This is a genomic window from Schnuerera sp. xch1, assembly GCF_019931165.1.
In the GTDB taxonomy this organism is placed as follows: domain Bacteria; phylum Bacillota; class Clostridia; order Tissierellales; family Tepidimicrobiaceae; genus JAIOUP01.
On record NZ_JAIOUP010000002.1, the window covers coordinates 115,344 to 173,014 of the forward strand.

At 29.8% G+C, this 57,671-nt stretch carries 61 protein-coding genes, 1 tRNA gene, 1 pseudogene and 1 riboswitch (2 of these 64 cut by a window edge); of the genes and pseudogenes, 16 read left to right on the plus strand and 47 right to left on the minus strand.

Annotated elements, in window-relative coordinates:
- The 24 genes and pseudogenes from K8M07_RS02865 to K8M07_RS02980 form a co-directional block, all read right to left on the minus strand.
- On the minus strand, window positions 1-754 hold the 5' portion of the coding sequence (locus tag K8M07_RS02865; protein ID WP_223376381.1) for an SLC13 family permease. It extends 542 nt beyond the left edge of the window; the window shows 754 of its 1,296 coding nt (coding positions 1-754); it begins with the start codon at window positions 752-754; its stop codon lies beyond the left edge, outside the window.
- 352 nt (window positions 755-1,106) lie between these two features.
- On the minus strand, window positions 1,107-2,489 hold the full coding sequence (gene rpoN / locus K8M07_RS02870) for an RNA polymerase factor sigma-54 (protein WP_223376382.1): 1,383 nt from the start codon (window positions 2,487-2,489) through the stop codon (window positions 1,107-1,109).
- Between the two features lie 144 nt (window positions 2,490-2,633).
- A complete protein-coding gene (locus K8M07_RS02875; RefSeq protein ID WP_223376591.1) occupies window positions 2,634-3,560 on the minus strand; it encodes an ABC transporter permease in 927 nt (308 codons plus the stop codon).
- 28 nt (window positions 3,561-3,588) lie between these two features.
- Window positions 3,589-4,704, minus strand: a complete 1,116-nt coding sequence (locus tag K8M07_RS02880; RefSeq protein WP_223376383.1) for an ABC transporter permease — start codon at window positions 4,702-4,704, stop codon at window positions 3,589-3,591.
- Window positions 4,691-5,293, minus strand: a pseudogene (locus tag K8M07_RS02885) (ATP-binding cassette domain-containing protein); the annotation flags it as partial. The gene K8M07_RS02880 and the pseudogene K8M07_RS02885, both read right to left, overlap by 14 nt.
- The gene (locus K8M07_RS02890) at window positions 5,275-5,730 is read right to left on the minus strand and encodes a BMP family ABC transporter substrate-binding protein (RefSeq protein WP_223376592.1); all 456 of its coding nucleotides are present in this window, start codon (window positions 5,728-5,730) and stop codon (window positions 5,275-5,277) included. The gene K8M07_RS02890 and the pseudogene K8M07_RS02885, both read right to left, overlap by 19 nt.
- Window positions 5,731-6,118: 388 nt before the next feature.
- Window positions 6,119-7,300, minus strand: coding sequence for a glycine/sarcosine/betaine reductase complex component C subunit alpha (gene grdD, locus K8M07_RS02895; RefSeq protein ID WP_223376384.1), 1,182 nt, complete (start codon window positions 7,298-7,300; stop codon window positions 6,119-6,121).
- 10 nt (window positions 7,301-7,310) lie between these two features.
- Window positions 7,311-8,849, minus strand: a complete 1,539-nt coding sequence (gene grdC / locus K8M07_RS02900) for a glycine/sarcosine/betaine reductase complex component C subunit beta (RefSeq protein WP_223376385.1) — start codon at window positions 8,847-8,849, stop codon at window positions 7,311-7,313.
- An 86-nt stretch (window positions 8,850-8,935) separates the two neighbouring features.
- Window positions 8,936-10,246, minus strand: coding sequence for a glycine reductase complex selenoprotein B (gene grdB / locus K8M07_RS02905; protein WP_223376386.1), 1,311 nt, complete (start codon window positions 10,244-10,246; stop codon window positions 8,936-8,938).
- Between the two features lie 39 nt (window positions 10,247-10,285).
- Window positions 10,286-10,765 (minus strand): glycine/sarcosine/betaine reductase complex selenoprotein A, encoded by a 480-nt coding sequence (grdA, locus tag K8M07_RS02910; RefSeq protein ID WP_223376387.1) that lies wholly within the window; start codon window positions 10,763-10,765, stop codon window positions 10,286-10,288.
- A 46-nt stretch (window positions 10,766-10,811) separates the two neighbouring features.
- On the minus strand, window positions 10,812-12,098 hold the full coding sequence (locus tag K8M07_RS02915) for a glycine/sarcosine/betaine reductase component B subunit (RefSeq protein WP_223376388.1): 1,287 nt from the start codon (window positions 12,096-12,098) through the stop codon (window positions 10,812-10,814).
- Between the two features lie 69 nt (window positions 12,099-12,167).
- Window positions 12,168-12,485 carry a thioredoxin TrxA gene (gene trxA, locus K8M07_RS02920; RefSeq protein ID WP_223376389.1) on the minus strand — a complete coding sequence of 106 codons (318 nt, stop codon included), beginning with the start codon at window positions 12,483-12,485 and terminating at the stop codon, window positions 12,168-12,170.
- A gap of 23 nt (window positions 12,486-12,508) precedes the next feature.
- The gene (gene trxB, locus K8M07_RS02925) at window positions 12,509-13,453 is read right to left on the minus strand and encodes a thioredoxin-disulfide reductase (RefSeq protein ID WP_263282425.1); all 945 of its coding nucleotides are present in this window, start codon (window positions 13,451-13,453) and stop codon (window positions 12,509-12,511) included.
- Window positions 13,454-13,776: 323 nt separating this feature from the next.
- A riboswitch (glycine riboswitch) is annotated at window positions 13,777-13,882 on the minus strand.
- Between the two features lie 103 nt (window positions 13,883-13,985).
- Window positions 13,986-15,599, minus strand: a complete 1,614-nt coding sequence (locus tag K8M07_RS02930; protein WP_223376390.1) for a Na/Pi cotransporter family protein — start codon at window positions 15,597-15,599, stop codon at window positions 13,986-13,988.
- Between the two features lie 53 nt (window positions 15,600-15,652).
- Complete coding sequence (gene trmL, locus K8M07_RS02935) at window positions 15,653-16,120, minus strand: tRNA (uridine(34)/cytosine(34)/5-carboxymethylaminomethyluridine(34)-2'-O)-methyltransferase TrmL (RefSeq protein WP_223376391.1); 468 nt, start codon at window positions 16,118-16,120, stop codon at window positions 15,653-15,655.
- Between the two features lie 15 nt (window positions 16,121-16,135).
- Window positions 16,136-16,963 (minus strand): Cof-type HAD-IIB family hydrolase, encoded by an 828-nt coding sequence (locus tag K8M07_RS02940; protein WP_223376392.1) that lies wholly within the window; start codon window positions 16,961-16,963, stop codon window positions 16,136-16,138.
- A 124-nt stretch (window positions 16,964-17,087) separates the two neighbouring features.
- Window positions 17,088-17,759: a DUF2225 domain-containing protein gene (locus K8M07_RS02945; protein ID WP_223376393.1), complete on the minus strand. Its 672-nt coding sequence runs from the start codon at window positions 17,757-17,759 to the stop codon at window positions 17,088-17,090.
- A 17-nt stretch (window positions 17,760-17,776) separates the two neighbouring features.
- Window positions 17,777-19,174, minus strand: a complete 1,398-nt coding sequence (locus tag K8M07_RS02950; protein ID WP_223376394.1) for a VanW family protein — start codon at window positions 19,172-19,174, stop codon at window positions 17,777-17,779.
- A 67-nt stretch (window positions 19,175-19,241) separates the two neighbouring features.
- Entirely contained in the window at window positions 19,242-21,200 is a 1,959-nt protein-coding gene (locus K8M07_RS02955) for a cell division FtsA domain-containing protein (protein ID WP_223376395.1), read from the minus strand.
- A gap of 17 nt (window positions 21,201-21,217) precedes the next feature.
- The gene (nth, locus tag K8M07_RS02960; RefSeq protein ID WP_223376396.1) at window positions 21,218-21,865 is read right to left on the minus strand and encodes an endonuclease III; all 648 of its coding nucleotides are present in this window, start codon (window positions 21,863-21,865) and stop codon (window positions 21,218-21,220) included.
- A gap of 8 nt (window positions 21,866-21,873) precedes the next feature.
- Entirely contained in the window at window positions 21,874-22,155 is a 282-nt protein-coding gene (locus K8M07_RS02965; protein WP_223376397.1) for a DUF503 domain-containing protein, read from the minus strand.
- Between the two features lie 74 nt (window positions 22,156-22,229).
- Window positions 22,230-23,417 (minus strand): glycine C-acetyltransferase, encoded by a 1,188-nt coding sequence (locus K8M07_RS02970; RefSeq protein ID WP_223376398.1) that lies wholly within the window; start codon window positions 23,415-23,417, stop codon window positions 22,230-22,232.
- 87 nt (window positions 23,418-23,504) lie between these two features.
- Window positions 23,505-24,521, minus strand: coding sequence for a tRNA epoxyqueuosine(34) reductase QueG (gene queG / locus K8M07_RS02975; protein ID WP_223376399.1), 1,017 nt, complete (start codon window positions 24,519-24,521; stop codon window positions 23,505-23,507).
- A gap of 111 nt (window positions 24,522-24,632) precedes the next feature.
- Window positions 24,633-25,469, minus strand: a complete 837-nt coding sequence (locus K8M07_RS02980) for a deoxyribonuclease IV (RefSeq protein WP_223376400.1) — start codon at window positions 25,467-25,469, stop codon at window positions 24,633-24,635.
- Window positions 25,470-25,588: 119 nt separating this feature from the next.
- Between K8M07_RS02980 and rodA the strand changes: the two genes are divergently transcribed.
- The 3 genes from rodA (at window position 25,589) to K8M07_RS02995 (ending at window position 28,613) form a co-directional block, all read left to right on the plus strand.
- Window positions 25,589-26,695: a rod shape-determining protein RodA gene (rodA, locus tag K8M07_RS02985; RefSeq protein ID WP_223376401.1), complete on the plus strand. Its 1,107-nt coding sequence runs from the start codon at window positions 25,589-25,591 to the stop codon at window positions 26,693-26,695.
- 213 nt (window positions 26,696-26,908) lie between these two features.
- A complete protein-coding gene (locus tag K8M07_RS02990; RefSeq protein ID WP_223376402.1) occupies window positions 26,909-27,478 on the plus strand; it encodes an HAAS signaling domain-containing protein in 570 nt (189 codons plus the stop codon).
- Window positions 27,479-27,494: 16 nt separating this feature from the next.
- Window positions 27,495-28,613, plus strand: coding sequence for a DUF4097 family beta strand repeat-containing protein (locus K8M07_RS02995; RefSeq protein ID WP_223376403.1), 1,119 nt, complete (start codon window positions 27,495-27,497; stop codon window positions 28,611-28,613).
- Between the two features lie 77 nt (window positions 28,614-28,690).
- Here the strand turns inward: K8M07_RS02995 and abc-f are convergent, their stop codons facing one another.
- From abc-f to K8M07_RS03010, 3 genes are all read right to left on the minus strand, one after another.
- Window positions 28,691-30,328: a ribosomal protection-like ABC-F family protein gene (gene abc-f, locus K8M07_RS03000; RefSeq protein WP_223376404.1), complete on the minus strand. Its 1,638-nt coding sequence runs from the start codon at window positions 30,326-30,328 to the stop codon at window positions 28,691-28,693.
- 368 nt (window positions 30,329-30,696) lie between these two features.
- Window positions 30,697-31,527, minus strand: a complete 831-nt coding sequence (gene nudC, locus K8M07_RS03005; RefSeq protein ID WP_223376405.1) for an NAD(+) diphosphatase — start codon at window positions 31,525-31,527, stop codon at window positions 30,697-30,699.
- Window positions 31,528-31,539: 12 nt separating this feature from the next.
- Window positions 31,540-32,124, minus strand: a complete 585-nt coding sequence (locus K8M07_RS03010; RefSeq protein ID WP_223376406.1) for a thymidine kinase — start codon at window positions 32,122-32,124, stop codon at window positions 31,540-31,542.
- 144 nt (window positions 32,125-32,268) lie between these two features.
- Between K8M07_RS03010 and K8M07_RS03015 the strand changes: the two genes are divergently transcribed.
- Window positions 32,269-33,051 (plus strand): ABC transporter ATP-binding protein, encoded by a 783-nt coding sequence (locus tag K8M07_RS03015; protein ID WP_223376407.1) that lies wholly within the window; start codon window positions 32,269-32,271, stop codon window positions 33,049-33,051.
- Window positions 33,041-33,847, plus strand: coding sequence for an ABC transporter permease (locus K8M07_RS03020; protein WP_223376408.1), 807 nt, complete (start codon window positions 33,041-33,043; stop codon window positions 33,845-33,847). Before K8M07_RS03015 ends, K8M07_RS03020 begins: the two co-directional genes overlap by 11 nt.
- A 41-nt stretch (window positions 33,848-33,888) precedes the next feature.
- On the opposite strand, the gene K8M07_RS03025 is transcribed toward K8M07_RS03020, so the two are convergent.
- The 4 genes from K8M07_RS03025 to K8M07_RS03040 form a co-directional block, all read right to left on the minus strand.
- The gene (locus K8M07_RS03025; protein WP_223376409.1) at window positions 33,889-34,056 is read right to left on the minus strand and encodes a hypothetical protein; all 168 of its coding nucleotides are present in this window, start codon (window positions 34,054-34,056) and stop codon (window positions 33,889-33,891) included.
- A 120-nt stretch (window positions 34,057-34,176) separates the two neighbouring features.
- A complete protein-coding gene (locus K8M07_RS03030; protein WP_223376410.1) occupies window positions 34,177-34,881 on the minus strand; it encodes an MgtC/SapB family protein in 705 nt (234 codons plus the stop codon).
- A 247-nt stretch (window positions 34,882-35,128) separates the two neighbouring features.
- Complete coding sequence (locus tag K8M07_RS03035) at window positions 35,129-35,638, minus strand: nitroreductase family protein (RefSeq protein ID WP_223376411.1); 510 nt, start codon at window positions 35,636-35,638, stop codon at window positions 35,129-35,131.
- An 18-nt stretch (window positions 35,639-35,656) separates the two neighbouring features.
- The gene (locus K8M07_RS03040; protein WP_223376412.1) at window positions 35,657-35,845 is read right to left on the minus strand and encodes a cysteine-rich CWC family protein; all 189 of its coding nucleotides are present in this window, start codon (window positions 35,843-35,845) and stop codon (window positions 35,657-35,659) included.
- 165 nt (window positions 35,846-36,010) lie between these two features.
- Here K8M07_RS03040 and K8M07_RS03045 point away from each other — a divergent pair, with 165 nt between their 5' ends.
- Window positions 36,011-36,376: a DUF1667 domain-containing protein gene (locus tag K8M07_RS03045; protein ID WP_223376413.1), complete on the plus strand. Its 366-nt coding sequence runs from the start codon at window positions 36,011-36,013 to the stop codon at window positions 36,374-36,376.
- Window positions 36,377-36,466: 90 nt separating this feature from the next.
- On the opposite strand, the gene K8M07_RS12600 is transcribed toward K8M07_RS03045, so the two are convergent.
- On the minus strand, window positions 36,467-36,592 hold the full coding sequence (locus tag K8M07_RS12600; RefSeq protein ID WP_263282427.1) for a hypothetical protein: 126 nt from the start codon (window positions 36,590-36,592) through the stop codon (window positions 36,467-36,469).
- Between the two features lie 546 nt (window positions 36,593-37,138).
- Between K8M07_RS12600 and K8M07_RS03050 the strand changes: the two genes are divergently transcribed.
- Together K8M07_RS03050 and K8M07_RS03055 are read left to right on the plus strand one after the other, a co-directional pair.
- Window positions 37,139-37,852, plus strand: coding sequence for a response regulator (locus K8M07_RS03050; RefSeq protein WP_223376414.1), 714 nt, complete (start codon window positions 37,139-37,141; stop codon window positions 37,850-37,852).
- A complete protein-coding gene (locus K8M07_RS03055; RefSeq protein ID WP_223376415.1) occupies window positions 37,845-39,407 on the plus strand; it encodes a sensor histidine kinase in 1,563 nt (520 codons plus the stop codon). The genes K8M07_RS03050 and K8M07_RS03055 overlap by 8 nt, the downstream gene beginning before the upstream one ends.
- 100 nt (window positions 39,408-39,507) lie before the next feature.
- Here the strand turns inward: K8M07_RS03055 and trhA are convergent, their stop codons facing one another.
- From trhA to K8M07_RS03075, 4 genes are all read right to left on the minus strand, one after another.
- Window positions 39,508-40,152: a PAQR family membrane homeostasis protein TrhA gene (gene trhA / locus K8M07_RS03060; RefSeq protein WP_223376416.1), complete on the minus strand. Its 645-nt coding sequence runs from the start codon at window positions 40,150-40,152 to the stop codon at window positions 39,508-39,510.
- 77 nt (window positions 40,153-40,229) lie between these two features.
- Window positions 40,230-40,979 (minus strand): type I methionyl aminopeptidase, encoded by a 750-nt coding sequence (map, locus tag K8M07_RS03065; protein ID WP_223376417.1) that lies wholly within the window; start codon window positions 40,977-40,979, stop codon window positions 40,230-40,232.
- Between the two features lie 58 nt (window positions 40,980-41,037).
- On the minus strand, window positions 41,038-41,985 hold the full coding sequence (locus K8M07_RS03070; protein WP_223376418.1) for a tetratricopeptide repeat protein: 948 nt from the start codon (window positions 41,983-41,985) through the stop codon (window positions 41,038-41,040).
- A 127-nt stretch (window positions 41,986-42,112) separates the two neighbouring features.
- Window positions 42,113-42,661 carry a phosphatase PAP2 family protein gene (locus K8M07_RS03075; protein ID WP_223376419.1) on the minus strand — a complete coding sequence of 183 codons (549 nt, stop codon included), beginning with the start codon at window positions 42,659-42,661 and terminating at the stop codon, window positions 42,113-42,115.
- Window positions 42,662-42,816: 155 nt separating this feature from the next.
- Here K8M07_RS03075 and K8M07_RS03080 point away from each other — a divergent pair, with 155 nt between their 5' ends.
- The gene (locus K8M07_RS03080; protein ID WP_223376420.1) at window positions 42,817-44,682 is read left to right on the plus strand and encodes an ATP-dependent helicase; all 1,866 of its coding nucleotides are present in this window, start codon (window positions 42,817-42,819) and stop codon (window positions 44,680-44,682) included.
- A gap of 242 nt (window positions 44,683-44,924) precedes the next feature.
- The gene (locus K8M07_RS03085; RefSeq protein ID WP_223376421.1) at window positions 44,925-45,074 is read left to right on the plus strand and encodes a hypothetical protein; all 150 of its coding nucleotides are present in this window, start codon (window positions 44,925-44,927) and stop codon (window positions 45,072-45,074) included.
- A gap of 72 nt (window positions 45,075-45,146) precedes the next feature.
- Here the strand turns inward: K8M07_RS03085 and K8M07_RS03090 are convergent, their stop codons facing one another.
- On the minus strand, window positions 45,147-45,872 hold the full coding sequence (locus tag K8M07_RS03090) for an HAD family hydrolase (RefSeq protein ID WP_223376422.1): 726 nt from the start codon (window positions 45,870-45,872) through the stop codon (window positions 45,147-45,149).
- A gap of 99 nt (window positions 45,873-45,971) precedes the next feature.
- Between K8M07_RS03090 and K8M07_RS03095 the strand changes: the two genes are divergently transcribed.
- Window positions 45,972-46,139, plus strand: coding sequence for a hypothetical protein (locus K8M07_RS03095; RefSeq protein ID WP_223376423.1), 168 nt, complete (start codon window positions 45,972-45,974; stop codon window positions 46,137-46,139).
- Window positions 46,140-46,247: 108 nt separating this feature from the next.
- Here the strand turns inward: K8M07_RS03095 and K8M07_RS03100 are convergent, their stop codons facing one another.
- The 4 genes from K8M07_RS03100 to K8M07_RS03115 form a co-directional block, all read right to left on the minus strand.
- Window positions 46,248-46,640, minus strand: a complete 393-nt coding sequence (locus tag K8M07_RS03100) for a hypothetical protein (RefSeq protein ID WP_223376424.1) — start codon at window positions 46,638-46,640, stop codon at window positions 46,248-46,250.
- A 77-nt stretch (window positions 46,641-46,717) separates the two neighbouring features.
- Window positions 46,718-46,794 (minus strand) — tRNA-Lys (locus K8M07_RS03105).
- 85 nt (window positions 46,795-46,879) lie between these two features.
- The gene (locus K8M07_RS03110; RefSeq protein WP_223376425.1) at window positions 46,880-47,752 is read right to left on the minus strand and encodes a DegV family protein; all 873 of its coding nucleotides are present in this window, start codon (window positions 47,750-47,752) and stop codon (window positions 46,880-46,882) included.
- A gap of 305 nt (window positions 47,753-48,057) precedes the next feature.
- Window positions 48,058-48,246 (minus strand): aspartyl-phosphate phosphatase Spo0E family protein, encoded by a 189-nt coding sequence (locus K8M07_RS03115; RefSeq protein ID WP_223376426.1) that lies wholly within the window; start codon window positions 48,244-48,246, stop codon window positions 48,058-48,060.
- Window positions 48,247-48,520: 274 nt separating this feature from the next.
- Here K8M07_RS03115 and pepT point away from each other — a divergent pair, with 274 nt between their 5' ends.
- A complete protein-coding gene (gene pepT, locus K8M07_RS03120) occupies window positions 48,521-49,750 on the plus strand; it encodes a peptidase T (RefSeq protein WP_223376427.1) in 1,230 nt (409 codons plus the stop codon).
- Here the strand turns inward: pepT and K8M07_RS03125 are convergent.
- Complete coding sequence (locus tag K8M07_RS03125) at window positions 49,742-50,557, minus strand: L,D-transpeptidase family protein (protein ID WP_223376428.1); 816 nt, start codon at window positions 50,555-50,557, stop codon at window positions 49,742-49,744. The genes pepT and K8M07_RS03125 overlap by 9 nt on opposite strands.
- Window positions 50,558-50,895: 338 nt before the next feature.
- Here K8M07_RS03125 and K8M07_RS03130 point away from each other — a divergent pair, with 338 nt between their 5' ends.
- The gene (locus K8M07_RS03130; RefSeq protein WP_223376429.1) at window positions 50,896-51,612 is read left to right on the plus strand and encodes a zinc dependent phospholipase C family protein; all 717 of its coding nucleotides are present in this window, start codon (window positions 50,896-50,898) and stop codon (window positions 51,610-51,612) included.
- 43 nt (window positions 51,613-51,655) lie between these two features.
- On the opposite strand, the gene K8M07_RS03135 is transcribed toward K8M07_RS03130, so the two are convergent.
- On the minus strand, window positions 51,656-52,159 hold the full coding sequence (locus tag K8M07_RS03135; protein WP_223376430.1) for an iron dependent repressor, metal binding and dimerization domain protein: 504 nt from the start codon (window positions 52,157-52,159) through the stop codon (window positions 51,656-51,658).
- Between the two features lie 143 nt (window positions 52,160-52,302).
- Between K8M07_RS03135 and K8M07_RS03140 the strand changes: the two genes are divergently transcribed.
- Window positions 52,303-52,551 carry a ferrous iron transport protein A gene (locus K8M07_RS03140; RefSeq protein WP_223376431.1) on the plus strand — a complete coding sequence of 83 codons (249 nt, stop codon included), beginning with the start codon at window positions 52,303-52,305 and terminating at the stop codon, window positions 52,549-52,551.
- 15 nt (window positions 52,552-52,566) lie between these two features.
- Window positions 52,567-54,714 carry a ferrous iron transport protein B gene (gene feoB / locus K8M07_RS03145; protein ID WP_223376432.1) on the plus strand — a complete coding sequence of 716 codons (2,148 nt, stop codon included), beginning with the start codon at window positions 52,567-52,569 and terminating at the stop codon, window positions 54,712-54,714.
- 74 nt (window positions 54,715-54,788) lie between these two features.
- On the opposite strand, the gene K8M07_RS03150 is transcribed toward feoB, so the two are convergent.
- Window positions 54,789-56,000 carry a 1-acyl-sn-glycerol-3-phosphate acyltransferase gene (locus K8M07_RS03150; protein WP_223376433.1) on the minus strand — a complete coding sequence of 404 codons (1,212 nt, stop codon included), beginning with the start codon at window positions 55,998-56,000 and terminating at the stop codon, window positions 54,789-54,791.
- 272 nt (window positions 56,001-56,272) lie between these two features.
- Between K8M07_RS03150 and K8M07_RS03155 the strand changes: the two genes are divergently transcribed.
- Window positions 56,273-57,064 carry a DnaJ domain-containing protein gene (locus K8M07_RS03155; RefSeq protein WP_223376434.1) on the plus strand — a complete coding sequence of 264 codons (792 nt, stop codon included), beginning with the start codon at window positions 56,273-56,275 and terminating at the stop codon, window positions 57,062-57,064.
- A gap of 66 nt (window positions 57,065-57,130) precedes the next feature.
- Here the strand turns inward: K8M07_RS03155 and K8M07_RS03160 are convergent, their stop codons facing one another.
- The 3 genes in view from K8M07_RS03160 to K8M07_RS03170 are tightly spaced (at most 40 nt apart) and all read right to left on the minus strand, a layout consistent with a single transcriptional unit that may run on beyond the window.
- Window positions 57,131-57,376, minus strand: coding sequence for a hypothetical protein (locus K8M07_RS03160; RefSeq protein ID WP_223376435.1), 246 nt, complete (start codon window positions 57,374-57,376; stop codon window positions 57,131-57,133).
- Between the two features lie 40 nt (window positions 57,377-57,416).
- Complete coding sequence (locus K8M07_RS03165) at window positions 57,417-57,614, minus strand: hypothetical protein (RefSeq protein ID WP_223376436.1); 198 nt, start codon at window positions 57,612-57,614, stop codon at window positions 57,417-57,419.
- 2 nt (window positions 57,615-57,616) lie between these two features.
- Window positions 57,617-57,671 carry the final stretch of a hypothetical protein gene (locus tag K8M07_RS03170; RefSeq protein ID WP_223376437.1) on the minus strand. 266 nt of this gene lie beyond the right edge of the window, so 55 of the gene's 321 nt are visible here — the last part of the coding sequence; the start codon falls outside the window, past its right edge; it ends in the stop codon at window positions 57,617-57,619.

A 57,671-nucleotide genomic window follows, 5' to 3' on the forward strand; every position in this document is an offset into this window, starting at 1 on the left:
GAGTAATAATTCCATAAGCAACTAATACAATAAGTGATAAAAAGAATACTATTGTAGCTCTTTTAGTTTCAGAAGTTGAATTATAGTCTGTATTCGGTTTTTCAACATCATCATATGCATATACATTTCTAGTTTTATTTTGAATTCTTTGTGACATTAATAATGTTACTATCCAACAGACTAAAGCTAATGGTATCCCTACACCAGATAAGTATACTCCATAGCTAAGTCCAGTAACTTCCATTATAGTCACAACTTGAGGGGAATATGGGCCTATGAATAGTCCAGTTGCTCCTGCTCCCTGAAATATAACAGCTAAAGTAGATGGTGTTAATCCAATTGTTGCCACTAAAGGAATAACAATAGGTGCAATAATAGCATTTGCCCCCGCAAGGGTTCCAAGCAAAGTTACTAAAATACAAGAACAAATCATAACTGCTAAAATTGCTTTTCTTTCACTATTAATACCTATTCTGTTCATAAACGTTAATACTATATATTCTGCTACACCTGTTCTCTTTAAAATTTCTCCTAAAGCTGCTCCTAACATTATAATAAATCCTATCATTGCTAAAAAAGATCCTAATGCTTCATTAATTACATTTCCCATCTCCATTAAAGGTTGTTTCGTAATAATAGCACTTAATAATACACAAATAGTAACATTCAAGATTGCATTAATGTCCTTAAAAGCTAGAATTATGTAGATAACTAATGGCACCAAAGCGAAGATTGGCGATAAGTCAAATAACATAAACATACCCCCTTTGTTTTTTATAAATACTAGAACTTAATGAACACAGTTCTATTTATTAATCACCCTAATCACCCCAATAAGTACTAATAATATAACAAAAAACAAGGCCATAGAAATACTATACGAATATAGCAAATGCAAAAATTCCTAATGACCTTGCTTATGACAATGTGCATATATCACATCTGAATAAACAAGTGACATGCAACAATTTTCTAAATATTCATTTTCTTACATTTTTTATTATATACTATATATATTTAATTTTCAAGAAAATTTGGCAAATTTTATATAAGTTGAAAAGTAAAATAACAAATTATTATCATAATTCAAACTAAAAGAACATAAATCAATATCTTTTTCTTACTGATGATGAAGAAATTTTTAATTCATCTCTATATTTTGCAACAGTTCTTCTAGATATATTTATTCCTCTTTTCTTCAAAATATTAGATATTTTTTGATCACTATAGGGTTTGCTTGGATCTTCTCCTTCTATAATTTCTTTAATAATTGCTTTGATACTAGTAGAAGATATGTCCTCTCCTTGATTAGTTGAAATGCCACTGCAGAAGAAATATTTTAGCTCATATAGTCCTCTAGGTGTTTGTACATACTTACCATTAGTAGCCCTACTTACAGTTGATTCATGCATATTAATGTCTTCTGCTACTTCTTTTAATGTCAAAGGTTTTAACCCTTTTTCTCCTATTTCAAAAAAGTTCATTTGAAACTTCAATATGGATTTTACAACGTTGTAGATTGTCATCCTTCTTTGTTCAATACTCCTAATAATCCACAAAGCAGAGTTCAACTTTTCGTTTAAAAATTCAGTTGCTTCAGATTCATTTTCTTTTCTTAACATTTCCCTATAAAATTTATTGATATTCAATCTAGGAGCAGTTACATCATTTAATAATATAATATACTCTCCATCAACAAATTCAATAGTTGCATCTGGAATGATATATTTTACATTATCTGAATTATCACTAAAGCACCTACCAGGTTTCGGCTCTAAAGTCTTTATATAATCGTAAATTTCTTGTACCTCTTTTAATTCTATATTAAGCTCTTTTGCTATCTTTGATAATCTATTATTAGCCAAATCCTTTAAGTACTTTTTAATTATTTTATCTGCATTTGGATTTCTAGATTTATCATTATTTATTTGGATTAATAAACATTCTTCTAAATTTCTACTCCCTATTCCTACAGGGTCAAATGTTTGAATAATAGATAAAACGTTTTCAACTTTTTGAACCTCAACATTTAAATCCATAGCTATTTGATTAATATCAGAAATTAAATATCCATTTTTATCAATATTTTCTATTATAATTTCTCCAATTCTTAAATCTTCTTCATTAACTACTGAAACATTCAGTTGAAATAATAAATTTTCTCTTAAAGAAAGTGAATAGCCGATAAAATTTTCATAATTATATTCTTTAGCATTCTTATCCTTTTGCGGCATGTAACCAACATCATCATATTTATCAATATACTCTTTCCAATCAATTTCATCTTTTTCACTACTATAATTATCTATATTTTCATATTCCAACTCGTCATTTACTGGATCTAACATAGGATTTTCTTCAATTCGTTCTTTTAAATACTCATTGAGTTCTTGGCTGTTAAATTGAAGCAATTGTATAGCTTGTCTTAATTCTGGAGTCATTATTAACTTCTGAACTTGCTCAAGTGCCAAATTGTATCCTAATTTCATTGAGCTCACTCCCAAGATTATTATTATAGATAATATTAATACATATTTATTAAGTTATTAACATTATTATACCAAAATAAATGATTAAGTACAAAATCATTTGTTCATATAAAAACTTTTAGCCTCACATGAGGCTAAAAGTTTTTAAGCTTGATTCTTCTCATAGGGTTGTCCATTTGCAGCTGGTCCGTTCGATTCCCCTACAAATAGCATCAACACTATTAATGTTATTATATATGGCAACATAGCTAACAACTGAGAAGATATTCCAAGAGTAGTACCTCCTAAATAAATTGAAAGACCCTGAGCTGCACCAAATAATAAGCATCCCCACATAGCTCCCTGTGGTCTCCATTTTCCAAAAATCATAGCTGCTAAAGCTATAAAACCTTGACCTGATATTAGAGCTGCTCTAAAATTAGACACCACTGCAATACTCATTGCAGCACCGCCAAGTCCTGCCAATACTCCTGATAAAATAACTGCCAAGTATTTCACTGCATATACATTTATACCCAGGGTATCTGCGGCTCTTGGGTGCTCACCTACAGAACGAATTCTTAATCCAATCTTGGTTTTGTAAAGTACAAACCAAATAACAAATACCAATATAAACGCAATATAGACAGTAGCATATTGATTGAATATCGAATCTAAGGTACCAACAATTTCTTTTAATATATCATTTGAAACTGAAATTGATGAAAAAAATCCATTTAATGGTCTTGGAATCTTATGATCTAAATCTAAAGGTATAGTCATAGCTGCACCGTCAAAAAAAATTTTAGTTAAAAATAAGGCTAAGCCTGGACCAATAAAATTAATAGCAATCCCTGAAACCACATGATCAGCTGTAAATGTTACACATGCAACTGCATGTAACAATGCCAATAGTCCTCCTGCTATAGCAGCTGCTACAAATCCAATCCATGGATTTTGAGTAAAATAAGCTACAGCTGCTCCAGCAAAAGCGCCTATTGTCATCATGCCTTCAAGCCCTATATTTACAACTCCAGAATTTTCTGATAAAACTCCACCTAATGAAGTATATAATAAAGGTGCTGAGTACATTAAACTTATACCAATTATTCCTCCTAAATCACTTAGTATCGTCAACTTCTACACCTCTCTTTCTTCTGCTAACAAATGAAGTTATTATTTGAATAAGCTTTGGCATAGCAATAAAGAACACTATTACCCCTATAGTTATATTGATTACTTCCATCGGTGCTCCTATATTAGGTTGTAATTTACTGCCTGCATATTTTAATCCACCAAATAATAATCCCGCAGGTATAGATGCAATAGGATGATTACTCGCTATCAATGCAACAGCTATTCCATCAAAACCATAGCCTTCTGTAGTTGCTAATATAGCTGTCTCTTTGGATACTCCTAATACCTGAGTGGCGCCTGCTACTCCTGCTATTGCTCCTGCTATCGCCATAGATATTATCATCTTTTTCTTAACATCTATTCCACCATATTCTGCTGCATCTTTATTAAAACCTACTGCTTTTAATTGATATCCCAATGTAGTATGTTTTAATATGTACCATACTAGAATTGCTATTAATACTGCAATTATAAATCCAAAATTAATAGGTGGATTTAAAAAGTCTTTCAAAAACTCGTTACTATTTAAAACCTCTTTTCCTGCATCAGAAATTTTCCACTTTTCTAGTATCTCTATACTTGCAGTATCTAATATTTTTTGAGAGGCATCTCTGTTAGGCCTTTTAAATGGTTCCCAAAATACTACAAAATTGCTAAAATATAAGGCTGTCCAATTTAACATTATAGTTGTGATGACCTCATTGATTCCAAATTTTGCCTTAAGAAGCCCTGCAATTCCTCCCCATATAGCTGCAGCTAAACAACCTGCTAATATGGCAACAATTGCATGTATTATTATTGGCGCTTCCAAAAAATAACCCACTAAAGTGGCTGCTAAACTTCCTATTATATATTGACCTTCTGCTCCTATATTAAAAAGTCCTGTTTTAAAAGCAAATGCTACAGATATTCCTGTTAATATAAGAGGAGTTGACCTTACTATAGTCCATGCAATATATTTAGGACTACCGAATATACCATTAAACATTATTCCGTAAGCTTCTATAGGATTAAATCCAGCTATTAATAATGCAATGCCACCTACTAATAATCCTAATATAATGGATATTAAAGTTATTAAAATCTTACTCTGTTTCATTACTAGAACCTCCTCCAGCCATTAAAAGACCAATAGTTTTCTCATCTGCATCATCTGCATCATTTGCATCTATTATATCTACTATTTTGCCATCATAAATAATAGCAATTCTGTCTGAAACATCCATTATCTCATCCAATTCAAAAGAAACTAGTATAACAGCTTTTTCCTTATTTCTTTGCTCGATTAAATATCTATGAACATATTCTATAGCTCCTACATCCAAACCTCTAGTTGGTTGAGCTGCTATTAAAACTTCTGGATCATTAGTGATCTCTCTAGCAAGAATTACCTTTTGTTGATTTCCACCAGATAGCTCTCCAGCTAACTGCTTATCATTTCGTGGCCTGATGTCAAATTTCTCCATCAATTCAATTGCATGACCACTAATTTTTTTATGATTTAACCTACCTTTTTGAGAAAAAGGTTTCTCATGGTAATTTTCTAATATTAAATTCTCAGCTACAGTAAAATCTAAAACTAATCCTCTTTTTTGTCTATCTTCTGGTATATTATTGATACCACTATCTATAATCTCTCTAGGAGATAAATTGGCAATATTCCTTCCATTCATTGTAACTTGTCCACTTGAACTCCCGCATGGAATCCATAATCAAACCCCCAGATAATGTCTCCTGCAACTCCACCAACAAAACCAACGTTGTTAGATTCAGTCATATGACCTGCAATATAACCTACTAAGAAAGATGGTTGTTCAGCTTTAAACATAACATTTACTACGTTGTCTGGAGTTTCATCTCCAAATGAGTGGTCAACAATTGCATATTTCTGATCTGGATTATTTGTTGCAGCATCCTTTATAGCATCTGCTAGCTTAAATCCAACCCCCCAGATAAGATCATTGTCTGCTTCAAGCAAAGTTTCTAAATTCGGTGCAAAATCTCCATCTTGTTGAGATTCTACATATGAAGGGTCTATGCCTAGTTCCTCTTCAGCAAGCTCTAACCCTTCCCACGCTGACTGATTAAAGGATTGGTCATGTACTCCGCCTTCATCTGTAACCATCCCAATTTTTAATGCTTCTCCTGATGATGTTTCATTATCTGCAGTTTCTTCATCTGCAGGCTCTCCATCTGTGGGTTCTTGATCCGTTCCTGTACATCCTGCAAGTGTGAAGACCAAAGTTCCAATTAACAGTAATGCTAATAATCTTTTTTTCAATTTTAACTCCCCCTTCTTTTTGAAGTGCTTTTTAATAAGTACTTATATATAAATTACTATTCATAATTTATATATATATATATTATTTTATGTCGTTAATGCTTTAATTTTAAATACATTAACAAGAATATTATATAATATTCTATTCCATTTTTCAATGTATAATGTGTACAATGAGTTAAAGATATAAAAAACACTCCAGACTTTTTAAGCCTTTGGAGTGTTTTCCTCATTAACAAGGATCGCCTTTATCAGCTACATATCCTTCTTTGCTTAATACCTCCATTGATTTAGATAATTTTTCTCCACTTACCATTACTACTGGACCGGTACAGCCCATTCCGCTTTCTGCATATATTCCTTCCTTCCATAGCGCTCTAACTGCATCCTCTAAGTCCATTATATCTATCCCTGTAATACCTTCTGTTACTGTTTCACTTGGTGGTACTTCTACTTCTTCATTGTCTTCTGCTTTCTTAGTGTCTTTAGTTATGTCTGCTAATATATCTTTAAGTCCTGCTTTGTTAGCTTTATTATATTCGGTCTTTGCTATTTCCTTTATATTACCCTTAATAACACTTGCTGCATAGCTTATAGCATTTGCAACAACTGGTACACCAGATGCTCTTGAAAGTATTAATATTATTCTATCATAATCTTCCCCTATCCCAGGTCCATAACCATAACCTTGAGATTCATAGCTTCCACCTGTTGTAAAAGATGAAAATACTTTCATTAAGATATTTCCTGTTAATGTATCTGTAACCATCACATCTGGAACTCCTGCTAGTAGATCATTACCTCTCATAACACTTCCACCGTCAGCTCTAATGGATTCAGTAAGGTTTATTTCATAACCTTTATTATTCAATTCATTAAATACTCTTTCTACTTGCCTTGCACCATCAATATTTAAAATACCAACTGTTGGATTTTGTATTCCTAAAGCTTTAGCTGTAATGATTCCACTAATTCCATTTTTTATCATAGCTTCAACTCTATGAGGAGAAGAAGTTCCTGTAGTAGTTGCTAAAATCATCTCTTTACCTTTTCCTGGGGTTACAGTTCTACCTACTGTTGAAACTCCTATAGGAAAGCTATAATGCATTGTAACACATGAATCTATCTCTCCATTATCAAGCAATTCTTCCATCTTCTTATAACCTTCATCTTCTGTTTCAGCAATTACTTGAGTCAATTTCGAATCAGATTTTGGTCCAATTAGTACTACTTCTATAGAAGGGTCCTTTTCTTGAGCTAACTCTGCTCCCTTTATTACATTATCTACACCATGTTCACTTCCTAAAGTCGTAATTCCTACTCTTACTTTTTCTCCAAATTGACCAGTTTCTATTGCATCCGCTATATCATTAAAAACTTTGCCAATCATATTTTTAATATTATTATCTGACATTTTATCACCTCTAATCCTTAAGTAGATGAGAAGAAAAATCTCTCATAGCTTCAGCTACAAGTTTTCTAACCTCTTCTTCAGATACACCTTTTTCCTCATCTGCTTTCCCCGGATTCTTTTCTACAATTATTGATACACCATCAAATAAATTGGTCATTCTACCTAAGAATAAACTACCTTTTCCTACTATCATAGCTCTATTAATGTTGCCCTCTAATATATCCTCTTTGGCAAAACCTAAATATGGTACTCCTGATGGAATATGTCCTTGAGTCGGAGCCCATCCTACCATACCATGTTTTTCAATAAAATCATTTATCTGAGATCTTTCAAGTTGTTTTTTCATTACTGCTAATGCACCAATCATCTTAAAATTAGCTAGAGGGACATCCCCAGCTCCTGCTGGTTTTGTAATCTCAGGATTTTGCATTTCTACTGAATACTTATCTATATCTGTAATTTTTAAGCCTGCTTCTTCAAGTGGGTTAGCTATTAAAGCACCTATTACTGCTTGTGGTGAAGAACCTGTTCCTACTGTATGTCTTCCTATGATATCAGTTCTTAGTATTGGATTAACACCGTCATTTTCACCTACTAAAACTGCAAATCCTCCTATGGTATCCTCTAGAACTGGCATATCTTTTTCGACATGATTCTTACCATTCATTCCAAGCTTTGCTGTAGAACCACCTGCTAGAACAACAACATTTTTAGCCGCACCAGATTGTACTAGTGAAGAAGCTACTATTAATGCATGAGTTGGAGCAGCACAGAATCCTCTGGTGTCTGAGCCTGTAGCATTCTTGAATCCAACCATTTCAGCAATGGCCTTGGCAAAATTTCCTCCACCTCTTTGATTCATATCTCCACAAGCCTCTTCTGAACATTCTATTACGTAATCTACATCATCTGGATTAATATCATTTTTTGCTACTAGATTTAATCCTGCTAAAACTCCTGAAGCTTTAACTACAAGATTTTCAAATAATACGTGTGCATTCAAGTTTTGATCAACATCATGAGCTCTTTTTACACAGCCAACAACTTCTCCTTCAGTAATTATTGCTTCTGCACCTTGCTCATCAATTAACTTTTTAATATCTTTTACATCGTCACCAGTTTTTAATCTAGCAATTAAATCTTCTCTTATTAAAGGATGAGCTTCTAATTTAGCTTTTACTTCTTCAGTAAATTCTTCAGTTAATTTTACCAAATCAAATGTATCTACAATTTTCATTAGCCCTATAAACTCATCTTCTGGCATTATCTCTCCATATTTACCATTTCTATCTGCATCCTTTATAGGATTTTTGTACCAAGGTTGTTCATGATTTTTTAAATCCTCTGGTTTGTAGTTTCCTATATAAACCTGATTCGGAAAATAACCTACAGCTTCATCGAACTCACGTAAATGTTTTGGTAACTTTTTTAGGTATTCTGAATCAGGGTTAATTACTCTTTCTGTTGATTGAGTTGTTCCATTGTTTATTACCATATCTTTAGCATGTACTAAAATATAACCTGCTCCTTTTATTACAGAATAATTCATATTTCCACCTCCGACGTTTATCTAAACATATTTTTATTTAGTTTGAAAATGGGTGATATATATATCACCCATTTTCAGATTGTATATTAATCTTCAAATACAGTTTGATCTTCAACTTCAGTTTCTAGAGCCTTTAATGCTTTTTCAACTAATTTTCTTCTTAGAGATTTTTCTTCTTCAGGCTCTAAATTTGGATTTCCTAGTGGATGAGGTATAGCAATTGCTGGTACTATTCTATTAGCTCCTACTGTTAATGAAATTGGTACTACAGTACATACATGAACTACAGGTAATCCTGCACGTTCAATTTCTTTTACCATTGTTGCACCGCAACGTGTACAAGTACCTCAAGTAGAAGTTAATATAACTGCATCTACTCCGTCAGCTACCAATTCTTTACCAATCTCTTCTGCAAACTTTTTAGCACTTGCTACAGCAGTACCATTACCTACAGTAGTATAGAAATATCTATGAAGTTTGCCGATCTTACCTTCTTTTTCCATATCCCTTAATACATCTACTGGTAAAACTCTATCTGGATCTTCATTAGCATATACTGGATCATATCCACCGTGTGCTGTCTCATGATCAGCACTTGTTAAATTTGTAAATCCTTCTATATCATACTTCCCATATTTTGAAGCAGATGAAGATTCAATATGATCTGGGTTTCCCTTTGGTACTATACCACCAGATGTTACAACAGCTATTGTTGCTTTTGACAAATCCTTTACTGCTGCATTCGGTTCAACTCTATCAAAATCTGGCATTGGATACTCAGTTAAGAATTCCTCACCTTTAAGTTTTTTAACAAGCATGTCTATTGCTCTTTCTGAACCTCTCTTATTTGCAAAGTAATTCTTTCTAATACCTCTTGAAATATATCCTTCTTGTTCAGGAGATCCTATTTCCTCACCTTTTGCAACTTTTAAAGCTAATGGTGCCATCTTCTTAACTGCATCTCTCATACCGGCAGCACTATTTTTTGTAGACACGATGTATACACTCTTCTTATACATATCTGCTCCAGGATTTTCTTCATACATTCCAGTTAAAGCTGGAATTCCTAATTCATTTTGAACTGCATCCGTTATTGTACCACAGGCAACTCCATATCTACCTGCATTGAATGCTGGTCCTGCAATGAATAAATCTGGATTGTATTTCTTAACCATCTTTAGCACTTCTGACTTTGCTTCTTCCATATTTTCGCCAAAATAACTGTCTCCACATATAACTGTGGCAACTATCTCAGCTTCACCTTTAAACTGTGCATTTAAAGCCATCCCTGGTCCTATAGCTTCTTCTCTAACTTCTGGTTGGAAATCAGCCTTTTCTTCTCCACCTATGCCAGCAAAGAATTGATTTATATAATGGACAATTTTTATTTTACCCATTAGATTCCCCCCTCTCCGTTTTTTTAAATTTTATGGGAATTAATCATTGAATTTAGTATATTCATCTCTTATGCTTTTAACTTCTTCTATTATTTCATCAACATCTAGAACCATTTCCATCATACCTATTTGTTCGTCATAAACACTTGAATCTACAGCTTCTTTGAATTCTGGTTCTACTGCATGATAAACTCTAAGTCCTAACTGGACTCCTGCTAATGGACCTGCAAAAGTTGGGTCTCCTGCTGTAACTGTTTCAGCTGCTAATCCAGCTGCTTCAGCTTCAGCTCCACCTATTAATACGATCATGTTCTCAGCACCATATTTTTCAGTAAGTTCTTTAACCCTCTTTTGATTTTCTAAGTCCATTGCTCCTGCAGCAGTTCAGACAAAACATTCAGTTGATGAAAATACTACTTCAGCGTCTGTAGTTTTTATACATTCTTCCATAGCTGGTCCTGGAATACCATCCCTATCGCCAATTATGATTACTTTTTTATCTGCATCAAATAATGACATTTGAACACTTCCTTTCTTTAATTTTTTCATTTATTTTAAACCAATTTTAGAATCCTTGTGCGGACATCTTATTATATCCTAATTCATTTGTTGCGCCAGTTATAGCTTGGATTTCTACTATTATACTGCCATCTTCTTTTAAACTACCATCAAATCCTCCAGCTATAGTATCAGCAACATCAATATGTCCTATTACTTTATCCATTGGGGGTAATTCTATAACTTCATTAGCATTTCCTCCAGTTACAACTGCATCTGCTAGTGGATCTGCATCCGCTAGTGATTGGCTCGCACCATCTCTACCAGCATACTCGTCAGTTATTATAACTGTTTTAACGCCTTTTTGTTCTATTTTCTTACAATTCATTATTAGGTCAGTATCTGGATTTCCAAATCCTTCTTGAGATATTACAGCTCCATCTAATCCAAGATATTCTGTATATTTAGCAGTCCAATTTGATGATCTTTCTTTATCTGCTAGATATACATTTTCATTGGTTATTATAACACCAAGGAAGTTAATTTCTTTTCCATGTTTAGCATAAAGATCTTTAACTACCGGGTTATTTAAGTGATGATAAGTTGTATTCTTGTCGCAAGCTGATACACAATTACCACTTATTATAGCCCCATCCATTATTTCAGTTGGATATAGAATTGTAGGAACTATTTGTTTTGCATCTACTCCATATACGTATGTATCATGAAGTAAGCCTTGTGATTGAAGCATTTGAACATACGCAACCTTAGGTAATTCTGGATATTTTTGTACGCTCTCAAGTAGCGGCAATGTCTCATACACTTCTACATTATCAGGATTTAATTCTTTAGCAACTTCAGCTAAATATGCTGCAGCTTTTAATCCTGCAAATCTAACTGCCTTTTCATGATTGTGTTGTTTTAAATCATCCACAGGTTCACATCTTAGAACTAAATTATTTAGTTTTGAGAATGGAGTATATTCTGCTCCTGGACCTGTCATATCGATGATACCTTCTTGGAATCCTACAATCTTTCCTGTAGTAACTACTGCACATCCTTTTAGTACATTAGTCTTTCCACTTCCAACAACATCAACCTTTGATAATACGCCTGGAAATACTCCTCCTTGTCCGTCAACTTTAACTCTTGGCTCTATAACGTCTTTTACAGGAGTAATTCTTACACTTTCACCAGGTTTTGCAATATCTACGTCTACTTCTTTTAGGTGCTCATCTTCCTTAATCAAATCAATCAATTCTTTTTTATTTACATAAAGCACACCATTGTCAATTTTAGTTTCATCACCAAATTGAACATCCTTTATAAGCACTTGGCCTAATTCAAGACGCATATAGTTCACCTCCCCTTATTTTTAAGCATGTATCTCAACCCTAAGTTAACCTTAGAATTAAAATCAATATTAAGCGTATTTTTTAACCATTTCTTCTACTGATGTTGCAGTAGCTTCAGATTCTGCTACTCTTTCTACTTCTGCTCCATCTTTATAAATAATAATAGCTGGTAATCCCATGACCTTTTGTTTTATTGCTAATCTTCTAGCTTTTGTTATGTCTAATGAAGCAAATTTAACTTTATCTCCATATTTTTCTTCTAATGCATGAACATGTGGCATTAATGCTTTACATGGTTCGCATGTTGGTCCCCAAAAATCTACTAATACAGGACCTTCTACATTTAAAACCTCTTCCTCAAAGTTCTTCTTAGTTAATTCTAACATCATTATCCCTCCTAGAATATTTTTTAATCATTTAATGTTTCATTTATATATTTTTCAGCTTGAACAGCTGCAATAGCCCCATCAGCTGTTGCTGTAACTACCTGTCTTAAGGATTTAGCTCTACAATCTCCTGCAGCAAATACTCCTGGAATATTTGTTTTCATATTCTCATCAGTTACGATATATCCTCGTTCTAAATCAAGTTTTCCTTCAAAAAGTTCAGTAGTTGGAACATATCCTATAAATACAAATATTCCAAAAGTACCATCTTCTTCATCAGCAAATATTTCAGTTTCTTCACCAGTCTTTTTATTCTTCACTATCATGGATTCAACTATTCCATCACCTTTTATTTCTTTAACCACTGAATCCCACATAAATTCAATTTTATCATTTGCAAATGCCTTTTCCTGAATTGATTTAGCTGCTCTTAGTTCATCTCTTCTATGGATTATAGTTACTTTTCTAGCAAATTTAGTCAAATATATTCCTTCTTCTACTGCTGTATCCCCACCTCCTACTACGTATACTTCCATGTCTTCAAAGAAAGCAGCATCACATGTTCCACAATAGGAAACTCCTCTTCCTCTTAATTCTTTTTCTCCTGGGCATCCTATTGGTCTTGGATTTGCCCCAGTTGCAACGATCACAGTTTTAGCTTGATATTCACCTTTTTCTCCCTTTAATACTTTAGTTTTCCCTTCAAGTTCTACTTCTTTAATTGTATCAAGCTTTACCTCTGCACCAAATTCATTTGCCTGTTTAACCATTCTATCTATTAATGATGGTCCACTTGCATTTTCAACAGAGCCAGGATAATTCGCTACTTCATCTGTTGTAACTATTTGTCCTCCAGCTTTTTCTTTTTCAATTATTAAAGTATTTAATCTTGCTCTTGCAGCATATATTCCTGCCGCTAATCCTGCTGGTCCTTCTCCTATAATAACAACATCATAAATTTCTGACATTTTTTCTCCTCCTTTGAATCCATTATTTAGTTAACTACTTTTATGGTTACGCTTATTCATACTAAATATACATTATGTAATGCCAACGTTTATGTCAGACAATTTCAGTATGAATATAATACGCACAAATATATTTTACCCAAATTTAGTGATTCTAAATACTAAATAAGAATTTTGTTGAATAATAAATTTTAAAATTTAATTTTGTCATAAAAAAACAGACTAGAAGAAACAATCAATAATGCCTTCTACTCTGTCGTCAAACCTGAGAGTTTCCCCATAAAAATGGATTGCTCCTTCGGCGCTTTCGCTTTTCAGAGTTTCGTCAAAGTACGGTCCTTTTGCCTGAGATCATCATCATAAAACGGCAGATCTTATGACTTATTCCTTCGGCGCCAATGCTATATTGGTCTCTTCCGCACTTCTCATCCGCCATATTTAATTGTATTGATATTTTCTTAACACTTTATTGACATTATAATATATAAAATTTATTAATACAACCCTTTTTTTGTTAATTTTTATATATTCATTATTCTTCATCAAGTCTGTCTAGTACATAAAGAGCAATATTTGAAGAATGATCAGATATTCTTTCAAAATTACTCAATAAATCTAAGAAAATTACACCTGAATGTGGAGAACATAACATATTATTTAACCTATATATATGACTATTTCTATAACTTTTCTCTAATTCATCAATCATTTCTTCTAATCTCAATACTTCTTTTGCCTTTGTAAAATCTACATCATTTAATGATTCTATTGCATTATGAAATACTTCATGACTTTTACTTGATATGTTGTTGAATTCTTCCATTGCCTGATCACTAAATTGTAAGTCATCCTCAATTGCTGCTTGAGTTAATTCAGCTATATTATCTGCATGATCACCAACTCTTTCAATATCATTTATTACATTCATCAATACATTCACTTGAGTATACTGTTCTTCGGTTAAAGATTCGTTAGACAATTGCACTAAAAACTCAACAATATCTGTTTCCAATCTATTAATTATTTTCTCCTGAGAAAAAACTTGACGAGTCAATCTTTCATCTTTATTTTTAAATGCTTGAGAAGACATAATTAAATTTTTCTGAACTATCTGTCCCATTCTATATACTTCTTTTTCAGCTTGCCCTAAAGCTATTGATGGAGTCTCTATAATTCTTGCATCTAAAAACTTCAATCCTGCTTCTTCCATTTTTATATCGTCACCAGGAACCAATTTCATAGCTGCCTTAACTAATAAATTAGCAAATGGAAATTGTATAATTACATTTACTAAATTAAATAATGTATGAGCATTGGCAATTTGTCTTTGTATATCTCCAGATGAAACCTTTAAAACAATAGCTTGTATAGGAATTCTCAATATTGTAATAAAAATAATTGTACCTATTAAATTAAAAATAAAGTGTACTACTGCTGCCCTTTTTGCCGTTTTGTTTGCTCCTATACTAGATATTAATGCTGTAGTAGTTGTCCCAATGTTATCTCCAAATAATATAGGGAAAGCAAGATTTAAAGAAATAAGTCCTTGTGAAGCTAAAGCTTGTAATAAGCCGACGGAAGCACTACTACTCTGTAATATAGTTGTTAATCCAAGTCCAACTAATACACCTAGAAATGGATCATTTAAACTCTGCATAATATTTGCAAAAGCAGGATTGTCTGCTAATGGTTTTAAACCACTCCCCATCATGTCCATTCCAATAAATAAAATACCAAATCCTATCAACACCTCAGCTAAACTTTTTAAATTTTTCTTAGAAGTAACAAGCCAAATTGCCACACCAATTGCAACTGCTAATGGAGCTATATCTGTAAGATTAAATGCAATTAATTGTGCAGTTATTGTTGTACCAATATTTGCTCCCATTATGACTCCTACAGCTTGAGTTAAAGTCATAAAGCCAGCATTTACAAATCCAACAACCATAACAGTAGTAGCACTGCTACTTTGTATAACCATAGTGACTAACGCTCCAATTATTACTCCCATTAATCTATTACTAGTTAAAACTTCAATCAACTTTTTTAACCTTTCTCCCGCAGCTTTTTCTAGTCCTGATCCCATTATATTCATGCCATATAGAAAAAGCCCTAGACCACCTAATACTGGTAATGCAATTTCCATTTACATCCTCCTAACCTCAGGTTATTTAGTATAGTTTACTTATACTTATTAGATTATTCTAAATATGGAAAATCTAGTTGTCTTAATGCCTCAAATAATATTACGTTTACAGAATTTGCTAAATTTAATGATCTTTTTATTCCCTGTTTCATTGGAATCTTTATTGTCTTGTCCCAATTTTTATTTAATATCTCATCAGGTAATCCTTTGGTTTCCTTCCCAAATACTATAAAACTATCACTAAAATATTTAACATCAGTATAATACTTTTTCCCTTTAGTAGTAGCATAAAAAAACTGTTTACTATTGTACTTTTTCATTAATTCGTTAAAGTTCTCGTAATAGTGAATATTTACTAAATCCCAATAGTCTAATCCTGCTCTTTTCAAATACTTATCACTAACAGAAAAACCTAAAGGTTTAACAAGATGAAGAACTGTATTAGTTAAGGCACAAGTTCTTGCTATATTCCCTGTGTTTTGTGGTATTTCAGGTTCTACAAGTACGATGTTTAAGGTCATATACGCTCTCCTTTACTAATCATTTAATACATACCTTTCAATTGCATTTGCTACTCCATCTTCATCGTTGTTAGTAGTTATTACATCAGCATATTCTCTAATAGTTTTATCACCATTTGCCATAGCAACTGCTAACCCTGCGACTTTAAACATAGACATATCATTTTCATTATCTCCTATAGCGACAACTTGGGAACTATCGATATTTAAAGCTTCAGTTAGATATTCTAATCCACTGCCTTTAGACACACCTTCATTCATCACTTCTATATTGTTATTCCATGAACTAGAAACACTTATTCCTGTAACATTCTCTAATTTCTTCCTAAAAGCCGATAGTTTATTTGTATCATCCTCTATTAATACAAATTTATAAATCTTAGGATTGATACGATTTAAAATATTTAAAGGATTATCGAAACTTTTTAAATTTACGTTTTGTCTTCTAAAATTGTCTTCATAATATTTATAATACTGCATATAAACATCATAATTTTTTTTATAATAAAATGTATCCCTATCATAAAAATGATAATATATATTGTTTTCTTCTGCTAATCTAATTATTTCTTTGGATAATTCAGTCTTAATAGCATTTTCATATATAATTTTATCGCCGTCATTTGAGACAATCATAGCCCCGTTACAAGCTATTATAGGATTACGTATTCCAATATATTCACTATAATGTAAAGCTGATCTGAATATTCTTCCCGTTGCTAAGATTATAAATATATCTTGTCCTATAGCTTTAGATAATATCATCTTATTTCTTTCAGATATTTCATCGTTACTATTTAATAATGTTCCATCCATGTCTATAGCTATTAACTTGTACTTCATCTATTTTCCTCCTAATCTGTTTGCCAAGTTTAATATATCATAAAAACATAAATAGTCAACAAAAAACTCCAATTTTTATCAGATAAAAGTTGGAGTTTTTCGAATAATTAATAATCCCTTTCATCTATCCTTCCCTAATTAACCTCCACTGGTCCATAAGCATACTTTTTAATATAGAATTAGAATTAATATTTTTATTAGATTTAACTGTACTAAACCATTTTAAAGCTTTATCTTTGTGTCCCAATCTTCTATTAATTTCCCCTATTAAATACCCCAATTTCATTTCATCCATATTTATATCTACTAATGATTCATTATGAAAACCTTCTTCATACAGGTTCTTAGTTAACCTTAAAAATCGCATTTCTTCATCCTTATTCCCATTAATTCTGTATAACCATGCTAAATTTAAGGATAAAGACCCTAATTCTATTTTTTTATAGTCTAATAATTGGCCAATATAAATTGCCAGCTTAAAGGTTTCAATTGCAGTTTCTATAGTCCTTTTATCTCCATAGCTTCTTTTATTCCATTTTGAAGTAATTTCATTTAAAATTATTCTTTTCTTATTTGAAGTAATTAAACTATATTTACTCTCTGTTGCAGCAAAACCACAATTAGGGCATACAAATATGTTATACTTTATTGGATTTTCTCCTTTATAATAAGACAAAAAATCTTCATCTCTTTTTATCAATTTCAACCTTGAAATCCTTACCTTCTTTGTTATAAACTCATAATTACATACAGAACATTTTACTTTCTTGTCATACAACTCATCTATGTCTTGCAATACTATTCTCCTTTCAATCAATCATTTATATTGCCATTTTCATTATATACCTCATCTGATTCAGTATCCGCTGGTACATCTTTTCCTACTTTATAAATTGCATTTCTTGGCTTATAAAAATCCTTATTGATCAATTCTCTATTTACAATTTTCCCATCTTTAAGTATAGATTTATAAGCGTTTACTCTATATCCAGTTCTTCCTTTTTGAACTAAAACTTTATTACCTGGCTTTAAAGCACTATCTCTTATAATTTCATCTTCTGGGTGAATAATTTCTACAATTTCTGATTCGATTTTTACTGTATAGTCCCTATTATTCGCATCCCCATACACATAAAAATATACTCTGTCTCCAATTATTTTTGAATCAAAATATATAGGATAGTCAAAATCATTTCTAAATTTTAAGTCCAAAACTCCATAGGCTACAGCCGCATCTTGGCCCAAATCGACATAGTTTGCCGGTATTGAATGAGGTGATCTTTCTAGTATGGTTACATCAGCCAACAGTAAGGCATTGTAAAGAGTAGTAGATGTCTGACATACTCCACCACCTACGCCAGGAGTATATTCACCAGACAAAATTACACTAGCTTCCCTATAACCAAATTCCTTTTCACGTGGTCCAGTAGTTTCATTAAACGACATAGATTCTCCAGGCATTAATATCTTACCCTTTATTGCGTCAGCAGAAAGTCTAATATTTTCAATCCTATTTTGAGAGCTTCCTTTAAATGAAGTAGAAAATTCACCAATTGCTCCATTTATTCTACTTAACAAATCTTTAGATAATCTAGGTATAATACTATTTACAGGTATCTTAATAATATTTAATTTGCTAATATTTTCTTTAATCATATTAAACAATTTCTCTTTGTCTACTTTCTTACCTATCACTTCACTAACTACCTTGATATTTCCATTATCTAAATGAATTTCTGCATCTTTTGATTCTACATCTATGTCCTCAGCTACTGTATCTACAATTTGTTTTATCTTTTGTCCATCAGCATTTGAATCTAGTGGTATTTTTACTCCATTAATTCGAATATCCATAATATCTTTAAGTCTTTTAAATATATTTCCTTCCCTTCCAGCTAAATAAGCTTTATCAATAGCCTCACTATAGTTATAATCAAACCCTAAATCCATCATTGAAATAGAGTATTCTTTATCTTGATATGTAAGTTTAATGTTCTTTTCTATTATACCTCTTTTTTTATCTCTAACAAAATTTAATGCATCTTCTTTAGTCATTTGAGATACTTCAAATTCATCGACCTTAACCCCCGTATGTATTAGGTCCGTATTCAATACATTAAAATGAATATATAATCCTAATCCAGTTAAACTAGCAAATAATATAATTGCTAAAATTAAAATCACATGCTTGTTTTTATTGACTTCTTTCATACTTAGCCTCCATGAAATAGATTATAGTGATATATTATAAATATATGTATTTTCTTATATTACAATACTATTCAGTCCAATATAATTCTATTACATCATCATTCTTCAATGGGGCTAAATACTCTACATCCTTTCCATTTAACTTTAATTTTAAATTTCCTTTAGCTTTTGTTAAGTCAAAATTGATATGATCAAATATATCCACAAATACGAAATCTTCTTTATTATACTCAATTATTTTTTCTTTCCCGTTAATCATTAACCTAATGTTTCTCTTGTAATTTACTGTAACCTTGTCATTCTCTTTCAATAATAATGATTCTTCAATTACTTCATTTCCATTAACAAAAATATCAGAAACTGAAACATCTTCCCCCATATATTCTAATAGATCAGCTACTGTTCTAATTTCTAAAACTTCAATGTTATCTCTTTCTACTAAAATAGGATTGTCTTCAACTTTTACTCCATTTAATCTAATCTCTTTGATCAAATTAACTTTATTATTATTGAAACTTATTATTCTCCGTATAGGTACACAGTCATTTAAATGTGGTATCCTCTTTCCTCCTTTTGTGGCTTTTATAATTGTTATTTTATCATTATCTTTTACAGGTGTATTAAGATCTCCTTTTTGGCTATTTACATATATTTCAGCATGCTTCCCTTCTTTTCCTACTATTTCCCTCTTTTCCCCATTCAAATAATATATAAAACTTTCGCCAGATTTAGATATTAAATCTCTTGGGTTAAATCCAGTTAACACTAATATATCTGAAATCTTGATATCTCTGGTATTGAAAATTCTGATTTCTCTGCCATTAAACTCAACTTGTAAAAAGTCATTATTTCTTTTAGTAACACCTTCTATTGCTATACCAATAGGAGTAACAATATCTGGTCCATTAATATCTTTATTTATACCTTCTATATTTTCTATAAAGCTAGTATCTCTAATGGATACCCTTTCTTTAGGTAAGCCTAATTTTTCTGCAATACATTCCTTTAATCCTGGCATCTGACTACTTCCACCAATAATAAATACTGCACTTGGTGGCTTCTCGTTATATTCTATTATCTTCTTTGCTATATCATCTGAAATTTCTATTATCGTTTCATATATACTCTTTACTATTTCCTTCGTAGATAACCTATGTTCCACTCCTACTACATCCATAAATTTATGCTCATTTTGAGAACTGAGTCCAATCTTTAATCTTTCCCCAGAATTGAAATCCAGTAGATATTCTTTAGATATAGCTTCTGTAATTTCATCTCCTGCTTTTGAAATCATTGCATATGCTACAATCTTTCCTTCTTTTGTAATAGCAATATCTGAAGTCCCAGCTCCTATATCTATTAATGCTAAATTCAACAACCTTAATTCTTCTTTTATAGCCACATTGATTGCTGCTATTGGTTCAAGAGCAATATTATCAACCTCAAGCCCTGCCTTTGCTATTACTGAATAAAGACTTTCTATAACCATATGAGGTAAAAATGTGGCAAGTAAATTTACTCCTATTTTATCTCCTCTATGGCCTTCTAATTTGTTCATCAGATTATCATCAAGATAATAATTAATGACACTATATCCGATATTATAATACTTTAACCCACTTTGTTTTTCGCTAGTAGTTATCATTTGTTGAGCTTTTTGAATAGCCTCTAATTCTAATATTTCTATCATATTTTTGTTAATCTCGGATGTACTATCTATTTCTTTATCAACCTTTGCCTTACAAGTTTTTAATGACCTACCAGCAGCCGCTATTGAGACTCTTTTTAGCCTTGTCCCCAATCGTTCCTCCAATTCTTCTTTTATGCTTACAACAATTTTAGTTACACCATCTATATCATGTATTTGACCATCATACATGTTTCTTTTATCATGCTCTTTTATACAATAATCTAAAATTATAAACTTTTCATTCCTTGTATATTGCCCCACAATTCCAATGATGGTTCTTGTTCCTATATCAAGAGAAAAAATCAAATTATCTTTCGAATCTTTTAACTGTTTCATAGTAACAGCCCTTTCCTTTATTCATTAACTTCTTCCTTAAAATAAAGACAGTAATCGGTTAATGGACATTTCTCACATAAAGGTCTTCTTGCCTTACAAATTCTACGTCCATGAAATATCAATAAATGATGTGTTTTTGACCAAAGTTCCTTATCAATATTATTCATTAAATCCTTTTCAGTATCTAATACCTTGTCACTATTAGCTAATCCAATCCTATTTGATACTCTAAAAACATGAGTATCTACTCCTATAGCTGGCTTTCCAAAAGCATTACTTATAACAACATTAGCAGTCTTTCTTCCAACTCCTGGAAGGTCAATCAGCTCTTCTAAAGTGTCAGGAACTTTTCCATCATATTTTTCAATTAACAATCTACAGGTAGCTAAAATATTCTTACTTTTGTTCTTATAAAACCCACAACTTTTAATCTTTTTCCCTAATTCCTGTTGTGTTAATTTTAAATAGTCCTCAGGAGTTTTATAATCTTTAAAAAGTCTTTCTGTAACCTTATTGACCTGTACATCAGTACATTGAGCAGATAAAATAGTGGCTATCAGCAGCTCAAATGGATTAGAATATTCTAATTCAGGTCTTGCATCTGGATACAATTTAAGTAAAATATCTATTACTTTCTTTACTTCTTCTTTACTCAACTTTTTCATTTAATCACCTACATAATTTCAATGTTATAGTCTAATACTTCAATTCTACTGTCTCCATCTATAAATTTTAACACCCTTGAGATAACTTTATTAGCATGGTTTGTGTCATTAGTTACACAGGCAAATCCAATAATTGAGGTTCTCCAACTATCATTTAATCCTACTTCAGCTATAGAAACATTGAATCTCGATTGAATTTTCCCAATTAATCCTTTTATAATATGTCTTTTGTCTTTTAACGAATTCGATTCATAAATCATTAATTTTATATCACAAATACCTACTATCATAGAATCACCTCAATATATTTACTATTCTATTTTAACCCATCCATTATAGAAAAAAAGAGGACTAAGTCCTCTTTTTATAGTATCCTCATTTCTTCTCCAACTTTTTTGAAGGTATCTACGGCTCTATCTAATTGTTCTTTAGTATGACCCGCAGTTACCATACATCTAACCCTACCTGTGCCTCTAGGTACAGTTGGGAATACTATAGCTGATACAAATACCCCATTTTCTAATAATTTTTGACTAAACTCCATGGTTTTAGCTTCTTCTCCAATTATAACTGGTGTAATTGGAGTTTCGCTATGTCCTGTGTCGAATCCTAATGTTCCAAGTTTCTCTTTAAAATATTTAGCATTATCCCATAATCTATCAGTGTATTCTGTAGATTCCATCAACATCTTAAGAGCTTCTATTATAGCACCTGCTGCTGCTGGTGGCATAGTTGTACTAAATAGTACCGGTCTTGCTCTATGATTTAGCCACTCATACATAGTCTTTGACCCTGCTACATATCCGCCTACAACACCTATAGCTTTCGAAAGAGTTCCTATACTAAAGTCAACTCTTCCATGTAATCCAAAATGGTCTACTGTACCTCTACCACTTTCTCCTAATACTCCTGAACCATGAGCATCATCAACATAAGTCATAGCTTCATATTTTTCTGCCAAGTCAACAATTTCAGGTAACTTAGCTATATCACCGTCCATGCTAAATACACCGTCAGTAATAATTAGCGCATTTCTATATTTATCTCTATTTTCTTTAAGTACTCTTTCTAAATCATCTATATCTGAATGCTTAAATATCTTCTTATCTGCTTTACTAAGTCTAACACCATCTATTATAGAGGCATGATTTAATTCATCCGAAATAATTAAATCTCCCTTTTCAGTTATAGCTTGAATTGTACCAGCATTACAATTAAATCCTGATTGATATATAAACGCTGCTTCTTCTCTTTTAAATCTAGTTAATATTTCTTCTAATTCCTCATGAATTGACATATTCCCAACAATAGTTCTTACTGCACCAGCGCCAGCTCCATATTTTTCAACAGCTTCTATAGCTGCCTTCTTAAGTCTTGGATGATTTGCAAATCCAAGATAATTATTGGAGGATAAATTGATTACTTTTTCCCCATTTAAAATTATTTCAGCTTCATTTCCCCCTTCTAATATCGGTAACTTTCTATACACGCCTTCCTTCTTTAAATCTTCAATTTTTTCTTTTAAATAGTTTAGCTCATGTACATTAGTCACAGCATTCCCCTCCTTATTGGATTTTAATTTTGCACAGTTATAGTATATCATAAGTTTATCTATTATTAAGTGCATTGTAAAAAATATTTATTGTGTGATTTTTTTAATAGCCCAAGCAACATATTCCCTTATCATTGGACTTGAATCTTTTAACAATGGTTTTAATATTTTTAAATTATTCTTATCTTTCATATTCCCTAACGTAACAATCCCATTTCTCTTTAAAATATTTTTGCCTCTCCAACTTCCAGCCATTAACCCATATTTCTCTTTGAACTGTCTATTGGAAATAGATAAAAGTTCCTCTATATTCATATATCCTTTTGTATTTTGAGGCAAAAATTCTTCATGACTTATTTTACTTGTATCTTTATTTTTAGGACATACAAGCTGACAAGTATCGCACCCATACACTTTATATCCCATTTTATCTCTTAGTTCACTAGGAATTATCTCTTTTGTCTGGGTTAAATAGGATATACATTTTTTTGGATTAACCTTATAAGGATCTTCTAAAGCTCCTGTGGGACAAGATTTAATACAAATATTACAATTCCCACATTTGTTTTCCACTAAAGATGAATAGTCATTAATATCTAAATCCGTCAAAATATAGCCCAAAAATATAAATGAACCATACTTATCATTGATTATAGAACAATTCTTACCATAATATCCTATGCCAGATTTTTTAGCTATTTCTCTGTCTACAAGCGGTCCTGTATCAACAAAATATTTGTAGTTGAAATCCGTCACTTTTTTAATTTCCTCAATTAAATTTTTCATCCTATTTTTTAATACTATGTGATAGTCTATTCCCCAAGAAGATCTAGAAAGTATACCAGCCAATCTATAGTCTACCCTTTTATTAAAGTTATTATTATAAGATAATCCAATTGAAATTATTGCCTTGCACTGAGGTAATGTCAACTTTGGATTAATTCTCTTTTCAATATCTTTCTCTTCAAATTCTGTTTGCCTATTTTCTTTTTTTCTATTTATTAGATAATCCTTTACATCATATAAAGGCTCACAGTCTGTAAAACCTATTAAATCTATATTTAGTTCTTTTGATTTATCTATTATATATTGTTTTATATCCACGGTTAGTCTCCTTTGTAATCCATTTTCATTAGTATAATTGATAATTTAATACAACTACATTATATCATTATCTACTAAATAAAAAACCAATCAAATAGGTATTGAATTATCTCAAATGTATTCTTCATACATATTTTTTAACAATTCTATCTCTTCCTTATGTCCATCCAATTCATTAGGTGTTTCCAAATAGAAAGGTAAACTCTTTAATGCCGGTTGGTTTATTATATTTTTAAAAGTCTCTAACCCGAGAGTACCTTCTCCTATTTTCGCATGTCTATCCTTGTTGCTACCATATTCAACCATACTATCATTTAAGTGGATAGCTTTTAACTTCTCTAGGCCAATTACATTATCGAATTCGTCTAATACTCCGTCTAAATCATTTACTATATCATAGCCAGCAGAGTAAATATGACAAGTATCGAGACAAACTCCTACCAGCTCACTATACTTTACTCCATCAATAATATTCTTTATTTCTTCAAAGTTACGCCCTAACTCTGTCCCCTTTCCAGACATGGTCTCTAATAAAAGCATAGTACTCTCTTCGCCAGTTATAATTTCATTCAGTGCATCTGTAATTCTTTGGATTCCATATTCTATTTCTTTGCCAACATGATTTCCTGGATGAAATGTAAAATAAGGTATAGAAATATCATTTAATCTTTTATAATCTTCTTTTAATATCATTTTAGCCATCCCATAAATATTCTTTTTATGAGAACCTAAATTTAAAATATATGGGGCATGAGCTAATAATGGTCCAAAATTATTTTGACGTAATACTTTTTTCATCTCTTGCACATCCGCCATATCGAAATTTTTATAAGAAGATCCTCTTGGATTCCTGCTAAAAAACTGAAACACATTTGCACCTATATCTAAAGCTGCCTGGGCAGCTTTTTTATATCCTTTTGCAACAGATAAATGACAACCAATATACATTTAATCACCCTTTCATATGTATATATTATACATTACTCTATAATAGAATATCAATTTGTCTATGTTATCTATTTGAAATATGTTATAATTTATTTAGCATTATGTAAAGGAGCATAAAAATGTTTAATTTAAAAAGAAAATCATTTAAAAAACTTGATTTTATATTACTCACAAGTGTTTTATTACTTTGTATATATGGGATTATAATGGTTAAGTCGGCAACTCTATCCTATGAAAATAACCGTTATGTAACAGTTCAAATCTTATCTACTATTTTAGGCTTTGTCGGTATCCTAATTTTAGTAGCGATGGACTATCAAATAATAGGAAAATTATATATTCCTACATACATTTTTTCTGTAATACTATTATTAGCAGTGGTATTATTTGGAACTGGCAAGAATCAATGGGGAGCTAATAGTTGGCTATCTATTGGAGGTTTTACCTTTCAGCCCGCAGAAATATCAAAAGTTGGTATAATCATTTTTCTAGCAAAATTTATAGATAATAACAAAAATGAAATTAACCTCCCCAGAACATTGTTAAAGATATTAGTCCTCGCTGGACTCCCAATTTTACTTATAGCTTTACAACCAGACTTGGGGACTGCAGTAGTTTTTATATTTTTCGTAGTAATCATGTTATTTGTATCAGGACTGAATTGGAAATACTTTGGATATGCATTTCTTGCTGGTATTGTTAGTTTACCAATATTATGGTTTAAACTTGAAGACTATCAACGAAATAGAATATTTAATTTTTTACATCCTGAAAGGGATCTTTCAGGTTCTGGATATCAAGCTATGCAATCTAAAATAGCTATTGGCTCAGGAAAAGTATTTGGTAGAGGATTATTTGGAGGAGTTCAAACCCAATATGGATATATACCTGAAAAGCACACAGACTTTATATTTTCTGTTATAGGAGAAGAATTAGGATTAATAGGTGGATTACTACTCATAATATTATATTCTATTTTGCTTTATAGACTTATTAAAATAGCTAAAAATAGTTCTGATACATTTGGATCTTTAATGGTTATAGGATTTTCTGCAATGTTTGTAGTACACATATGGGAAAATATCGGCATGACAATAGGCCTTATGCCTATAACAGGTATTCCACTTCCATTCATGAGCTATGGTGGAACCTTTAATCTAATCAATTTAATATGTATAGGCATTGCACTAAGCGTAAGTGTTCACAAGGAAGGTCTTAATTTCTAGCTGCAAATATTGCAGCTATTTTTTTATTAACATCTTGTATTGTAAGATAACGTAATATATAATATAGTAAATTAATTTAACAAAAGTCTCAAGAAGATTCCTCAGGAAAATACTATAGCATTACATAAAAATGCGAGAATACAATTGAAAAATTAATAGATGAATGGGATAATTTTATAATTAATGTTAATGAGATAATAAGGGGTGATTTTAATGAATAGAGTTGAATTTATTAAAGACCTACAAAATGAATTAAAAAGTGTACCCGAAAATGAAATAGCGGATATTTTATATGATTGCGAAGAACATTTCGAAGTAGAACTCTCTAAAGGGAAAAGCGAAGAAGAAATTATAAAAGAATTAGGCAATTCTAAAAGTATTGCTAAATCCTATAAAGTTTCATCTAAAATAAACAAAGCTGAAAAAAATCCATCTACTAAGAATTTATTTAGGGCTATTTGGTCTGCAATGACTCTAGGGCTCTTCAATTTAATATTTATTCTAGGCTCATTTATTTTAGTAATAGGTTTTCTATTTGGTCTTTATGCTATTGCTATAAGCTTCATTGTTGGAGGTATTAGTTCATTCTTCAGCATAATTCTTTCTCCTTTCCTTCCAGAAAATATACATATAGCTGTTCATCCCATAACATCTATTTCATTTGGCACATGTTTTATGTCCTTAGGAATATTACTGTTTATGAGTAGTGCTTACTTGACAAAACTTATTTATCAGATAATCATCAAATATTTAAGGTGGAACATAGATATGATTATTACATAGGAGGTGAAAAATTAATATGAAGAGGTCAGTTTCCATATTAACAGGTATAGTATTAATAAGCTCTGGCATTGGATTATTATCATTAAAACATTATGGTTTTAGTATTAAAAATTATAAGGGTGTAAATACTGATTTGAATAATATAGGTATAAATTCCAATAAATCCTCAGTAGAAATTGGCTCTGATGGAGTTTATATCAAAGATAAAAATAATCGTATAAGTGTAAACACCTATGGGATTGATATTCGAGATGGTAAAAATGACACTAATATTAAAGTAGAACCAGGATTCAATTTTAAAATCGGTAATTTCTTTAATAACTTTAATATAACTAATTCGGATCTAGTTGAAAAAAATGTGAATCAGAAAAAATTCGAAAGCATGGATGGAATAAACTTTATAGATATAGCAACTCCATTTATAAATGTAAATATAATACCTGAAGAAAGAGAAGACATAAAAATTCATTATAATGGATATCTCAAATCCAATTATATTCCTGAATTAGAAACTAAGAGATTAGGTAATATACTTTATATAACCTTTAAAAGAAATAATTCAAATTCGTATAGTGTTAGCAATTCTGATATAAAACTTAATATATATATCCCAAATAATTATGAAGATAGAATAAAGGTTATTACATCTTCTGGAGATATAAATGTTTCTAAATTAGAACTTTCTCAACTGAATTTAACCACCAATTCTGGAGATATAATAGTTAAAGATGTAACATTAGATACAATATCAACAGAAACTTCTTCAGGAAATCAAATAATTAAAAGTATTACTTCCACTAAAAGCAATTTGATAGCTAGTTCTGGAGATATAAATGTATATAATTTTATTGGAGATATGGTTGTTGAGACTAGCTCAGGTGAAATCAAATTAAATTACAACGAATTTAATAAGGATATAAATGCAACTACTAGTTCGGGAAATGTGAAAATAGTGTTGCCGGAAAGTTCTCAGTTTAATATCGATGCATATGCCTCTTCAGGAAATATAACAACTGAATTTCCAGTAACTATTATGGATAAGCAAAAATGTAATCTAACTGGAAAGGTAGGCAACAGCTCAAATAACATAGAAATTATAACAAGTTTAGGGGATATAGAAATCAAAAATAAATAACACAATTCACGATGCATAATTTCTGCAATTGAACTTTAAGATATTGATTTAAAAGATAAAGCCACCAAAAGTGGGCTTTATCTTTTAAATTCTTTCAATTTTTTTAGTATCTGTTTATATTCTCTATCTAAAGCCTCCACGTCATCATCTTTTGACGGCATAGATAGCTTGCCTACTACTTGTGACATTCTATATTCAAGTACAGCCTTTTTTTCCATTGTCTGCTCTACATCTTCATCTTTAGATTTTCTTTTTCTACTCTCAAATTCCTTTAATGTGCCACTAAAAGTTTTAATTTTTTTATCTTCAATAGATATAATATTATCCGCTACCTTTTCTATAAACCTTCTATCATGGGATACAAATAATATGGTTCCATTATAATCTATTAAGGCTTCCTCTATTGCTTCAATTGAGTAAATATCTAAATAATTAGTTGGTTCATCAAGTATAAGTATATTGAAATCGGACATTAATATTTTGGCTAAAGACACTTTAACTCTTTCTCCTCCACTCAATACATTAACTTTTTTGTATACATCATTTCTTTTAAATAAGAATCTTGCAAGTATTGTTCTTATAGTTGTTTCGTCATATATACTAGAATCCATTATATTGTCAATTATTGATTTTTCTTCATCCAATATACTTAAATCTTGATTGAAGTAACCTATTTTTGCTTTCTTGGAAATATTGATTTTCTCATCTTCGTTAATAATCATATTCAAAAGAGTTGTTTTACCGCTTCCATTTGCTCCTATTAAAGCAGTTTTTCTACCATTATATATTTGAAAATCGCCATTATGAAATAATAATCTATCTCCAAAAGACTTGGCTACTTTTTCCCCTTCAATGATTATTTTAGAATGAATTTCAGCTCCTGAGATATCTACCTTTATCTTGTCAATATCCTTTGCTTTCTCCTTCACTTCTAGCTTTTCTAATCTTGTTTTTATAGCTTTCGCTTTCTTATCCAAAGCTCTCTTTGCACTCTGGCTGCCCATCTTGTGAATTCTAGCTTCAGAATTTCCCATACGCTTAGGTGTTGTTTTAATACTTTTTGACTTACTTTTAGTTTCTATTGCAGCTCTTCTTAATCTTTTCTTCTCTTTAATATATTTTTCATATTCAGCTTCTTTGGTTTTTATTTCTAATTCTTTCTGTTTCTTATAATCAGAATAATTGCCTTCATATATCTTTATATGCCCATCTTGAATCTCTAATATCTTGTTACAAACCTTATCCAGTAAATCCCTATCATGAGAAACCATCAATAAAGCCCCATCAAATTTAAATAAACTTTTCGTAAATTTATCAATACCTTCAAAATCAAGATTAGAAGTTGGCTCATCAGCAAGGAGTAAGACAGGATTTTCGCTTAAAGATTTAGCTATCTTAAGGCGTGTTATCTCTCCTCCACTCATGAATTCTTCATTTTTATCTTTTACTCCAAATTCAGATATATACTTTCCATATGTTAATTTTTTATCCACAATTTCTAATTGCCTGATATATGACATATTACCAATTACTTTTATATATCCTTTCTCTGGCTCTATATCCTTTGATATCAAGTTTAATAAAGTTGTTTTACCACTGCCGTTTAGACCTACTATTCCTATTCTATCTTTTTTATATACTTTAAAATTTTTAATATCCAATATCTTTCTAATTCCATAGTATTTCTTTAAATTATCAATTTCTAAAACTAACATAAAAAATCCCTCCTTGAAACTGGAAGGGATTATCTATCATACAAAAGAATAGCATATTGAAAACATTGTTTAACAACTAGCTTTAAACAAAATTCTAAGAATATATAATATATGATACAATAACCCTCTTCCAAACACTTAAGCATCACAAAATTACCTATTTAAATAGGTTGATTAAAAAATAAATCTTGTGTTTTGTTGATATAAAAGGGTTATTTGCGCATTATTATATATTTCCATCCTTTCTTATTTATTTAATAATATATTAACAGAAATTAATCTTAAATTCAAGTGAAATCGCTAAAGCCCAATTTCCATTATCTTTTTGTAAGATATTTATTCATAGTCTACCTTCAATTCACAATTTTTTAATGGTTTTTTAGAAACCATTCAATTAATTGCGAGCCTATACTTAAAGATTTATTATACTTTCCGAGAATTTCATCTTTAGAGAACCAATCTGCATGTACTATCTCTTCTCCATCTTCTTCTATTTCTCCTTCTAGATATTCTGCTGTGAATCCTATCATCATTGAATTAGGAAAAGGCCAAGGCTGAGATCCAAAATACTTTATGTTTTTTATCTTAATTCCAACTTCCTCATATACTTCTCTTCTAACACACTCTTCAAAAGTCTCTCCATATTCAACAAAACCCGCTATCACACTATACTTTCTATTAGGAAATTGTTTATTATGTGCTAATAAAAGCTTATCTCCATTAATAACAGCTACGATAATAGCTGGTGATGTTCTGGGCCATGTTGTATTGCCACAATTAGAACAAACTAAAGCTCTCTCTGTATAGCTATCTTTTAAGTACGTCTTTGAACCACAAATGCCACAATATTGATTTAGCTTTAGCCAATTTAATAGTAGCTTCCCTCTAATTGTTAACATATAAAGATATTTGTCCATTTTCTTCGATACATCTATTAACTCTAGAAATTCAATATTTTTTCTTTCAATTATTTCTATAATCTCTCCACAATAACAATTTTGATTTTTATATCCTCCTATACACTGAATACTGTGCACATTAATATCTAATTCTTTTATATCTCTCCATTTAACAACACTATATTTTCCTCTCTCATTAAGTAACATTAATTTATTATCTTTAAATAAAAACCAAAAATCATCATTGTCCTGCTCGTATAAAGGTTTTACTGACGGTTTGAATACTAGATAATCTCTCATAACTCGTCCCCTTTATTCATTATCAAATATCTTTTTCTTTTCGTCTAAAAAACATTTTCTACACAATGGCTCATATTCATCAGATGCACCAATTTTAATTCTTTCTTGATCTTTTGACTTTCTATGGCTAACCCAACCATCACTACCACATCTTACACATACAGCATGATGTTTATATAAGTAATCTGCTATAGGCATCAATTCTTTTACTATTTCAAAAGGTGTTCCAGTAAAATCCATGTCTAAACCTGCAACTACAACAGTTATGTCTTTGCTGAGCAATTCATTAATACTTAAAATGATTTCTTCAACTGGCCCTTCTAAAAATTGAATTTCATCTATAGCTATTACGTCTGGATTTAATTCATAGCAATATTCCATTAATTCATCTATATTTCTTACAAGTATGCAATCCATCGAAGTCGAATCATGAGTCACAATTTCATTTCTTTTATACCTATTATCAACAGTTGGTTTAAAAGCAATAGTTTTATATCCTGCAATATTAAATCTTTTAATATCTTTTTCTAGACTAGATGTCTTACCTGAAAACATTGATCCAGTATGAATTATTAATTTTCCTTTGTATTGATGCAAAATTTTTCCTCCTCCTATACTTAACTTTTATCATTATATCATGTTTTTATCAAATTTGTCTTAAAAACTCCTTTATCTATTCACATTAAAATTTCTGACGAATATTATAAAGTATCACTAATGTCCATTAAAGGAGAGTTGCCTATGAGCAAAAACTCAGTAGTACAAGTTAATAATATAGGTATGACCTATCACAGGTTAAATGGCGAAATAGAAGCCATTAAAAACATAGATTTCGAAGTATATCAAGGTGAAATTGTTGGCATAGTAGGCCCTAGTGGTTGTGGTAAATCCACTTTACTTTCAATAATTGCAGGATTAATCAAACCTTCCTTTGGGGAAGTTCTTGTTAATGGAAAAAAAGTAGCTGGTCATTCAGAAGATATAGGCTATATGTTTCAAAGTGATCAGTTATTTGAATGGAGAACCATACTTCAAAATGTATTATTAGGCTTAGAAATACAAGGTAATATTGATGAAAAATCTATACGAGCTGCAGAAGAACTCCTTGATGTCTATGGACTAGGAGACTTTAAAAACAATTACCCAAATCAACTATCTGGAGGAATGAGACAAAGAGCTGCATTGATTAGAACTTTGGTCGTTAAACCTAACTTATTATTACTAGATGAACCATTCTCTGCATTAGACTATCAAACAAGACTAGCTATAGCAGACGAAGTTGGGCTAATTTTAAAAAAGGAAAAAAAGACTACTCTTCTAGTGACCCACGACATTTCTGAAGCCATATCTCTTTCTGATAGAATTATTGTTCTTACAAATAGACCTGCAACTATTAAAGATATTATTCAAATTAAGCTAACTTGTCCTGAAGGAACATGGAGTCCGATCAACTGCAGAGAAGCACCTGAATTTAGATACTATTTTAATAAGATATGGAAGGAGCTTGATGTTCATGTCAAATAAAATAATATCGAAAGAACACATTGAGTATCTAGAAACAATAAAGAGAAGAAAACGAACTATTCTTATAACACAAATATCTGTCTTAGTAATTGGTTTAACTTTATGGGAATTAGCTGCCAAGCTCAATTTAATAGATACTTTCTTAACTAGTAGTCCTACGGATATATGGAACATGCTTGTAGAATATACTCAGAATGGCGATCTATTTCATCACGTTGGTATATCCGTTTTAGAAACAATCGTCGGATTTACAGTTGGAACTGTTCTAGGAGTTATTGTCGCCATAGGTTTATGGTGGTCCAATTTCTTAGCAAAGGTTCTTGAACCGTACTTGGTAATACTAAATAGTTTACCTAAAACAGCATTAGCTCCTATCATAATAATCTGGATAGGCACGGGTTATACCGGCATAATTGTTACGGCTATTACAGTATCAATAATAATTACAATTATGAATATGTTTAATAGTTTTATGTCAGTTGATGAAGATAAAATTAAACTTTTAGAAACCTTCGGAGCAACTAAGTTTCAAATTCTTCAAAAGGTAATCCTTCCATATTCCATCCCAGCAATGATAAACACTTTAAAGGTAAATATTGGACTATCATGGGTAGGAGTTATTGTGGGTGAATTTTTAGTCTCTAGAGCAGGAATTGGTTATTTGTTAGTATATGGAATGCAAGTATTTCAATTTGATTTAGTCATGCTAGGTGTATTCATCCTCGCTATGATTTCAGCATTAATGTATAAAAGTGTTTCTATCATTGAAAACAAATTTATTAAATGGCATAAATAATATAAAGGATCAGGTTTATTAACTTAAACCTGATCCTCATATCATTCTTCTACTTCTCCATTATCGATTTTTTTATTTTCATTCTGTTGTAAGTATACATTTGCCACTTTTATACCCTTAACAAGAAGGAAAATGATTAAAACTTCTTTTATTATTCCTAAGACAACTCCCAAAACACCAATAAACCCATAAGCATTCATAGTATTCACTATAACCCATCCTCTCTTTTTTAAATAAGTAACTCAACTGTTTCCATTATAACTGACTTCATAAATTTATTATTTTATATATCTCTACAGTTATAATATTATCTACCATAAATATACATTTTATTTTTTTGAAATAGTATTCCCATCAAAAACTGCCTTCACTACTCCTTTTATTTTATAAATCTCATCTAAAAATTTATCATTGTCAAGATTTTTAGGTATTTTAATTGTAAAATGAATCTCTAAAATTGTACTATCATTATCAGAATCATCATAATCAGTATTTGGAATGAAAATATCCTTTATAGAAATATCGTATTTACCTAGTAATATGCCTATCTCGCCAATGAGTCCAGGTCTATTAGTGCTTACGACTTCTAATATCTTGTAATTCGTTTTAAACACCTTCTTTTCAAAGCTACCCAAACTCATCAATGCTATAAGAACAATACTTGCTGTGAATATCCCTCCTAAATAATAGCCATTGCCAATTGCTAAACCGATACCAGCACAGACCCATAAACTAGCAGCAGTTGTAAGCCCTTTAATATCATTTTTGGTTCTCATTATAGTTCCAGCTCCTAAAAATCCAACTCCACTTACAACTTGTGCTGCTAACCTAGCTGGATCACCATCTGTAAATCCTGTTCTTATGTTATTAAACCCATCTATAGAAACTAGCATTATTAAAGCAGAACCTACACTAACTAAAATATGGGTTCTCAATCCTGCAGGTCTATTATTTACTTCTCTTTCTATTCCTATCAAGCCACCAATTATAGCTGAAAGAATAATTCTTAAAATTATCTCACCTATATCAATCATGTATATACCCTCTTTAATTTTACAAAAAATATTTACAAAAATCTATTACAAAAATATTTTATTCATTTATTATCTCTGCACTTTTAATTTTGCTTAACCGATCCTTTAAATATTTTCCAATATTATCTGAATTAGTTGCATTTTTTCCTCATATTTTATCTTTCAAATATGGAATAAATTAAGCGAATATAAATCGCATCTTTAAAAGCAATTGCATTCCTTGTTTTCTTATATATTTAATATTGTTTTACCATCTATTAAAATGTACTTTGGTTTCATCATATCTATCTATAGGTTTTTTATCCTCAACTTTAGTTCCTACAACAACCATACCTATGGGAACTATATGTCCTGGTAACTTTAGTAACTTTGACATGGATTCTACCAGATTATCAGCTGAATAAATCCCACACCAAACAGCTCCAAGCCCTAATCCATGAGCTGTTAATAGCATATTCTGTATTGAAGCAGAACAATCCTCTACTAAAAATCCTATATTAGATTGTTTTTCTTTATCACCGCAAACAGCTATTGCACATCCAGCTTTAGGTAACATCTTTGTATACTGGTGAAACTCCGTAATTTTCCTTATGATTTCTGTATCCTTTATTACTACATAATCTCTAGGTTGTATGTTGTGAGCAGATGGAGCCTGAAATCCAGCCTTAAGTATTGTCTTTAAGTTTTCATCACTTATAACTTCTCCAGTAAATTTTCTTATACTTCTTCTTGAATTTATAGCCTCTAATATATCCATAATAACTCTCCTTTCTATTTATTCTTTTGTATATTTTTCTATACATGATCTACATATACATGCTTTTCCCTTTTTATCATCTGGAATTAAATCCAGGATATACTCTGGTACTATTACTCTTTCACACCAACAGTTTCCCTCATCATGTTGACAATTATTAGGTTTTCCACAAATAGGACATATTTTTTCTTCTTTTATTAATGCCAATCCCTTACCCCCTTTATTCATATAAAGATTAAATTACCACCTTCTACTAATCATATATTAATAATTATATCATACTTCTATATCACCTATTTTACATTTTGAAATATGATATAATTATAAAGTTGAAATATTAAATATTATATGGTTCTTAGGAGGGAATACACTATGGATAAAATAATTAAAAAATGTAAAGCATGCCCTATTGGCTGCGAATTAATAATAACTGAAGATAAATCTAACCCTTCAGGGTTTACAGTTGAAGGAAATAGCTGTGGCAGAGGTTTAGAATTTGGGATTAACTTAATAACCAAACCCGCTAAAGTCTTAAACGGTAAAGTTCTATTGAAGAATGGATCTATGGGACATCTACCTGTTAAAACAACAGATGTGGTTCCCAAAAATAGAGTGGAAGATTGTTTAAAGATAATAAATTCCACAGAGGTTTCTGCTCCTGTTAAAAAAGGAGATGTAATTATAAAAAATATTTTAGGATTAGAAGTAGATGTAGTTGCTGCAAGAAAAGTAGTATAAAATAATTATATTATTAATTAAGTAGGATCTTGGCATTTTCACCAAGATCCTACTAACTTTATATAAACTTTAGAGCATATTAAGATTTGACTAATCTAATATAACTGCTCCAAAGATATTAGATGGCTTGCTAGAGTCTTCTAGCAGCCCTTCATAAGTAGCATGTATTTTTAGAAATATAGATAGCTTTGTATCTTTATCTTCTGTATCTTTCATCTGTTACTTTCTCATTTGTTATTTCTTAATTCATTCTTAGAAACGCTAGAACAAGATAATAGTTTCTTTTTTATTTTTCTCTAATTTTATGATACTAAGATTTTGTTTACACAACTTCGTAAATTTATTTTACTATCAGTATCTTATCACCCCCTCCACGTTCTCACATTTAAAATATTCACTTTAATAACTTAGTGCCCCATTACACTTATTAATGACCTTCTGTAAAAGATTATATTTCAATATTATTTCTTAACCTTTTCCAAATATTTAACTTTTGTTTCAAAATTATTAAAAATTGTTACAAGACTCTTTGTTTCTGAATTATCTTTTTATTAGACTGTCTTCAAGATTTGTATTTTAGAGCTTTTACTACAATATTTTTGAAAACAGAAATTGAATTTGAAGATTAAACTCAAACTCTCAGCTTACTAGATTAATATAAGCTTTAATGATATAATTAGTAATCAATATAATGAAGTTTTAATAATCTCAATTCATAATCTAATCCTTTAAACTTGGAATATAGCAATGGAGGTGATAATATTGCAACATTCAGCAAAAATTTTAGTTGTTGATGATGATCCAAATATATTGGAGTTAATAAAATTATATGCTGAAATGGAAGATTTCGAAGTTATAGGTGTGAAAAATGGAGATCTTGCATTATCTGCCTTTAATCAAGAAAACCCTGATGTAATTATACTAGATATTATGCTCCCTGGAGCAGACGGTATAACATTATGTCGTAATTTCAGAGAAATACGTATGGTCCCAATTATCATGCTTACAGCTAAAGGAGAAGAGGCAGATCGCGTGTTAGGATTAGAGATGGGTGCTGATGACTATGTATCAAAGCCTTTTAGTCCTAGAGAATTAATAGCTAGAATTAAAGCAATCTTGCGTCGAACTAAAATATTGGACACGTCAGAACATTTAAATATTAAATATCCAGGATTAGAAATTATGTCTGATCTTAGAAAAATCCTCGTTAATGATGAAGAGGTAGAAATGACACCAAAAGAATTTGATTTAATATGTTATCTTGCACAAAATCCTTTACGTGTCTTCTCTAGAGAAAATCTTTTATCTGCTGTCTGGGGATGTGATTATTTTGGTGATCAGCGTACAGTAGATGTGCATGTGAGGAGATTAAGAAAAAAATTAGCTCCTTTAGATCATGAATATCTAACAACAATTTGGGGTGTAGGCTATAAATTTACACCACCATTAAAAGTAAAGGAAGTATCATATGAATAGCTATATACCACAGTGGGAAAACTGGATTAGAAAACTTTTTCGAAATTTTAAAAAATTGGGATTAGATTTTAAACGCTTTTTATTTAAACAGTTTAATAAGAATATATATACTCGAATATTATTTATAAATATAGTATGTTTTGTAATCAGTTTTATTGCTCTAACAACATTCTATGATTTTTCAGTAAAGCAAATAACTTACAAACAAATTCAACAAGAACTAATGCAAAAAGCAAAACGAGTAAACTATGCGTTACTACAACAAGAAAATTGGGAGTCACTTATACATTCTAAAAATAACGATAGCAATTTTGACAAAACTCAATACGAACAAATCAAGTTTTTATCTGATATTTTTGATGTGAAAGTTACAATTTTCGACAAGTTGGGTAATATCGTAGTAACATCTGCCCAACAAGAAATCGTTCCAGGTGCTGAAGTAGATAAAAATTTTACTGAAATCATTTCTAGTGGTGAAACTCTAACTACAAAAGTTACGGATCCTGAAACAGACGAATTAACTTTTATTGCAGCTGTCCCTATGGGAGATAGTAAAGATATTATTATTAATGGTATTTTATTAGAATTCACTCCATCTAAGCTTGATTATAATATAGCTAGTATGCGATTATATTTAATGTTAACAGGAATATTCTTACTTATTATTATTATTTTTATTTCAGTATCCCAAGCCATGCATATTTCTAAGCCTATTTCTAAATTAAGCACGTACATGGCTGATCTTAACAATGGAAATTATGTTAAACAAGAAAATCGTATTGCTTTAGATGAGATTAAAACGCTGACTGAACAGTTTAATAAATTAGTACAAAAAATGCAAAACATACAGGAACAAAATCAAAATATAGAAAAGGAAAAAACAAAACTATTTGCAGATATATCTCACGAACTACGTACCCCACTAACCACTGTTCAAGGTTTTGTAGAAGCTATCCAAGACGGTGTGATTAAAGATAAAGATTTAATAGATAAATATATTGAAATTATCTATACACAAACTATACACATTAATAGATTAATTGATGATATGTTGCAATTAAGCCGTTTAGAAAGTGGTACTATGCGATTAGAAAAGATTCCATTAAATTTAACAACTGTAGCATATAATGTTGTTGAATCTATGGAAAATGTGGCTCAATCTATGAATATAAATATTACCTTTGAAAAAAATAAAAATCAAATAATGATAATGGGAGATATTGATAAGATCGAACAAATACTTAAGAATCTAATACAAAATGCTATAAATGCTTCAGAAAACGGTACTATTAAAATTAAAGTAGAAACTTTTAAAGATGAAGTTATTCTATCAATTAAAGATAATGGTGTTGGTATACCAAATGAAGACTTACCACATATTTGGGAAAGATTTTATCAAAGTAAAGCTCAAAGAAGCAATACTAAATCAAAACAAGGTAGTGGCTTAGGTTTATCTATAGTAAAACATCTTGTACAATTACATGAAGGGAAAATCGAAGTCGAGAGTCAGCTTGGTATAGGGACTACCTTCTATATACGCTTTCCTGCTCTATAATACAATATGGGTAAAGCTATTTACCTTTGCACATAATAGGAATAGCTTTACCCATATTTATTTAAATAGATTTATTCACTTACTTATTCCCTCATATATCCTAGGTTAAATACAATAATATACCTACAAAATGTAATGCAGTACCTGCTAATACAAATATATGCCAAATAGCATGATTATATGGTATTGATTTTTTACTATAAAATATAGTCCCTAAGCTGTATATTATTCCTCCTCCTAAAATCCACAATATGAAATTTATAGAAGTCATCTCAATTACAGGCTTTAAAGTGAATACAACAATCCACCCCATAGCTATATATGTAATCAAGGATAACGCCTTGTATTTATCAAAATTCCCTACAGTTATTATTTTAAACACTACCCCAAATATAGCAATAAACCATATTACAATCATAACACCCAGTCTTAATCCATCATTCATCGTTAGTAATGCTATAGGTGTATAAGTTCCAGAAATAAAAAGATATATTGAGGAATGATCAAATACCCTTAATATATTTTTAGTTTTTTCATTTCTAATACTATGATAAAGAGTTGATGATAGATACATAAATATTAAACAAAATCCATATATGCTAAATGCAACTATAGAAAGAGTATCTTTTTTTCTTATAGCAAAAATCAATAGGACAACCAATGCAACTATACCAAATATTATACCTGCTCCATGTGTAATTCCATTAACTATCTCTTCTCCTTTAGTATATTTTTTATTATCCAAATTTATCCATCTCCTTTTTTAATTAATACAGGTAATTAAAGGTAGGCCCTATTTATGCATTTAGTATACATAGTACTCTACTCTTGATCTGTTATTATTATTGGACCATCCTTTGTTATGGCTAAAGTATGCTCATATTGTGTTGACAGTTTGCCATCAATAGTTCTAGCTGTCCACTTATTATCATCTATAGTACTTTCATATCTACCAATATTCACCATAGGCTCTATTGTTAAAACCATACCTTCCATAAGCCTTGGTCCTCTTCCTGGACTGCCAAAATGAGGTACTTGAGGTTCTTCATGCATATTTCTTCCTATACCATGCCCTACGAAATCTCTAACAACAGAAAATCCTTCAGATTCTACATATGTTTGAATGGCATGAGAAATATCTCCAACTCTATTTCCAATTACTGCTTTTTCTATTCCAATATATAAAGCTTTTTTAGTTATATCTAATAGCTTTTTTGCCTCATCTGAAATGTTTCCCACTCCATAGCTCCAAGCTGAATCCGCAAGCCACCCACCTAAATTGACCACCATATCTATAGTAACAATATCCCCGTCTTTCAAAGGTGATCTCCTTGGAAAACCGTGACATATTTCATCATTAATAGAAGCACATGTAGCAAACTGATATCCTTGATATCCTTTTTGCTCAGCTGTTGCTCCATTTTTCTTTAAATACTCTTCCACAAATTGGTCTATTTCATAAGTACTTATTCCAGGTTTAATCATTTTAGCAATTTCCTTGTGTACTCTTGCCAACAACTCTCCAGCTTTTTTCATCTTCTCTATTTCTTGTCTTGTCTTTATAATAATCATATACCATTTCCTTTCTATTACAATTGTATTATATTTATATCAAAATTATCTTCTTATATTAATTATACTCATCTACTTGATTAATTAGATTAATAAATCTTTTATCATTGCGAAGATTATTTAAATCCGTGTCCACTTTAATCATCTCAATTATCTTTGGATATAAGACTATAGATTTTCTCAAGTCTTTTATAGCTTTACCTATTTCATTTAATCTAGCATAACAGCAAGCTCTATTATAATACAAATACTTTGCATAAGTATTATATTCTATACCCTCTGTCAATGTTTTTATCGCTTTTTCTAATTCGCCTTCTTCAATATATATTGCTGATTTATTTAAGTATGAATCAGAATACTCATTATTGTTTTCTATAGATTTATTATAATACTCTATAGCTTTTTTGTTATCGCCTAATTTCTTATATATAACTCCCATATTAAACAATGCTCTATAATAATCTGAATTTAACTCTAAACTTTTCTTTATCATCTCAAAAGCCTTATTATATTCTCCTCTTTCTTCATATATAGACCCTATATTATTATATGCCATATAATCATCAGGTTTAAGGTTGATTACTTTTTGATAATAACATATAGCTTTTTCATCATCACCTTTTTCATCATAAATATTAGCTATATAAAAATACGCCCTATCATATTCTGGATCTATTTTGATTGCTTTAAAATATGAATCCAACGCTTTTTCCATATCTTCTAATCTCTCATACATAGTTGCTGCACCATAAAAAGCTCCTGCTTGACCTTCATCTATATCTATAATTTTTTCATACGTTTCTAAGGCTTTTTCTGGAATATCTAATTCATCGTAGATAATTGCTATATTATATAAAATTTGTACATTATCCTCATTGTTCCCTGCAAATTGTAATGCCTTTTTGTAAAATTTAATAGCTTTTTTCCTTTCTCCACCTAAATAGGCATTTTCTGCAAGAATAACATAGTTCTCTCTTCTATCATACTGATTTAAATGTTTATTCATTTTTGTTTACACCCTCTAATAGATTGATTGCTAATTATAGTTTAACACAATATTGATAAAAATGATGATTTTTATCAATATAAATAATATATACCATCAATACTAAATCTTAATTTTTTTACTAGATTTAAAAAAAATTAATCATATGTCTTACATAGGTAATTAAATATACATACACTATAATACCAGAACCTACTCCTATTATTATTCCCGCTACTACATCAGTTGGATAATGTACACCTAAATATATTCTAGAAATACCAATTAAAAAGGCAATACTTATAGCAAACAAAGATAATTCAGGTATATTAAGTACAATAATAGTAGCAACTGAAAAGCTAGCAGAAGTATGTCCTGAAGGGAAAGAATAATCTTTTAAAATTATACCAAATGTATTTAAATTTTTCAGTATATTATAAGGTCGTTCTCTACTTAGTAAACTCTTTAAACTATACGTAATAGTCTGACTAATACACAATGTTATAGCACTTTGAGTACCTATAGTTCTAGCTTCTTTATTCCCTAATATTATCAATACAAAGATAAATGGGAATATGAACATAACACTTCCTAAGTTAGTAATCCTTAACATAACTTTATCCAAGAATTTAGATTTCATCTTGTCATTGATAAGTTTAATCAATTTTTCATCAAACCACTTAAATCTATTTTTCATATTGCATTCTCCTCAATACATTATTATTTCAAGTATATTTATATATTAATCTATTATTACCTTGGGAAATAAGATATTATATATACTATAATATATACTTTTTTTATACCAAAATCTATGATAATATGTATAAGATTGATTAAGTAGGTGTTTATATGAATCTGAGTAAAGAACAAAAGAAAGCTATCTATCATACAAATGGACCAGCGTTAATATTAGCTGTCCCTGGAGCTGGGAAAACTACCGTTTTAATTCATAGAACTGCAAATCTGATTATTAACTATAATATTAGTCCTGAAAAAATACTTTCAATTACCTTTAGCAAATCTTCTGCTAAAGATATGAAGGATCGATTTAATAAATTATATGGAAATATTTCTAAGATGCCAGTTCGTTTTTCAACAATTCATAGTTTTAGCTATAGCTTAATAAGAGAATATGCTTTTAAAAATAAAATTAGGTACATTCTTATCGAAGATCAAAAGAAAAAATTAAATAAATTTAACATACTTAAAAAGATTTATTTTTCAACAAATAATGATTATATTTCAGAAGAAAAACTAGAAGCATTAATTAATTCTATTGGATATATAAAAAACATGTTAATTACCCCAAGAGAATTTTTATCTAAATCCAAAATTGAAATTAAAAATTTTAAAGATATATTCGAAAAATATGAAAGTTATAAGAGGGATAACAAATTAATAGATTTTGACGATATGCTTACACTTTCCCTAAAAATACTACAAAATGATATGTACATATTAGATAAATATAGAAGTAAATATGAATATATACAAGTGGATGAAGGACAAGATACTTCAAAAGTTCAAATGGAAATTATTAAACTATTGTCTCAACCTAAAAACAATCTCTTCATAGTAGCAGATGATGATCAATCAATTTATGGATTTAGAGGAGCCTATCCTATGGGATTGTTTGAGTTTAATAAAATTTATGATAATAGTAAAATCTTTTATATGGAGCAAAATTATCGTTCTACTAAAAATATAGTTTCTGTATGTAATAAATTTATTAAAAAAAATACATTAAGATATAGTAAAAATATATTTACACAAAATTCCTTTTTAGAACCAATTAATATTGTTAAAGTAAATACTTTAGAAGATCAATATGAATTTATAATAAATGGACTTAAAAATAGTAATTATAATAACACAGCTATTTTATATACGAATAATATTTCATCTATTGGAATAATAGAGTATTTGCAAAGAAACAATATTCCATTCTATATGAAAGATACAAAAATTAAATTTTTTAATCATTGGATAGTACAAGATATAATTCACTTCTTTATACTATCTCAAGATAATTCTAATATAGAATCTTTTAAAAATATATACTTTAAGATGAATGGATTTATATCTAAAAAGCAGCTAAATTACATAAAAACATTGAATCATAATCAATCAATATTCAATAAGTTGTTAGATATTCCAGGAATCACTCAGTTTTATAGAAAAAACTTTTTAGATCTGAAATTAGCTTTTAAAAAATTATCTAAAATGAAACCCTTAGATGCTATTAATCATATTGAAAAAAACTTAGGATATGAAGATTATTTAAAAGAAAGCTGCATGAAATTTGGACATACATTTGATACCTTGAGAACTATATTAAATTATACAAAAATAATAGCTTCAAAAACAAAAGATTTTAATGATTTTATAGAAAGATTAAAATATCTACAATATCTCTGTACTCAATCTAAAGGAGTAAAAGAAGGAATCACTCTCTCTACAATACATTCTGCAAAAGGATTAGAATTCGAAAGAGTTTATATTATAGATCTAGTTGAAGGCGATTTTCCTACTATAAGCAGTATAGATGCTTTTAATAGAGGAAATATCGAAGCGTTAGAAGAAGAAAGAAGACTTTTTTATGTAGGTATGACTAGAGCAAAAAATCATTTGATACTATTAACCATTGATAATAAAAACAGCAAAAAAATGGAAGTCTCTAGATTTTTAAAAGAGTTAGAAGAACTTGAGGTTTAACTTATAGTATTACATTAACTATTGCAAAACTACAAATTCAGCCAATTCTAACTTAAAGTTAAAGATTAAGATCAACTGAAATTTAAAATATTATACCTTACTTTAATAATATCTTTTTTATGTAATAAATACAATGACTTTTAAGCATAATAAATTTAGCTAATTTTATATTATTTTTTATAAAATTAGGAATACTATATGAAGAGGAAACATATTAAAAGATTTTAAAGAGGAGGTTTATCGTGGCTAAAAACAGAAATAACAACAATAGAAATGACAACAAAAACAATAATAACAACAATAGGAATGACAACAACAGAAACAACAAGAATAATAACAACAAGGATAGCAACAATAGGAATGACAATAGAAACGATAACAAAAACTTTTAGTTAATATTAAAGAGCCCATCAGATGGGCTCTTTAATATTAACTATTTAATTAGTCCATTAGATGAAAATAAATTATAATATTTCAACATCTGATTTTAACTTATAAATTACATCTTTTCTCTCTATAATTATAGTGATTTTATTACAAAGGTTCTCGTCTTTTCTAATATCTAATAAAAATTTTCTATTTGGATTTATTGCAACAGGATTACCTACTATCTGTAACATAGATAAATCTCCTGTAGTATCTCCGTAAGCATAACTCTTCTTTAAATCAACATTATATTTATCAAGAAATTTTGCTAAAGTTTTCTGTTTGTTATCTGAATTCCACATCTTCTTTATTTTTCCTGTAAAATTATTGTTTTCGTCAACTAAGTATGTTGTACCTCTATATTCTGTTGCTCCATATTTTTCTGCCATTTTTGAAACAAGAAAATCAGGACTTCCAGATATAAAAAACACCTTATGTTTTTGACTTTTATGCCATTCTATTCTATCCCTTGAATATCTATATACCATATCTCCATTTATATTTATAACCTGAGAAGCAATAAATTCAATATAAGATTTATTTACTCCTTTCAATTCATCTATATACACTCTCCCTAAAGCTTCTAAATAATCATCAAAATCACCATATCTTTTATCCCATTCTTCAAAAACAGGTTTTATCTTGTTATACCATATGGATGGATCTATAACCTCGTACTTTATCAATTTTTTAAAGTGTTCTATCATCAATGAATTTCTAAAAAGTGTTCCATCTATATCAAAAAAAGCCGCAATATTATTCACATTATCACCTATTTCCTTTTATTTATACTATATACCCTAATTATCAAGGTAGTAAATATAGAATAAAATATAATATACGAAAAACTTAGGAGGATTAGTATGTATATTGGCTGTTTAATATTGCTGATAACAGCAACATTCTTATTTATTATATTTGCATTTGTTGGATCTATTATTACCATAAGTTTAATATTTGAAACTTTACCAATAATAATTATAATATTCATATTACATTTTATATTCATCAAAAATAAATCTAAGAAATAAATTTTACTGTATTATAGTAATACCAATTCTAATTCCTAATTGGATAATGATAAAGCCTCGTGGCTTATAGCTATGAGGCTTTATCATTAATCTTATTTAATATTAAAATTAAGTTCTTGTTCCAAATTTAGTATGGCATTTAGGACAAGTAATAACTATTTTCCCTTTGCCTTTTGGAACTCTTAACTGTTGTCTACATTGAGGACATTTTAAATAGCGATGAGTCTTTCTTCCTTTAATTCGGTTAATAAAATTTCTACCCTTTATCTTTATAGGATTCCACCATTGTAAGAATTTCATGTTTTCTTGATATCGTTTATTAACATTCTTAGAAAATACTCTAAACATGGCGAAAAATAAAAACAATAAACCAATTGTACTAAGTATATTCCAGCCTGTAATTATACTAATTAAGGTTAGAATAATACTACTTATAACTAAGGCATTATAAAATTGATCTACGCCATAACGTCCTACCATAAATTTTTGAAATCGATTCATTACCATACCCCTATCAAATCATATTAATTTATTTTATATAATTAAAAGCTTGTAACTATCAAGTTACAAGCTATAAATGGTGCTCCTTCAGGGACTCGAACCCTGGACACCCTGATTAAGAGTCAGGTGCTCTAGCCAACTGAGCTAAAGGAGCTTATTCAATCAACAGTAAATATTATACTACTATCAATTGAATTTGTCCATAGTTATTTTTGCCATTTATCTTATTAGTCTTCATATTAGTCCTCATAATTTTTATCTAAAAAGAATAATGCAATAGTGCCTGGACCAGAGTGAGCCCCTATAGCACAGCCTATTTCATTTATAATGAAATCAATACATCCATATTTTTCTTCAATCATTTTCTTTAATCTTAATGCATTATCTAAATTATCTCCATGACTAATACCTATAGTTTGAGCATTTAAATCTGCTTCCTTAGCTCTATCATCCATTATTTCTAACATTCGTTTCAATACCTTACTTTTTCCTCTAAGTTTTTCTAAAGGTTGCAATTTCCCTTCAACCGATACATCTAAAATAGGTTTAATATTCAATAGCCCTCCTACAAAAGCTTGTGTTCTAGAAACTCTACCACCTCTAAACAAATACTCTATATCATCTACTGTAAATATATGTTCAATATTTCTTATATAAAATTCAAGCATACTTAGTATTTCGTCTTTATTTTTGCCTTCTTTAGCCATTCTTGCAGCTTTATAAACCAATAACCCAAAACCTAAAGATGCAGATTTCGAATCTACTATATCTATGTCAAAATTAGGATACTTTTCTTTTATTGAATTCTTTGCTATTATTGATGCTTGATAGGTTGCTGAAAGTCCGGACGAAAATGATATGTATATTACACTCTCTCCCTTATTAGCTATATCTTCGAATTTATTTTCAAATACTTTTAACGGGACTTGAGCAGTCTTATATACTTGTCCTCCTCTCATATTATCATATAAAACCTTAGGTTTAATAGAAACATTATCTAAGTACTCTTTATCATCATCTATTACCACAAGTGGAATTACATCAATATCATATTCTTCTATTAAGTCCTTAGGTAGATCACAGGCACTATCAGTTAATATCTTTACCGACAAGGCAATTCCTCCTTTTTTCTATATTTTATTATATATTATAATATATCACTAGATATTAACAATTAAAACCTTTAATTTAAAATGATTGCATATATTTAATAATGACTAAATACATTATAATACATAGGTAATAAGGGGTGGTTTTATTGAAATTTTTCTTTATTCGTAAAAAGATACTATTTTGGATTATATGTATAATCATAGCTATAATTGCATTACTACTTTTATACTCTTTTATTTAATCTCTATTAAAATAAATTTGTTGGTTAAATAAAAAATAAGCATAATTAAATATTTAATCATGCTTATTTTTTATTCAATTTTACACTATAATATTTCCCTATGACTTCATCTAACTCTACACTATATTTTAATAATTCATCCTTATCTATTTCTTTATTAATCATTCTATGTAACTCTTTTCTTTTAATTTCTATATCTTTCTTTAATTCTTCCAATAATGATTCTTTTATCATCTTTATCGTTCCTTTCAAAACTTTATCCCTAAGTAATAACTATTCTTTGTTAATATAGACCTTTTTTTATTATGTTTTTAAATTCTACAGTATTAAATTAATGTTTCAAACTATTGTATTTACATTTATTATTTATAATTTTGTTTTACGTAGTAATTATATCAGGAACTTATTTCCCTAATATTACAAAAAGATTAAATTTCAGTTTCGAAGTTTAATCTTTTTCTCTTTTTATAACATCCGATTTAAGATATAATAATAACAATAATATAAAAATACAGGAGGTTTTAAAATGTCAAATATTATGAATAGATTTTTAAAATATGTTAAATATGAGACTACATCAGATGAAAGTTCTAATACTGTACCAAGTACAAAAACTCAATTAGAATTTGCTAAAGTTCTTGTCAAAGAGTTGAAAAAATTAGGACTTGAAGACGTTTCTATTGATGACAAAGGATATTTAATGGCAACATTACCTTCAAATATGGATAGAGAAGTCCCAACTATTGGATTTATCGCACATATGGATACAAGCCCTGATATGTCTGGTAAAAATGTAAATCCAAAAGTGATTAAAAACTATGATGGAAAAGATATTGTATTAAATGAAGAAGAAAACATAATTTTGTCTGTAAAGGATTTTCCTGATGTTAAAAATTATATAGGAGAAACTTTAATCACAACAGATGGAACTACATTGCTTGGCGCAGATAATAAAGCTGGAATTGCTGAAATAATAACTGCTATCGAACATCTAATAAACAATCCTGGTACTCCTCACGGAACTGTAAGAATAGGCTTTACTCCTGATGAAGAAATAGGTAGAGGTGCTGATCATTTTGATGTTGAAAAATTTAATGCTGATTTTGCCTATACTGTAGACGGCGGTCCTATCGGTGAACTAAACTATGAAAATTTCAATGCAGCAGAAGCTAAAATCATAATACAAGGAAATAATATTCATCCAGGTACTGCTAAAAATATGATGGTAAATTCAATGTTAATTGGTATGGAACTAAACAATATGATCCCAGTAAATGAAAAACCTGAATATACAAGCAACTACGAAGGTTTTTATCACTTAGTTGAGTTTACAGGTTCTGTAGAAAAAACAGAAATGACATACATATTGAGAGATCATAACTCAGAAAAATTCAATAAGAAAAAAGAAACCATGAAGGAAATAGTAAAATTCTTAAATAATAAATACAATAATGTAATTACCCTTGATATAAAAGATTCTTATTATAATATGAAAGAAAAAATTGAGCCGTCAATAGAGATTATAGATATTGCTAAAAAAGCTATGGAAGAACTAAATATAGAACCGATAGTTACTCCTATAAGAGGTGGAACAGATGGAGCAAAGCTTTCGTATATGGGATTACCTTGCCCCAATCTATTTGCAGGTGGCTACAATTATCATGGGAAATATGAGTATATCCCTTTAATTGCTATGGAGAAGTCTGTAGAAGTAATATTGAAAATTATAGAATTAAACAGCTTAGGTTTACATTAGGATAAGATACATGGCAGGTTGTAACATAATCTGCCATCTTATTTTATTAATTAATTTCAATGAACATATCTTTTCATTCTTTTGATATTCAATATATTGTATAATTCCCCATTTCTCCAGTATTTCTTCTGTACCAATCCATACATCAGTTTTAACAGGTATATATTCAAATAATTCCTCAACATCCTCATTTATCATTCTGATACAGCCAGCTGAAATATATTTGCCAATGGAAAAAGGAGCTGAATTACCATGGATTCCATAACCTACATATTTTTCTGTAGAAAACCCTAACCATCTCTTCCCTAAAGGATTATTGGGTTCTCCTCCTTTTATAGGCTGAAACTTGCCATTCATTCCTCCCCAATAAGGATCCACAAACTTATTTATTATAGTAAATTTATGATTTGGTGTAGGTGAAGAAGCTTTCCCTAAAGCTACTGGATATTTATTATATATTTCTCCATAATTATATACAGTTAATATCTTTTTTGTTTTATTTATAACTATAAACCATTGCTTTTTTTCAATTTCTTCAGGAACTATATCTATAATATGTTTGTTATCTTCAGTTAATGCTTTATTAGTCATCTCCCCAATTATTCCATCAACTAATAAATTATTCTCTGCTTGAAATTTTAGCACTGCATTTCTTTGTTCTAAGATGCTCCCATTATATCCACTACTTACATACTCCTTTAGAACGGATTCATTCTCTAATGATGTAGTAAAACCAACATTAGTAAAAAAAACAAAAAAAATTATCATTACTATTAAAATGCTTACTGACTTATTGTATCTTAACATTAACATACCCCCTTTCTATATGATATTCAGCTATAGGTAAATAGTTTAAAAATTTTTTATTAATATGGAATAGCTAAAAAGAAGAAGGTTAGACTTGTCGTATCATAATTTCTGAAAGCTATAATGTGCTTACCAAACCAATATACACTATCAAATAATATGCATATGATATGAGGATTGTAAAATGTTTTCTTAAAGTGTAACAATAAAAAATCGTTGGTTAAAATTTATATATGTGGATATTCTAACATTATGAAAGTAAATATATATAATCCAAGTTATACAGCAATGCTTCAGAATATCCTTAGGCTGGAACTTATATTAAACATATAAAGAAGGTGATTCAAATAGAAAGATTAGAAACAACTTATAATCATTTATTGAATAGCATATTTATTATTGCAAACCCAATAAAAAAGTCAATTAAAAAAACTGAATGTAAAGTCCATGTTTATTTAAACTTAAAAGCTTTGATAATACTTTTAAATAACAAATATGTCAAAGAATATAATCTATACAATAGCTATATAGAAAATATTAATAAAGGTGCTATATGGGCAGACCAAGATTTTAAAAGTTCAAATCATTTTTATAATCCTATCAAAAAAAAGGGTTTATTTGGAAGAAAAAATGCTATGGAATTAGCAAAGGAATATTATAGTAAATCAATTAATTTGTGGAATAAAGGAAAAACAAATAAAGCAATGTTTTATTTAGGTGCAACTATTCATCTAATTCAAGATATGACTGTGCCTCAACATGCAAACATACGACTTCTAGATAATCATCATCAATATGAAAAATATGTTAACCGTACTTATAATAATGTAAAAGAATTTAAAATTGAATCAGGAGCATATTTATTAGACTCTATTGAAGATTATATAAGGTTTAATACACGTGTAGCCTTAAAAATTTATAGAAAATTTAAAAGTATAAAAGATGATGAAACTAGATTTTATAGAATAACTAGATGTTCTTTACCATTAGCTACAAGAACCACAGCAGGAGCGCTAATATTGTTCTATAAAGAAATTGATAAAAATGAACAATAAATTAGATCATTAGTAGGAAACAACAATCTTTTATACATATCTTCTATATAGGATATATCAAATCAATTTCATTATCAAACTCAGCCCTAAAAATATCATATCTTTCCTTTATATCCTTATTAGAAGATATAAACTCATTGAAAAAATGTATATTTTTTAAAGTATTAATACTTACATCATGTTCTATCATTTCTGTATCTTTAAGTCGAGTCTCTTCTACTCCAATATTCTTTAAAAATTTATCTATAATTTCATGTCTTTTCAATAGAAAACTTCCTATTAGTTTACCCTCCTTTGTCAGCCTGATTGTCCCATACTTTTCATAATCTATCAGCTCTAGTTTTCTTAACTTTTGAACTATCTTAGTAACCGATGAAGGACGTACATTTAATTTATCAGCTAATTGACTAATACGTGTATAACCTTGTCTAACACAAATACGATAAATCATTTCTAAATAATCCTCCATACTTGAAGTCAAAGATTTATTTTCCATATTTAACATTTGATATCCTCTAACAGTGCGAAATTCTCTTTGCTTTTTCAAACTTTTCGTCTCCTTTTTTTACTTTTTCTATGTAACAAATATAAGCTCTAATTCATACTTTTATTATTAGACATCTCAAATAAAGTTTCCTATGACTAACTTATGCCATAATAAGAAAAAAATTAATAGAAAGGAGTTTTAAAGTGAATAAAAATTTAATTTCTTTAGATAGATTGCCTACAGGTTCATTTGGTATAGTTAAGAAACTCTCGACACAAGGAACAACTCGTAGAAGAATGTTAGATTTAGGAATGATCTATGATACAAAAGTGGAATCCTTGAGAAAAAGTCCAGCAGGTGATCCAATAGCCTACCAGGTGAGGGGAGCTGTTATAGCTTTAAGATCTGAAGAAGCTTCAAAAATATTTGTTGAATCCATTTATCGTAACTAATAGGGAGGTTTAAATATGGGCTTAACTAAACAATCTACAGGTATAAATGCTTTAAATGAAATATTTCAAGTAAACTTGGAATCACCTGATGATTTTGTAATAGCACTGGCTGGTAATCCAAACACTGGGAAAAGCACCGTGTTTAATAGCCTTACAGGTCTTAATCAGCATACTGGCAATTGGCCTGGTAAAACTGTTACTAATACTCAAGGTAAATACACTTATAAAAACAAAAAATATATATTAGTTGATTTACCAGGTACTTATTCTCTATTAGCTAATTCTGTAGAAGAAAAAGTAGCAAGAGATTTTATCTGCTTTGGAAATCCCCATGTCACTGTAATCGTAGCAGATGCTACCTGCTTAGAAAGAAATTTAAACCTGGTTCTTCAAATTATTGAACTCACTGACAAAGTTGTAGTTTGTGTAAATTTAATGGATGAAGCAAAAAGAAAAAAGATCCACATTGATTTGGAAAAGCTATCTAACCTTTTAGGTGTGCCTGTAGTAGGAACCTCTGCAAGAAATGGAATTGGTTTAGAAAAATTGAAAAAAACGATTGAAAGTATTGCTCTTGGCAAAATAAAACCTAGACCCCTGAAAGTAAAGTACGAAAAAATTATAGAGGAATCAATCGAAAAAATTCAACCAAGAATACAAGACTTAGTTGACGACAAGATCAATAGTAAATGGGCAGCTCTTCATCTACTTAATAAAGATAATTTATTATTAGAATCAATTAATGAATACTTAAATATAAACCTAATCGAAGATAAGCCATTGCAAGATAACTTTAATGAAATACAATCTAAATTAATAGAAAAATATAATCAAATAGATAATCTGCAGGATAGGATTGTTTCTAGTATTATAAAGACTGCTGAAAAGATTAGCAATAAGGTTGTTTCTTTAGAAGATAAAACGCATAATAAGTTAGATAGAAAAATTGATGATATAATAACTTCCAAAAGATTTGGAATACCTATCATGACTATTTTTTTAGGAATCATTTTTTGGATTACCATTGAAGGTGCTAATTATCCTTCAGGTTTATTATCAGAAGGCTTGTTTTGGTTTGAAGATAAGTTGACTACTTTTTTCAATTTATTAGATACTCCTAAATGGATACATGACATTTTGGTACTAGGAATGTATCGTACTTTAGCATGGGTTGTTTCAGTAATGTTGCCTCCTATGGCAATATTTTTCCCGCTTTTTACTTTACTGGAGGATCTAGGCTACCTACCTAGAGTTGCCTTCAACTTAGATTACTATTTTAAAAAAGCTTGTGCTCATGGAAAACAAGCATTAACTATGTGTATGGGATTTGGGTGTAATGCTACTGGAATAGTAGCTTGTAGAATTATTGATTCTCCAAGAGAACGATTAATTGCAACCATTACAAACAATTTTGTTCCTTGCAACGGAAGATTCCCAACTTTAATTGCACTTGCAAGTATGTTTGTAGCTGGATCTATCGGAATTTTTTATTCTTTAATTGCAACATTATCAGTACTTATTACTATCATATTAGGTATTATAATTACATTAATTATTTCTAAACTATTATCAAAAACAATTTTAAAAGGATTACCTTCTTCATTTACTTTAGAATTGCCTCCTTATAGAAAACCTCAAATTGGTAGAATAATCGTTCGTTCCATTTTTGACCGGACTCTATTCGTACTAGGTCGTGCAGTAGCTGTTGCTGCACCAGCTGGTTTAATTATATGGATTATGGCTAATATCATCATAGGAGAACTAAGCATATTAGCACACTTTGCACAATTTTTAGATCCATTTGCTAGATTTATAGGGTTAGACGGGTATATCTTAATGGCATTTATATTAGGATTGCCGGCCAACGAAATCGTTATTCCTATTTTAATAATGAGCTATATGTCAGAGGGTGTTATGTTAGAGTTAAATAGCTTAAGTGAAATGAAACAATTATTCATAGATAACGGTTGGACTTGGTTAACGGCAATTTGCATGATGTTATTTTCATTAAACCATTGGCCTTGTGCTACTACACTTTGGACTATACACAAAGAAACCCAGAGCCTAAAATGGACTGGAATTTCCTTTTTAGTGCCAACTATAACCGGAATTTTAACATGTCTTATTGTTGCACAAGGAGCAAGATTACTTGGGTTAATTTAGAAATATAAAAGCCCTAAAAGAGATGTTTTACTTACTCTTATAGGGCTTTACTAATACTCAAGAATTATTCACGACTAATCCTCTAAAGCTTGATTAGAATATAACCTTTGTACAGTTTCTATAGCCTTTAACCATTTATATGCTGAAGTTCTAGGATTATAAAACTTAATCCTATACAATTTATCCATATAAAAAAAGTCTAGATTATTATAAATATGAATATTTAATCTTTCAATATCATCAAAAGAAAAAATATATTGACTCATATCATCGCCTTGAAAAATAATACTTTTATGATCCCATAGTAATTCCCCAGTTGAAACAATCTTGAATGAATTGTCTTTATCAGATACAAACAGTTTCACATGTTCTTGCATTACACTATTCCAGATAAATTTCCAATCTGAATCTAGAATAGTTTCTTCCAAAAGTCTAAGTTGCCATTTATTCCAATCATGAGTTGTTGAAAAATGAATAGGATAATTAATTTGTTTTAATGTCCCTAAAGCCGTATAACAAACCGTATAATTACAATTATGGCATTTAAACATATTCCCACCAGAACGAAGTTGCCCAGGTATCTTACAGTGAGGACATATGAATAAAAATCTTTCTAAATAATTTGCAAGTTCTTTCCCTTTATAAGAAGTATTCCTTTTAGATTGCCACTCCATTTCATCATAAGAAAGTGCTTCAGTTAACTTTTGATAAATGAATTTAATTGATTTATTATGAAGATCTTCTTTATCCCATTTTTTTATTAAAGATATAGAAATCAATCCTTTACGATGTCTATATGCCCATCTAGGATGGCTTAAATGTCCACCAGCAATATTACCAATAACTACAGGAATATTTAGCAATTTAACTAGCTTTGCAGTTGCATAGGTAATCGGCTCTACATGACCATCCCAACTTGAGTTCCCCTCTGGAAATAGGCCAATAACACGATTGCTTCTTTTCGCTTTTAATATCCCTCTTATTGTACGTATATCACTTTTAAATTTTGTTTTTGGAATTACTCCTATATAGTTCAATAATTTTTTTAAAAATGAATTACGAAACAATGATTCAGCAGCTATAAAACAAATAGGTTCATTTACAAAATTATTAATAAAAAACGGATCCCAATTATTAACATGGTTCGATAAAATAATGTAAGGGGGCTTCATTTTTATCGTGTCATTATGCTCAATAACAATATTTGAACGACTTTTTAAAAATATACGTATAGATGTTAATAATATATTTACTACTAACTTATTAGGCTTTTTTTCAATACTCATTTTTCCACATCCTATAAATAGATTATAAATTTATCTATCACACTGCATTTCTACTGACCTACTAAAATTCAAATATATGATAAAATATACTTTCATCATTATATCACAACTTCACATCTAGCAAAATATTTGAAACTTAGACTACTTCTTTGTTTTTTCTGTCACACTATTTCATAATTTTTGTTTCCTAATACTATCAATTGTCACAATAATGTGATATAATGTTATATTTGTAAACAATAATTAAACTTATAGGGGGAACCTAATAATTGATGAATAGAATGAAAGTACTATTAGGTAAAATTTTGAGCTCTATTACAGAGGTAATTTCAATAGTATTGGATATTCTTATTGGTATTATAAATTTTACCGTAACATTAGTTAATACTATTGCACGTGGGTTTATTGCTCTTATCGGTATGGGAGGATGTTTACTATTATTCATGCTTGCAGGTCCATTTGGAATACTTATGCTTCTTAACCCTTATGTTATTCTTACCATATTATTTTTCGTAGTATTCCCATTACTCGGGACCAAATTTGTATCTTATTTAAAATATATAAAATATATGTTAACTGAGTATTTATTTGATAGAGCAAACTATCTCATGTATGGAACTAACAGCAAATATGCTTCATTTTCTGAATATGGATATAGATACAAGAAAGCAGAAGAAGCTCGAAAACGAAAGGAACAACAACAAAGACAAGAGCAACAACGGAAAGAATGGGAAGAAAGGTTTAAACAATGGCAAGAATACCAAAATTCTCAAAGAACCTATGACAATTACAGAGGATATAGACAATATACTGGCTCAAATCAGCAAGCATATAGCAATCCTACAACTGAATTCAAAAAGAAATATGAAGAAAGTTGTGATTTACTAAACGTTTCATATAGTGCTGATAAATATCAAATTAAATTAGCCTACAGAAAAAAAGCAAAAGAATATCATCCTGATATAAATAAATCCGCTAATGCAACAGAAATGTTTCAAAAGGTAAACAATGCCTATGAATTTTTAAACGATGATAATATTAGAAGATATAAAAATATAAATTAGGCCTTTCTAACAGAAGGGCCTAACTTTTATAAAAAAGCATTCATTGAAATGTAGATTTGTCTGTGTTTATTTATTCTTCTTATACACCAAAATTAACTTATCTAAAATATCCATTGGATTTTCTATACCAAACTTTTCTTCTTTATCCAAAGTTTTTGTTTCCTCAATTTCTTTATGCGTTGTTTCTTCTAATTCATCGTTCAGTACCTTATCTTCAATTTCTTTAACCTCTTGGCTATTGTCTTCTTCTGATTCATGTTTCAATATTTCATCTGATTTTTTTATTATTACTGGGTATTCATTATCTTCCATAACTTCACCTCCTACGAACTTTTAGTATTATTTACATTACTTAACCAAATTTTGATATCTTCTTAAATAATCTATAAATTTCTTCTTTATTAAAACCACAATCATCAATTAAATGAGATATAATTTCTTCTGCGTTACTTGAAGTATAAAAATGTTCATTATTAGCTATATCTTCTAATACCTTTTTATATAAAATCTTTTCTTCTGGCGAAAGTATAGAATTCAACTTTTTTTTCATAATTAATTCCCCTCTCTTAATTTAGATATACCAAATATTTTGACCCCGGGCTTTACC

What these genes read in the sequence shown, in the direction of transcription:
- K8M07_RS03150 (WP_223376433.1), bottom strand. Translation starts at nt 56,000, where the DNA reads ATGAGTATTGAAAAAAAGCCTAATAAGTTAGTAGTAAATATATTATTA.
- K8M07_RS03155 (WP_223376434.1), top strand. Translation starts at nt 56,273, where the DNA reads ATGAATAGAATGAAAGTACTATTAGGTAAAATTTTGAGCTCTATTACA.
- K8M07_RS02995 (WP_223376403.1), top strand. Translation starts at nt 27,495, where the DNA reads ATGAAGAGGTCAGTTTCCATATTAACAGGTATAGTATTAATAAGCTCT.
- trxA (WP_223376389.1), bottom strand. Translation starts at nt 12,485, where the DNA reads ATGTTAGAATTAACTAAGAAGAACTTTGAGGAAGAGGTTTTAAATGTA.
- K8M07_RS03035 (WP_223376411.1), bottom strand. Translation starts at nt 35,638, where the DNA reads ATGGATATATTAGAGGCTATAAATTCAAGAAGAAGTATAAGAAAATTT.
- K8M07_RS03045 (WP_223376413.1), top strand. Translation starts at nt 36,011, where the DNA reads ATGGATAAAATAATTAAAAAATGTAAAGCATGCCCTATTGGCTGCGAA.
- K8M07_RS03165 (WP_223376436.1), bottom strand. Translation starts at nt 57,614, where the DNA reads ATGAAAAAAAAGTTGAATTCTATACTTTCGCCAGAAGAAAAGATTTTA.
- K8M07_RS02890 (WP_223376592.1), bottom strand. Translation starts at nt 5,730, where the DNA reads ATGGTTACAGATGAAGGCGGAGTACATGACCAATCCTTTAATCAGTCA.
- K8M07_RS02950 (WP_223376394.1), bottom strand. Translation starts at nt 19,174, where the DNA reads ATGAAAGAAGTCAATAAAAACAAGCATGTGATTTTAATTTTAGCAATT.
- nth (WP_223376396.1), bottom strand. Translation starts at nt 21,865, where the DNA reads ATGAAAAAGTTGAGTAAAGAAGAAGTAAAGAAAGTAATAGATATTTTA.
- K8M07_RS12600 (WP_263282427.1), bottom strand. Translation starts at nt 36,592, where the DNA reads ATGAAAGATACAGAAGATAAAGATACAAAGCTATCTATATTTCTAAAA.
- map (WP_223376417.1), bottom strand. Translation starts at nt 40,979, where the DNA reads ATGATTATTATAAAGACAAGACAAGAAATAGAGAAGATGAAAAAAGCT.
- K8M07_RS02980 (WP_223376400.1), bottom strand. Translation starts at nt 25,469, where the DNA reads ATGTATATTGGTTGTCATTTATCTGTTGCAAAAGGATATAAAAAAGCT.
- K8M07_RS03070 (WP_223376418.1), bottom strand. Translation starts at nt 41,985, where the DNA reads ATGAATAAACATTTAAATCAGTATGATAGAAGAGAGAACTATGTTATT.
- nudC (WP_223376405.1), bottom strand. Translation starts at nt 31,527, where the DNA reads ATGAGAGATTATCTAGTATTCAAACCGTCAGTAAAACCTTTATACGAG.
- K8M07_RS03100 (WP_223376424.1), bottom strand. Translation starts at nt 46,640, where the DNA reads ATGAATCGATTTCAAAAATTTATGGTAGGACGTTATGGCGTAGATCAA.
- K8M07_RS02880 (WP_223376383.1), bottom strand. Translation starts at nt 4,704, where the DNA reads ATGAAACAGAGTAAGATTTTAATAACTTTAATATCCATTATATTAGGA.
- rodA (WP_223376401.1), top strand. Translation starts at nt 25,589, where the DNA reads ATGTTTAATTTAAAAAGAAAATCATTTAAAAAACTTGATTTTATATTA.
- K8M07_RS02930 (WP_223376390.1), bottom strand. Translation starts at nt 15,599, where the DNA reads ATGGAAATTGCATTACCAGTATTAGGTGGTCTAGGGCTTTTTCTATAT.
- K8M07_RS02965 (WP_223376397.1), bottom strand. Translation starts at nt 22,155, where the DNA reads ATGATAGTAGGTATTTGTGATATAAAATTAATGATTTATGAATCGAAT.
- K8M07_RS02915 (WP_223376388.1), bottom strand. Translation starts at nt 12,098, where the DNA reads ATGCGTCTTGAATTAGGCCAAGTGCTTATAAAGGATGTTCAATTTGGT.
- K8M07_RS02990 (WP_223376402.1), top strand. Translation starts at nt 26,909, where the DNA reads ATGAATAGAGTTGAATTTATTAAAGACCTACAAAATGAATTAAAAAGT.
- K8M07_RS02955 (WP_223376395.1), bottom strand. Translation starts at nt 21,200, where the DNA reads ATGAAACAGTTAAAAGATTCGAAAGATAATTTGATTTTTTCTCTTGAT.
- K8M07_RS03015 (WP_223376407.1), top strand. Translation starts at nt 32,269, where the DNA reads ATGAGCAAAAACTCAGTAGTACAAGTTAATAATATAGGTATGACCTAT.
- K8M07_RS02875 (WP_223376591.1), bottom strand. Translation starts at nt 3,560, where the DNA reads ATGTACTCAGCACCTTTATTATATACTTCATTAGGTGGAGTTTTATCA.
- K8M07_RS03080 (WP_223376420.1), top strand. Translation starts at nt 42,817, where the DNA reads ATGAATCTGAGTAAAGAACAAAAGAAAGCTATCTATCATACAAATGGA.
- pepT (WP_223376427.1), top strand. Translation starts at nt 48,521, where the DNA reads ATGTCAAATATTATGAATAGATTTTTAAAATATGTTAAATATGAGACT.
- abc-f (WP_223376404.1), bottom strand. Translation starts at nt 30,328, where the DNA reads ATGTTAGTTTTAGAAATTGATAATTTAAAGAAATACTATGGAATTAGA.
- rpoN (WP_223376382.1), bottom strand. Translation starts at nt 2,489, where the DNA reads ATGAAATTAGGATACAATTTGGCACTTGAGCAAGTTCAGAAGTTAATA.
- K8M07_RS02940 (WP_223376392.1), bottom strand. Translation starts at nt 16,963, where the DNA reads ATGAAGTACAAGTTAATAGCTATAGACATGGATGGAACATTATTAAAT.
- K8M07_RS03125 (WP_223376428.1), bottom strand. Translation starts at nt 50,557, where the DNA reads ATGTTAAGATACAATAAGTCAGTAAGCATTTTAATAGTAATGATAATT.
- K8M07_RS03160 (WP_223376435.1), bottom strand. Translation starts at nt 57,376, where the DNA reads ATGGAAGATAATGAATACCCAGTAATAATAAAAAAATCAGATGAAATA.
- trxB (WP_263282425.1), bottom strand. Translation starts at nt 13,453, where the DNA reads ATGTCAGAAATTTATGATGTTGTTATTATAGGAGAAGGACCAGCAGGA.
- trmL (WP_223376391.1), bottom strand. Translation starts at nt 16,120, where the DNA reads ATGACCTTAAACATCGTACTTGTAGAACCTGAAATACCACAAAACACA.
- feoB (WP_223376432.1), top strand. Translation starts at nt 52,567, where the DNA reads ATGGGCTTAACTAAACAATCTACAGGTATAAATGCTTTAAATGAAATA.
- K8M07_RS03075 (WP_223376419.1), bottom strand. Translation starts at nt 42,661, where the DNA reads ATGAAAAATAGATTTAAGTGGTTTGATGAAAAATTGATTAAACTTATC.
- K8M07_RS03020 (WP_223376408.1), top strand. Translation starts at nt 33,041, where the DNA reads ATGTCAAATAAAATAATATCGAAAGAACACATTGAGTATCTAGAAACA.
- grdC (WP_223376385.1), bottom strand. Translation starts at nt 8,849, where the DNA reads ATGAATTATTCTGTAATAAAAGGAGCAGGTTATATTTTAGTACATGCT.
- K8M07_RS03095 (WP_223376423.1), top strand. Translation starts at nt 45,972, where the DNA reads ATGTATATTGGCTGTTTAATATTGCTGATAACAGCAACATTCTTATTT.
- grdD (WP_223376384.1), bottom strand. Translation starts at nt 7,300, where the DNA reads ATGTCAGATAATAATATTAAAAATATGATTGGCAAAGTTTTTAATGAT.
- K8M07_RS03055 (WP_223376415.1), top strand. Translation starts at nt 37,845, where the DNA reads ATGAATAGCTATATACCACAGTGGGAAAACTGGATTAGAAAACTTTTT.
- K8M07_RS03030 (WP_223376410.1), bottom strand. Translation starts at nt 34,881, where the DNA reads ATGATTGATATAGGTGAGATAATTTTAAGAATTATTCTTTCAGCTATA.